Source organism: Streptomyces sp. SAS_270, from assembly GCF_052543295.1.
The window spans coordinates 164,527-221,085 of the sequence record NZ_JBMNDS010000001.1 but is presented as its reverse complement, the minus strand read 5'-3'; the positions used below and the strand labels follow the sequence as shown (position 1 = coordinate 221,085).

At 71.4% G+C, this 56,559-nt stretch carries 51 protein-coding genes and 1 pseudogene (2 of these 52 cut by a window edge); 26 read left to right on the top strand and 26 right to left on the bottom strand.

What is annotated here, in order from left to right; translation table 11 throughout:
- Positions 1-294, bottom strand: partial view of a TIGR03084 family metal-binding protein gene (locus tag ACN6LB_RS01130; protein WP_445024149.1) — the 5' portion only. 504 nt of this gene lie to the left of the window's left edge; the window shows 294 of its 798 coding nt (coding positions 1-294); its start codon is at positions 292-294; the stop codon falls past the left edge of the window.
- A 164-nt stretch (positions 295-458) separates the two neighbouring features.
- Here ACN6LB_RS01130 and ACN6LB_RS01125 point away from each other — a divergent pair, with 164 nt between their 5' ends.
- Positions 459-1,112, top strand: coding sequence for a hypothetical protein (locus tag ACN6LB_RS01125; protein ID WP_445024148.1), 654 nt, complete (start codon positions 459-461; stop codon positions 1,110-1,112).
- Here the strand turns inward: ACN6LB_RS01125 and ACN6LB_RS01120 are convergent.
- Positions 1,105-2,139: an EamA family transporter gene (locus tag ACN6LB_RS01120; RefSeq protein WP_445024147.1), complete on the bottom strand. Its 1,035-nt coding sequence runs from the start codon at positions 2,137-2,139 to the stop codon at positions 1,105-1,107. The two genes, ACN6LB_RS01125 and ACN6LB_RS01120, sit on opposite strands and share 8 nt — an antisense overlap.
- A gap of 257 nt (positions 2,140-2,396) precedes the next feature.
- Between ACN6LB_RS01120 and ACN6LB_RS01115 the strand changes: the two genes are divergently transcribed.
- Together ACN6LB_RS01115 and ACN6LB_RS01110 are read left to right on the top strand one after the other, a co-directional pair.
- Positions 2,397-3,113 (top strand): hypothetical protein, encoded by a 717-nt coding sequence (locus ACN6LB_RS01115; protein ID WP_445024146.1) that lies wholly within the window; start codon positions 2,397-2,399, stop codon positions 3,111-3,113.
- A gap of 182 nt (positions 3,114-3,295) precedes the next feature.
- Positions 3,296-4,027, top strand: a complete 732-nt coding sequence (locus ACN6LB_RS01110) for a hypothetical protein (RefSeq protein WP_445024145.1) — start codon at positions 3,296-3,298, stop codon at positions 4,025-4,027.
- A gap of 177 nt (positions 4,028-4,204) precedes the next feature.
- Here ACN6LB_RS01110 and ACN6LB_RS01105 read toward each other — a convergent pair whose 3' ends face one another.
- The 3 genes and pseudogenes from ACN6LB_RS01105 to ACN6LB_RS01095 form a co-directional block, all read right to left on the bottom strand.
- Positions 4,205-4,621 carry a hypothetical protein gene (locus ACN6LB_RS01105; RefSeq protein ID WP_445024144.1) on the bottom strand — a complete coding sequence of 139 codons (417 nt, stop codon included), beginning with the start codon at positions 4,619-4,621 and terminating at the stop codon, positions 4,205-4,207.
- A 68-nt stretch (positions 4,622-4,689) separates the two neighbouring features.
- Positions 4,690-4,896, bottom strand: a pseudogene (locus ACN6LB_RS01100) (transposase); the annotation flags it as partial.
- Positions 4,897-4,998: 102 nt separating this feature from the next.
- Positions 4,999-8,202 carry an FAD-linked oxidase C-terminal domain-containing protein gene (locus tag ACN6LB_RS01095; protein WP_445024143.1) on the bottom strand — a complete coding sequence of 1,068 codons (3,204 nt, stop codon included), beginning with the start codon at positions 8,200-8,202 and terminating at the stop codon, positions 4,999-5,001.
- Between the two features lie 252 nt (positions 8,203-8,454).
- On the opposite strand from ACN6LB_RS01095, the gene ACN6LB_RS01090 reads away from it, so the two are divergent.
- The 7 genes from ACN6LB_RS01090 (at position 8,455) to serC (ending at position 15,358) form a co-directional block, all read left to right on the top strand.
- Positions 8,455-10,146, top strand: coding sequence for a sensor histidine kinase (locus ACN6LB_RS01090; protein ID WP_445024142.1), 1,692 nt, complete (start codon positions 8,455-8,457; stop codon positions 10,144-10,146).
- A complete protein-coding gene (locus ACN6LB_RS01085) occupies positions 10,143-10,553 on the top strand; it encodes a roadblock/LC7 domain-containing protein (protein ID WP_356135883.1) in 411 nt (136 codons plus the stop codon). Before ACN6LB_RS01090 ends, ACN6LB_RS01085 begins: the two co-directional genes overlap by 4 nt.
- On the top strand, positions 10,550-10,897 hold the full coding sequence (locus ACN6LB_RS01080) for a DUF742 domain-containing protein (protein ID WP_445024141.1): 348 nt from the start codon (positions 10,550-10,552) through the stop codon (positions 10,895-10,897). Before ACN6LB_RS01085 ends, ACN6LB_RS01080 begins: the two co-directional genes overlap by 4 nt.
- Before the next feature lie 73 nt (positions 10,898-10,970).
- Positions 10,971-11,546: a GTP-binding protein gene (locus ACN6LB_RS01075; RefSeq protein WP_445024195.1), complete on the top strand. Its 576-nt coding sequence runs from the start codon at positions 10,971-10,973 to the stop codon at positions 11,544-11,546.
- Positions 11,543-12,751: a cytochrome P450 gene (locus tag ACN6LB_RS01070; protein ID WP_356135874.1), complete on the top strand. Its 1,209-nt coding sequence runs from the start codon at positions 11,543-11,545 to the stop codon at positions 12,749-12,751. The genes ACN6LB_RS01075 and ACN6LB_RS01070 overlap by 4 nt, the downstream gene beginning before the upstream one ends.
- A 115-nt stretch (positions 12,752-12,866) precedes the next feature.
- Positions 12,867-14,093: a cytochrome P450 family protein gene (locus ACN6LB_RS01065; protein WP_445024140.1), complete on the top strand. Its 1,227-nt coding sequence runs from the start codon at positions 12,867-12,869 to the stop codon at positions 14,091-14,093.
- A gap of 146 nt (positions 14,094-14,239) precedes the next feature.
- Positions 14,240-15,358 carry a phosphoserine transaminase gene (gene serC / locus ACN6LB_RS01060; protein ID WP_356135870.1) on the top strand — a complete coding sequence of 373 codons (1,119 nt, stop codon included), beginning with the start codon at positions 14,240-14,242 and terminating at the stop codon, positions 15,356-15,358.
- 71 nt (positions 15,359-15,429) lie between these two features.
- On the opposite strand, the gene ACN6LB_RS01055 is transcribed toward serC, so the two are convergent.
- The 3 genes from ACN6LB_RS01055 to ACN6LB_RS01045 form a co-directional block, all read right to left on the bottom strand.
- Positions 15,430-16,170, bottom strand: coding sequence for a class I SAM-dependent methyltransferase (locus ACN6LB_RS01055; protein ID WP_445024139.1), 741 nt, complete (start codon positions 16,168-16,170; stop codon positions 15,430-15,432).
- A gap of 141 nt (positions 16,171-16,311) precedes the next feature.
- A complete protein-coding gene (locus ACN6LB_RS01050; RefSeq protein ID WP_445024138.1) occupies positions 16,312-17,814 on the bottom strand; it encodes a cellulase family glycosylhydrolase in 1,503 nt (500 codons plus the stop codon).
- A gap of 171 nt (positions 17,815-17,985) precedes the next feature.
- On the bottom strand, positions 17,986-18,966 hold the full coding sequence (locus ACN6LB_RS01045) for a WD40 repeat domain-containing protein (protein ID WP_445024194.1): 981 nt from the start codon (positions 18,964-18,966) through the stop codon (positions 17,986-17,988).
- Between the two features lie 104 nt (positions 18,967-19,070).
- Between ACN6LB_RS01045 and ACN6LB_RS01040 the strand changes: the two genes are divergently transcribed.
- The 3 genes from ACN6LB_RS01040 to ACN6LB_RS01030 all read left to right on the top strand — a co-directional run bounded on the left by ACN6LB_RS01040 (position 19,071) and on the right by ACN6LB_RS01030 (position 21,467).
- A complete protein-coding gene (locus tag ACN6LB_RS01040) occupies positions 19,071-19,754 on the top strand; it encodes an SGNH/GDSL hydrolase family protein (protein WP_445024137.1) in 684 nt (227 codons plus the stop codon).
- A gap of 88 nt (positions 19,755-19,842) precedes the next feature.
- Positions 19,843-20,430: a Uma2 family endonuclease gene (locus ACN6LB_RS01035; protein ID WP_445024136.1), complete on the top strand. Its 588-nt coding sequence runs from the start codon at positions 19,843-19,845 to the stop codon at positions 20,428-20,430.
- 44 nt (positions 20,431-20,474) lie between these two features.
- A complete protein-coding gene (locus ACN6LB_RS01030) occupies positions 20,475-21,467 on the top strand; it encodes an aldo/keto reductase (protein WP_445024135.1) in 993 nt (330 codons plus the stop codon).
- 212 nt (positions 21,468-21,679) lie between these two features.
- Here ACN6LB_RS01030 and thpR read toward each other — a convergent pair whose 3' ends face one another.
- The 3 genes from thpR to ACN6LB_RS01015 form a co-directional block, all read right to left on the bottom strand.
- On the bottom strand, positions 21,680-22,252 hold the full coding sequence (thpR, locus tag ACN6LB_RS01025; protein WP_445024134.1) for an RNA 2',3'-cyclic phosphodiesterase: 573 nt from the start codon (positions 22,250-22,252) through the stop codon (positions 21,680-21,682).
- Positions 22,253-22,321: 69 nt separating this feature from the next.
- Entirely contained in the window at positions 22,322-23,683 is a 1,362-nt protein-coding gene (locus ACN6LB_RS01020) for an MFS transporter (RefSeq protein ID WP_445024133.1), read from the bottom strand.
- Between the two features lie 86 nt (positions 23,684-23,769).
- The gene (locus ACN6LB_RS01015; protein WP_356135854.1) at positions 23,770-24,207 is read right to left on the bottom strand and encodes a MarR family winged helix-turn-helix transcriptional regulator; all 438 of its coding nucleotides are present in this window, start codon (positions 24,205-24,207) and stop codon (positions 23,770-23,772) included.
- Positions 24,208-24,361: 154 nt separating this feature from the next.
- On the opposite strand from ACN6LB_RS01015, the gene ACN6LB_RS01010 reads away from it, so the two are divergent.
- On the top strand, positions 24,362-24,544 hold the full coding sequence (locus ACN6LB_RS01010; protein WP_015659639.1) for a ribbon-helix-helix protein, CopG family: 183 nt from the start codon (positions 24,362-24,364) through the stop codon (positions 24,542-24,544).
- 42 nt (positions 24,545-24,586) lie between these two features.
- On the opposite strand, the gene ACN6LB_RS01005 is transcribed toward ACN6LB_RS01010, so the two are convergent.
- The gene (locus ACN6LB_RS01005; RefSeq protein ID WP_356135851.1) at positions 24,587-26,038 is read right to left on the bottom strand and encodes an NCS2 family permease; all 1,452 of its coding nucleotides are present in this window, start codon (positions 26,036-26,038) and stop codon (positions 24,587-24,589) included.
- A 311-nt stretch (positions 26,039-26,349) separates the two neighbouring features.
- Here ACN6LB_RS01005 and ACN6LB_RS01000 point away from each other — a divergent pair, with 311 nt between their 5' ends.
- Positions 26,350-26,637 (top strand): DUF2530 domain-containing protein, encoded by a 288-nt coding sequence (locus ACN6LB_RS01000; RefSeq protein WP_445024132.1) that lies wholly within the window; start codon positions 26,350-26,352, stop codon positions 26,635-26,637.
- 112 nt (positions 26,638-26,749) lie between these two features.
- Positions 26,750-29,155, top strand: coding sequence for an HAD-IC family P-type ATPase (locus tag ACN6LB_RS00995; protein WP_445024131.1), 2,406 nt, complete (start codon positions 26,750-26,752; stop codon positions 29,153-29,155).
- A gap of 34 nt (positions 29,156-29,189) precedes the next feature.
- Here ACN6LB_RS00995 and ACN6LB_RS00990 read toward each other — a convergent pair whose 3' ends face one another.
- The 4 genes from ACN6LB_RS00990 to ACN6LB_RS00975 all read right to left on the bottom strand — a co-directional run bounded on the left by ACN6LB_RS00990 (position 29,190) and on the right by ACN6LB_RS00975 (position 35,655).
- The gene (locus ACN6LB_RS00990) at positions 29,190-30,056 is read right to left on the bottom strand and encodes a hypothetical protein (protein ID WP_445024130.1); all 867 of its coding nucleotides are present in this window, start codon (positions 30,054-30,056) and stop codon (positions 29,190-29,192) included.
- Positions 30,057-30,294: 238 nt separating this feature from the next.
- Entirely contained in the window at positions 30,295-31,062 is a 768-nt protein-coding gene (locus ACN6LB_RS00985; RefSeq protein WP_445024129.1) for a calcium-binding protein, read from the bottom strand.
- A gap of 247 nt (positions 31,063-31,309) precedes the next feature.
- The gene (locus ACN6LB_RS00980; protein ID WP_445024128.1) at positions 31,310-34,435 is read right to left on the bottom strand and encodes a sacsin N-terminal ATP-binding-like domain-containing protein; all 3,126 of its coding nucleotides are present in this window, start codon (positions 34,433-34,435) and stop codon (positions 31,310-31,312) included.
- A gap of 296 nt (positions 34,436-34,731) precedes the next feature.
- Positions 34,732-35,655, bottom strand: coding sequence for a DUF3027 domain-containing protein (locus ACN6LB_RS00975; RefSeq protein WP_356135839.1), 924 nt, complete (start codon positions 35,653-35,655; stop codon positions 34,732-34,734).
- A 365-nt stretch (positions 35,656-36,020) separates the two neighbouring features.
- Between ACN6LB_RS00975 and ACN6LB_RS00970 the strand changes: the two genes are divergently transcribed.
- The 4 genes from ACN6LB_RS00970 (at position 36,021) to ACN6LB_RS00955 (ending at position 39,611) form a co-directional block, all read left to right on the top strand.
- Positions 36,021-37,445: an MFS transporter gene (locus ACN6LB_RS00970; protein ID WP_445024127.1), complete on the top strand. Its 1,425-nt coding sequence runs from the start codon at positions 36,021-36,023 to the stop codon at positions 37,443-37,445.
- Positions 37,446-37,506: 61 nt separating this feature from the next.
- The gene (locus ACN6LB_RS00965; RefSeq protein ID WP_445024126.1) at positions 37,507-38,019 is read left to right on the top strand and encodes a hypothetical protein; all 513 of its coding nucleotides are present in this window, start codon (positions 37,507-37,509) and stop codon (positions 38,017-38,019) included.
- Positions 38,020-38,056: 37 nt separating this feature from the next.
- Positions 38,057-38,767 (top strand): futalosine hydrolase, encoded by a 711-nt coding sequence (locus tag ACN6LB_RS00960; RefSeq protein ID WP_445024193.1) that lies wholly within the window; start codon positions 38,057-38,059, stop codon positions 38,765-38,767.
- Positions 38,751-39,611, top strand: coding sequence for a 1,4-dihydroxy-6-naphthoate synthase (locus ACN6LB_RS00955; protein WP_445024125.1), 861 nt, complete (start codon positions 38,751-38,753; stop codon positions 39,609-39,611). Before ACN6LB_RS00960 ends, ACN6LB_RS00955 begins: the two co-directional genes overlap by 17 nt.
- Before the next feature lie 10 nt (positions 39,612-39,621).
- Here the strand turns inward: ACN6LB_RS00955 and ACN6LB_RS00950 are convergent, their stop codons facing one another.
- Entirely contained in the window at positions 39,622-40,005 is a 384-nt protein-coding gene (locus ACN6LB_RS00950; protein WP_356135829.1) for a cold-shock protein, read from the bottom strand.
- Between the two features lie 183 nt (positions 40,006-40,188).
- Between ACN6LB_RS00950 and ACN6LB_RS00945 the strand changes: the two genes are divergently transcribed.
- Entirely contained in the window at positions 40,189-40,443 is a 255-nt protein-coding gene (locus tag ACN6LB_RS00945; RefSeq protein ID WP_356135827.1) for a hypothetical protein, read from the top strand.
- 10 nt (positions 40,444-40,453) lie between these two features.
- Here ACN6LB_RS00945 and ACN6LB_RS00940 read toward each other — a convergent pair whose 3' ends face one another.
- Positions 40,454-41,068, bottom strand: coding sequence for an HAD family hydrolase (locus ACN6LB_RS00940; protein ID WP_445024124.1), 615 nt, complete (start codon positions 41,066-41,068; stop codon positions 40,454-40,456).
- A gap of 67 nt (positions 41,069-41,135) precedes the next feature.
- The gene (locus tag ACN6LB_RS00935; RefSeq protein ID WP_445024123.1) at positions 41,136-42,137 is read right to left on the bottom strand and encodes a hypothetical protein; all 1,002 of its coding nucleotides are present in this window, start codon (positions 42,135-42,137) and stop codon (positions 41,136-41,138) included.
- 234 nt (positions 42,138-42,371) lie between these two features.
- Between ACN6LB_RS00935 and ACN6LB_RS00930 the strand changes: the two genes are divergently transcribed.
- From ACN6LB_RS00930 to ACN6LB_RS00920, 3 genes are all read left to right on the top strand, one after another.
- A complete protein-coding gene (locus ACN6LB_RS00930) occupies positions 42,372-44,966 on the top strand; it encodes a helicase-associated domain-containing protein (RefSeq protein WP_445024122.1) in 2,595 nt (864 codons plus the stop codon).
- Positions 44,967-45,105: 139 nt separating this feature from the next.
- Complete coding sequence (locus ACN6LB_RS00925) at positions 45,106-45,831, top strand: hypothetical protein (RefSeq protein ID WP_445024121.1); 726 nt, start codon at positions 45,106-45,108, stop codon at positions 45,829-45,831.
- A 61-nt stretch (positions 45,832-45,892) separates the two neighbouring features.
- Complete coding sequence (locus ACN6LB_RS00920) at positions 45,893-47,536, top strand: DNA repair helicase XPB (RefSeq protein WP_356135817.1); 1,644 nt, start codon at positions 45,893-45,895, stop codon at positions 47,534-47,536.
- 24 nt (positions 47,537-47,560) lie between these two features.
- On the opposite strand, the gene ACN6LB_RS00915 is transcribed toward ACN6LB_RS00920, so the two are convergent.
- Entirely contained in the window at positions 47,561-47,752 is a 192-nt protein-coding gene (locus ACN6LB_RS00915; protein ID WP_356149223.1) for a hypothetical protein, read from the bottom strand.
- A 273-nt stretch (positions 47,753-48,025) separates the two neighbouring features.
- On the opposite strand from ACN6LB_RS00915, the gene ACN6LB_RS00910 reads away from it, so the two are divergent.
- Positions 48,026-50,101, top strand: coding sequence for a HelD family protein (locus tag ACN6LB_RS00910; protein ID WP_445024120.1), 2,076 nt, complete (start codon positions 48,026-48,028; stop codon positions 50,099-50,101).
- Here the strand turns inward: ACN6LB_RS00910 and ACN6LB_RS00905 are convergent.
- Complete coding sequence (locus tag ACN6LB_RS00905) at positions 50,098-50,448, bottom strand: ArsR/SmtB family transcription factor (protein ID WP_445024119.1); 351 nt, start codon at positions 50,446-50,448, stop codon at positions 50,098-50,100. The two genes, ACN6LB_RS00910 and ACN6LB_RS00905, sit on opposite strands and share 4 nt — an antisense overlap.
- A 92-nt stretch (positions 50,449-50,540) precedes the next feature.
- On the opposite strand from ACN6LB_RS00905, the gene ACN6LB_RS00900 reads away from it, so the two are divergent.
- On the top strand, positions 50,541-51,719 hold the full coding sequence (locus ACN6LB_RS00900) for an MFS transporter (RefSeq protein ID WP_356149208.1): 1,179 nt from the start codon (positions 50,541-50,543) through the stop codon (positions 51,717-51,719).
- A 63-nt stretch (positions 51,720-51,782) separates the two neighbouring features.
- On the opposite strand, the gene ACN6LB_RS00895 is transcribed toward ACN6LB_RS00900, so the two are convergent.
- The 5 genes from ACN6LB_RS00895 to ACN6LB_RS00875 all read right to left on the bottom strand — a co-directional run.
- On the bottom strand, positions 51,783-53,027 hold the full coding sequence (locus ACN6LB_RS00895) for a trypsin-like serine peptidase (protein ID WP_356149205.1): 1,245 nt from the start codon (positions 53,025-53,027) through the stop codon (positions 51,783-51,785).
- A 178-nt stretch (positions 53,028-53,205) separates the two neighbouring features.
- The gene (locus ACN6LB_RS00890; RefSeq protein WP_445024118.1) at positions 53,206-53,901 is read right to left on the bottom strand and encodes a copper homeostasis protein CutC; all 696 of its coding nucleotides are present in this window, start codon (positions 53,899-53,901) and stop codon (positions 53,206-53,208) included.
- Positions 53,902-54,035: 134 nt separating this feature from the next.
- Positions 54,036-54,716: a hypothetical protein gene (locus ACN6LB_RS00885; RefSeq protein ID WP_445024117.1), complete on the bottom strand. Its 681-nt coding sequence runs from the start codon at positions 54,714-54,716 to the stop codon at positions 54,036-54,038.
- Positions 54,713-56,197, bottom strand: coding sequence for a hypothetical protein (locus tag ACN6LB_RS00880; RefSeq protein WP_445024116.1), 1,485 nt, complete (start codon positions 56,195-56,197; stop codon positions 54,713-54,715). The genes ACN6LB_RS00885 and ACN6LB_RS00880 overlap by 4 nt, the downstream gene beginning before the upstream one ends.
- Positions 56,197-56,559, bottom strand: partial view of an ABC transporter ATP-binding protein gene (locus ACN6LB_RS00875; protein WP_445024115.1) — the 3' portion only. Its footprint extends 291 nt past the window's final position; only the last 363 of its 654 coding nucleotides appear in the window; the start codon falls outside the window, past its right edge; the stop codon is at positions 56,197-56,199. The genes ACN6LB_RS00880 and ACN6LB_RS00875 overlap by 1 nt, the downstream gene beginning before the upstream one ends.

Sequence of the window (56,559 nt, the reverse complement as noted above, 5' to 3'; positions counted from 1 at the left end):
GCCGAGCAGTCGGTCGGGGGCCAGCCGCGCGACCTCCTCCGCCCCTTCGTCGACGAAGGTGTCCGGCGCCGCGAGGGCCTTCTCCACCTCCGCCTTGAACGCCTCCGCGTCCGTCACCGCGGTCAGTGCGGCGTGGTCCGTCCAGTGCAGGTGCGCGATCTGGTGGGCGATGGTCCACCCCGGGGCCGGCGTGGGCAACGCCCACTGCTCCTTCCCCAACTCCCCCACCAGCCGGTCGAGTTCAGCACTCTCCCGGCACAGATCGTCGATCACGGACGACGACGGATCGGACACGATGGCGCTCCCCTCGGGGCACGGCGGTGTGCACTCGGAGCATGGCAGCGGCCAAAGAAACAATCAAGCGTGCTTGCATTAATTGACTGAAGCGACTGGGCCCGGTCGGCTGGACCGGGACGCAGCTTCGCCATGCACAGATCACCCCACTAAGCTCCCCGGTCATGCTCACCCCCGCCCCTTCCTCCACCCCCACTCCCCCGCAGCCCGCCCCCGACGCGACCGTCTACCGCCTCGGTATGCGCCGACTGCGGACCGGGCTGCCCGGGACCCTGATCATGGTCGTCACCGGGCCGCTGCCGCTGATCGTGACGGAGGCGAAGGGCGGGGGCGGCGGCGGAAGCTGGGTCTTCGGAGCCCTGTGGCTGCTGCTCGTGGGCGGCCTCGGGGTGCTGATGGCGTGGACGCTGTGGGCCGGTCGCGGAGCGCTGCTCGCGTTCGACGCGTACGGCGTGTGGTGGCGGCCCCGCGCGAACCGGCAGGCTGTGCTTCCGTGGCAGTCGCTGGCCGGGGTCGGCCTGTACTGGGCGTCCAAGGGCGACGCGAAGTCCGGCCGCAAGGTCATGAGCCTGGAGCTGTGCCCGTACGGTGACGTGAACGAGGCCGACCCCGTACTGAAGCCGCTCGCCGTACGCTCCCAGCCGCTGCGCCCGGGGCTGCCCGAGCGCCGCTACCGCCTTGCCATCCCGATGTACGCCAGCCGCCGCTGGGGCCGCGAGCTCGCCGGGGCCGCGTACGCCCGCGCCCCGCAGCTCTGGTTCGGCGAGCACGAGCAGCCGTCGGACTACATGAGCCCGCTGCGCCGCAACGTCAGCTGAGGCTCTCGGCCCCGGCCCCGGCCTCGGTCTGGGCCCCGGCCTGCGTCTCGGTCTGCGTCTCGGTCTGCGTCTCGGTCTGCGTCTCGGTCCGGGCCTGGTCCTGAACCGGGGGCTGAGGCAGGTCCTTGGCCTTGCCCCGACCGATCTGCGTCCGAACCGCGCCCATGCTCGCCGCGATGACGAAGGCGATGGCGAGGGCCTCGGTCGCGGAGAGGGCCTGGTCGAGGACGAGGAAGCCGGCAGTCGCGGCGATGGCCGGTTCGAGGCTCATCATGATCGCGAAGGTGGAGGCGGGCAGCCGTCGTAGCGCGAGCAGTTCGAGGGTGTAGGGCAGGACCGAGGACAGGATGGCGACGGCACCGCCCAGGGCGAAGGTCGTCGGATTGAGCAGCTTCGAGCCGGACTCGACGATGCCGAGCGGCATGAACAGCACCGCGGCGACCACCATGGCGAGCGCGAGCCCATCGGCCTGCGGGAAGCGTCGGCCCGTACGGGCGCTGAAGACTATGTACGCAGCCCACATGGCGCCTGCCGACAGGGCGAAGGCGACGCCGACCGGGTCGAGACTGCCGAAGCCTCCGCCGCCGAGCAGGAACACGCCGACGAGGGCGAGCCCCGCCCAGACGAGGTTGAGCGCGCGGCGGGAGGCGATCACGGAGAGGGCGAGCGGGCCGAGCACTTCGAGCGTGACGGCCGTGCCGAGCGGGATGCGGTCGACGGACTGGTAGAAGAGCCCGTTCATCGCGGCCATGGTGGCACCGAAGACGACGATGGTGCCCCAGTCGGCGCGTGTGTACCCCCGCACCTTGGGCCGGCACACCACGAGCAGCACGATCGCGGCGACGAACAGCCGCAGGGTCACGACCCCGAGCGCCCCGACGCGCGGCATCAGCGTCACGGCGAGCGCGCCGCCGAACTGCACCGAGATGCCTCCGGCGAGGACGAGACCCACGGGGCCGAGCGCGCCCCATCGCCGGGCAGCACCCGCGGGGGCGGACGGGGGCAGGTCAGCGCTGGGGTGATTCACAGAGGCCGTCCAGGTAGGTCACGTCAGGATTCGCAGGATTCACAAGGCTTGCAGGACTCGCAGGACTTGCAGGATTCGTTGGAGACTTCGCTTGATCATCTGTGCATCAAGATGAACTCTCAGGTCCAGAGTAATGGACTACGTCAGGCCTGTGAACCTCTTTTGCGGCTTACGGGGCCGCAGAGCGCATTCACTGGTCAGTGTTCACACTGGTAGTGAGGGGGGTTGCCCTTCGGGGGGCTTCTCAGGAGGCCACCATGTCGGCTCCCACACCACAGGCCGGGCCCAAGGTGCTCTGGCCCGCGATCGCCGGAGTGCTCTCCGGCGGCTTGCTGATCACCGGCCAGCTGCTGTTCTGGCGTACGCCCGAGACGGACAAGCGCGGCGCGCTCGTCACACTGGTCCACTACTACCGCGACGAAGGCAACCAGAACCTCTCCGAGGCCACCGCCCTGATCCTGCTGGGCGCGGGCCTGCTCTTCCTGTGGTTCCTGGCCGAGCTGTCCCGCCGTTCGGACACCCGCTCCAAGCTGGTCCTGGCCGGTGGCCTGGTCTTCACGATCGGCATCATGCTCGCGGGCGTGGCAGGCAACGTCTTCGCGATCACCGCGAACCACTCGAAGGACTTCTTGGTGATCCCGGGCACGGCCCTGCTGTCGATGGTCCTCCTGGACGTGGCGTACGGCGCCACGATCGCCGCCATGCTCGGCGCGAGCGTCCTGCTCTTCGCGGTCTGGCGGAACCACGCCCTGCCCTCCTGGCTGACCTGGACGGGCTTCGTGATCGCCATCCTCTGCCTCGGCGGCCCCTTCAGCGCCTGGGGCACGCCCCTGCTCGTGGGGGCCTGGACGCTCCTAGCGGGCGCCGTACTGATCGCCACCGGGGCCGGGGCCGGAATCGGCGCCGGCACCACCACTGGCACCCGGCCCTCCGCACCGCCCCCCACCACCAACACCACCGACACCAGTCCCTGACCGTTGCCCCCCGATCCCTGGCTTGCCGCTCGTTGCCTTGACCCGGCAAGTCGGACGGGTCGTGCGCTGCCGGTGGCGGGCATGGGGCGGGCGGCGGCTGACGTGCTCAAATACGCGGACGGGGGACTCGTAGGAAAGGTGAGGGCACGGTGGGGGCGGCGAGGAGCAAGGCGACAGGGAACGTGGCGTGGGTGCTGATCGCCGTCCTGGCTCTCGGTGTCGGGGTGGCGTCGGCCTTCCAGATCCGCGGAGCGCTGGAGCGGGAGCGGGAGTTTCACGCCGCGCCTGCGTGCGCCTCCGCCCCGGTGAAGGTGTCGGAGTGCGTGTGGAAGCAGGAGTTCACCGTTCGCAGGGCCGACATGCACAACGGGGACCGGGGCGAGTCGCCGGAGGCGGACCTGCTGCTGCCGTCCGGTAAACCGTGGCATGTGACGTTCCTGCAAACCGAGCCGGTGATGTCGGGGATGGAGCCGGACGACAAGGTGGTCGGCCTGATCTGGCGCGGTCAGGTCGTCGAGGTACGCGACACCCACGGACAGCGGCAGCAGACGTCCGCCGGGCCCGTGGGGTGGCCCGAGGACCGCCTCGGCGGCGCGCTCGCCTGTCTCTCCTTCGGCCTGACCGCCCTCGTCGGAGGACTGTGGCCCTTCTTCGCCCGCGGCAACCGGCGCCACGCGAAAGCAGCGACCGTGATGCGCTGGCACGGCCTCGGCATGGGCGCCACGGCCATCCTGACCCTCTGGGCGCAGGCGGCCAACGACTGGCCCCTGTGGTCGATCCCCGCAATCTGGGGACCCCTCGCGCTGCTCCTCCTCGCCTCGATGACGGCCTTCGTCCTGGCCGCCCTCCGCGGCGAATTGGATGACGACGACACCCCTTCCCTCGCGGCCAACCCGGCCGCTTGGAACTCCTGACGAAATGAGCAGTGGCGAACGGTGTGTCCTTGGGCACTTGGTGCGATCGCGTACTGCCCGACGCCGCCCGGGAAGGGCTCGTGATCGGCATCAACTGGAGCGGGCCGCGCCTGGCCGGCTGGAGCTTCACCCCCAAGGAAGTCCTCAACCGGCCGGCGGCGGCTGACCAGTGCCGCATCAGGCAACGTTCGCCCTGGCGAGGAACCAAGCCAAGACAGCCACGCCGATGGGTAACGCAACAAGGTAGCCGAGGAGGATATCGACGCCCGGATCAGCCAGCGCAGGAAAGGCCCGGTTCACTGCTGCAGTCACGAGCAGTCTCACCGTTGCCAGCGCAAGGAGAGCGGCAACAACAGCAAGCCGACGCGGCGGGCCCGCCCCGCTGTACAACTCAGCCGCAGGCCCGATCGCGATGAAGCCCGTCACGACGCCGACAAGACTGGTGTCGGGCAGCCACCCGAACGGCCACCCCACCAGAGCGACCAACCCGGAAAGAGCGAGGCCGCCCAGTTCCAGCGCGATGGTGGCCACTACCGGGCGGTCCCACGAGGGGTGTTGGATGGAGCCGTTCCCACTGTCCTTCTCATCGGCCACGTTGTCAGAGTAGCCATCGACAGGGCGAACGTTGCCTGATGCGGCACCAGCTCACGGCATCGCTCACCGATGTCGCCGCGGATCTCCCAGCGGATCCGCAGTCGACGGAACCAGTGCAGGCGGGCGAACGCGCGCTCCACGACCCAGCGTTGCTTGCCCGGACCGGAGCCGTGCTCGGTGCCGCGGCGGGCGATCTGCGCTTTCACGCCGAGGTTCCGGACGAGGCGCCGTTACTTGTCGTGGTCGTAGCCTCGGTCGGCCGGCACCACGTCGGGACAGGGTGCCAGGTCACCAGGGGCCGGACGGGGTGCCGTGGTGATCGGCTTCGGCCAGGCGCATCTGTGCTCATGCAATCGCTCCGCCGCACACAGCCGGCATCAGGTGCCCTCCAGCCCCTCCGCCAACACCTCCGCCAGGTGCCGCGCCCTCACCCCGGCCAGCTGTTCCAGTTGCGTGCGGCAGGAGAAGCCGTCCGCCAGGACGGCCGTGTCGGGGGGCGCTGCCCGTACCGCCGGGAGCAGTTGGTCCTCTGCGCAGGAGGTCGAGACGTCGTAGTGGCCTTTTTCGAAGCCGAAGTTGCCTGCCAGGCCGCAGCAGCCGCCCGAGAGGTCGCCGGTCAGGCCCGCGGCCTCGCGCAGGCGACGGTCGGCCGTGTCGCCGAGGACCGCGTGCTGGTGGCAGTGGGTCTGGCCGGCGACGGGGCGGTCGAGGCGGGGTGGGGTCCAGTGCGGGGCGTGGCGTTCCAGGGCCTCGGCGAAGGTCATCACCGCTGAGGCCAGGCGGGCCGCCCGCGGATCGTCGTGCAGCAGCTCCGGGAGGTCCGTGCGCAGGGCGGCGGCGCAGCTCGGCTCCAGGACCACGACCTGGGTGCCCATCTCGATGAACGGTTCCATCAGGTCGAGCGTGCGGCGCAGCACGGCGCGGGCGCGGTCGAGTTGACCGGTGGAGACGTACGTCAGGCCGCAGCAGACCCGCCGTCGGCGACGCGGCAGGAACACGTTGAAGCCACGGAGCCCCTTCGACACCCCGTCCCCGACAGCCGCCCTCGACCCACCACCGCCCATCGGCGCCCCCGAAACCCCCTCGCCGAACCGCGACTCCACCTCCGCCTCCAAATCCAGCGCCCCCGAAGCCCCGTCACCAAACCCCGCCTCCGCCTCCGAAACCCCCTCGCCGAACCGCGACTCCACCTCCGCCTCCGCCTCCGAATCCACCGCCCCCGAAACCCCGCCGCCGGACCCCGGCCCAGAAACCCCCGCCCCGCCCCCCACATCACGCACCGGCCCCCATTCCATCCGCACCCGCGGTGGCAGCAGGACGTTCACGCCTGCTGCCTCCAGGACCCGTACCGCCGCGCGGCCGACGTTCGGTGAGAGGTGCTCGGTGAAGGTGTCGGGCCACAGGACGACGGTCTCCCCTGAGCCGCCGAAGCCCGGGAAGGGTCCGCGCGCCCGCCCCCGTTTCCTGGCCCGGACGTAGGCCCGTGCCCGGTCGCGGAACCGTCGCGACCACCAGCGGCTGAACGTCTCCCGTGCCAGCCTCGGGATCTCCCGTTCGGGCGCGATGCCGGCCAGGTGTTTCGCCATGGCCGCCAGCGGGCGTACGGAGGCGAGGGAGTTGACCAGTCGGGCCGAGTGGGTTCGCCGTACGGCGGCGAGCCACACCGGGAGGCGGCCCATCGCGTAGTGCGCGGCCGGACGGCGGCGGCCCGCGTAGTGGTGGTGGAGGAACTCCGCCTTGTAGGTGGCCATGTCGACGCCGACCGGGCAGTCGGACCGGCAGCCCTTGCAGGACAGGCAGAGGTCCAGTGCGTCGCGGACCTCCGCCGAGCGCCAGCCGTCGGTGACGACCTCGCCCGCGAGCATCTCGTGCAGCAGTCGCGCCCGCCCACGGGTGGAGTGCTCCTCCTCGCCGGTCGCCCGGAAGGACGGGCACATCACCGAGGTGCCTGAACCCCCGGACGGCGTACGGCATTTGGCGACCCCCACACACCTGCGCACCGCCGCCGAGAAGTCCCCGCCGTCCGCCGGATACCCGAACTCCACGTCCACCGGCTCACGCGGCAGCACCGCGAACCGCAGGTTCTCGTCCAGCCGGTGCGGCCGTACGAGCATCCCGGGGTTGAGGAGGTCGCCGGGGTCCCAGAGGCCCTTCGCGCGCTCGAAGAGGCTCACCATCTCCTGGCCGTACATGACGGGGAGAAGCTCCGCGCGCGCCTGTCCGTCCCCGTGCTCGCCCGAGAGCGAGCCGCCGTGGGAGACCACCACCTGTGCCAGCTCCTCGGAGAAGCGGCGGAAGCGGCCGATCCCGTCGGTCGTCAGCAGATCGAAGTCGATGCGGACGTGGATGCAGCCGTCGCCGAAGTGCCCGTAGGGCGTGCCGCGCAGGCCGTGGGAGGTCAACAGCTCCCGGAAGTCGCGGAGATACGCGCCGAGCCGGGCCGGTGGCACCGCGCAGTCCTCCCATCCGGGCCAGGCCTCGCTGCCGTCCGGCATCCGGGTCGCCGTACCGCTCGCGTCCTCCCTGATCCGCCACAGGGCGCGCTGTCCGGCCGGGTCGGTGACCACCAGGGAGCCGTGGGAGCCGCGTGGGCCGGTGACGTCGGCGGCGCGCACGATCTCGTCCCCGCGCGCGCGTGCCTCCCCCGGCGTGGAGCCGCCCGTCTCCACGAACAGCCAGGCGCCGCCCCGTGGGAGCCCGGCATCGGAGCGGACGAGATCCGCCGCCATTCCCTCCACCGTCAGCGGCCCGTACGGCAGGAGACCGGCCGCCGCCTCCGCCGCCGCGCTCTCGTCCGCGTACGCCAGCACCGCCAGCGCTCGCGCGCGGGGCGCCTCCACCAGTCGTACGACCGCCTCGGTCAGCACCCCCCAGGTGCCCTCGGAGCCGCAGAAGGCGCGGGCGACATCCGCGCCCCTCTCGGGGAGGAGGGCGTCCAGGGCGTAACCGGAGATACGGCGGGGGAGGTCCGGGAAGCCCGTGCGCAGGCGCGCCAACTCGCCCTCCACCAGGGACCGCAGACCGTCGGGGGCGCCCGCCCAGCCCTGGCCCAGCACCGAGGGGGTGCCGTGACCGTCGATCACCGACAGCTCGCGCACGCTGTCCGCCGTGGTCCCCCAGGCGACCGAGTGCGAGCCGCACGAGTTGTTCCCGATCATTCCGCCGAGCGTGCAGCGGCTGTGGGTCGAGGGGTCGGGGCCGAAGCGCAGGCCGTGCGGGGCGGCGGCCTCCTGGAGGCGGTCCAGGACGACACCGGGCTGGACCACCGCCGTGCGCGCCTCCGGGTCCAGCGACACGATCCGGTTCATGTGACGGGTGAAGTCCAGCACCACGCCCGTACCCGTCGCCTGCCCGGCGATCGATGTGCCGCCGCCGCGCGGCACGACCGGTACACCCAGCCCGCGGCAGACGGCCAGGGCCGCCGCCACGTCGTCGGCGTCCCGCGGGGCGACGACGCCGAGTGGCACCCGCCGGTAGTTGGACGCGTCCATGGTCGTCAGCGCCCGCGCGGTCGCGTCGAAGGCGACCTCGCCGCGCACGGCCTTCTCCAGCCCTGCCCGCAGTGCCCCGAGATCCGTCATGCCCCCAGGATGCCTCCCGCCACTGACAGTGACCCGTAGGCAGCGTTACGTGGTCGCATCGCCACCGGGGCCACCGTCCCGTACAGCCGCCCCACAGCGACCGGGTGCCGTTCCGTCCCGAATTGCACACGGATTCCAAGACCGGAAACGGAACCTTCCCAATTCGATCACGAACTCTCATATAGTGACCGCCAGTTGAGCATCAGGTGTCGCTTCTCGCCCAGGACACGACCGAGGACCGAGGACACATTCATGACCCCGCCCACCCCCTCCGGCTCCGGCGAACGACCCACCTTCCGCGCCGTGGCACCCGTTCCCCTGATCGTCGCCGTACTGGCCGCCCCCGCCGCGGGCGTGGCCGTCGCGCTGGCACCCGACTCGGTGCGAACCCCCCTCGCCTGGGGCGCGGGCGCGGCCCTTCTGCTGCTGTGCACGGCCATCGCCTCCGCCTCCCACGCCGTACAGACGTCGCGTCTCGTGCGCCGCCGGCTCGACTCCGTGACCCAGGACGCCGGACGGCTCCTTCAGGAACGGGCGAGGCTGGCCTCGGAGTTCAACCAGGAGCGGACCCGGCTGACCGACGAGTCCGCCCAGGAACAGGCACGCCTCAAGGAGGAGGCCGCCCGCGAACGGGCCCGCCTGACCGACGGATTCACCCGGGAACGGGCGCGGCTCACCGAGGAGTTCACCCGGGAGCAGACCCGCCTCACCGAGGAGAACGTCCGCCTGGCCCGGCGCGTCCGGCAGGCCACCGGCGACCGTGCCGCCGCGATCTCGGCCACCGCCAACGCGGCCGCCCGGATGCAGGCACTGTCCACCGGGATGCTCGCCGACCTGCGCGCCATGGAGGAGAAGCACTCCGACGAGGAAGTCCTCGCCGACCTCCTCCACCTCGACCACCGCACCGCCCAGGCGGGCCGCCTCGCCGACTCCGTCGCCGTCCTCACCGGCGCGCGCTCCGGCCGCCGCTGGGCGCGGCCCATCGTCATGGAGTCGATCCTGCGCGGCGCCATGGGCCGTATCGGCGGCTACCAGCGCGTGCGCGTGCACTCCTCCAGCGAGGCCGCCGTCGCCGGGCACGCCGCCGAGGGCGTGATGCACGCGCTCGCCGAACTCCTCGACAACGCCGCGAACTTCTCGCCGCCGACCGCCGAAGTCCACGTCTACGTGGAAGAGGTTCCCGCGGGCGTCATCGTGTCCGTGGAGGACAGCGGCCTGGTGATGGGCGACGTCCAGCTGCGCCGTGCCGAACGCGCCGTCTCCGCGGACGCCGAGAACCCGGCCGCGCTGGGCGGGCTCTCCGGCACCCGGCTCGGGCTCGCGGTCGTCGGGCGGCTCGCCCGCAAGCACGGCCTGAAGGTGTCCTTCCGGCCCTCCGCGCGCGGCGGCACCGGCGTCCTCGTCCTGATCCCGCAGGACATCCTCACGCGCCCGTCCGCCCCGCTGCCCGGCGGCCCGGAGGCCACCACGCCGGAGGCCACCGCGACGGGAGCATCCGCGACGGCGGCATCCGCGGTAGCGCAGGACCACGCCGACGAGCCGCGCCCCCAGAGCTCCCCCGTGTCGTACGCCGCCGCACGCTCCACCGGGGACCTCGACCCGGACCCGGTCCCCACCCACGAGTCGCCCGACCACAGCGGAGTCGGCGCCGACACCGGCGGCCTCCCCAAGCGCCGCCGCGGCCGCACCCTCGCCCACGCCGAGCGCAGCCGCGCCCACGCCGCCGACCGCAGCGACCGCGAGCCCCCCACGGCCGACGCCGCCAAGGCCAGGGCCGCCCGGTTCAACAGCTTCCGCCAGGCGGTACGGGGAACGGCGCCCGACAGCACCGTGGGAGAGACAGCCCCCGACGAAGCCGTACAAGGCGACGAAGCCGTACGGGACACGGCCCCCGCCACCCCCTCGCAGCCGCACCAGCACCCGGAAGGCGACACCACCCCATGACCGGCAGCACCACCACCGCCGACGAGAAGCTCACCTGGCTCATCGAGGGTCTGCTCGAACGCACTCCGGGCGCCCGGCACGCCCTCGTGCTCTCCCGCGACGGCCTGAAGCTGTGCCGTACGCCGGAACTCTCCGTCGACCAGGCCGACCAGCTCGCCGCGATCGCCGCCGGCATCCAGTCGCTCTCCCACGGGGCGTCCATGGAGTTCGGCGACGGTAGCGGCGGCGTGCGGTCCGCGATGGCCGAGTTCTACGGCGGGGTCCTGTTCATCGTCGAGGCGGGCGAGGGCGCGCACCTCGCCGTGGTCACGGCCGAGGAGGCCGACGCCGGGCTCGTCGGGCACAACATGAGCGAGCTGGTCGAGCAGTTGGGCGAACACCTGCGCGCGGAACCCCGTACGTCATGAGCCGGCCGGGCAGGGACGACGCGCCGGACCGGCTCTACACCCTCACCGGGGGGCGCAGCCGGTCCGGCCCCGACGCCCCGTTCGACCTGGTGACGCTCGTCGTCGCCGAGTGCGATCCCGTGGTGGGCATGCAGTCGGAGCACGCCGCGATCCTGCGCCTCGCCCAGCGGCCCACGGCCGTGGTGGAGATCGCCGCCGAGCTGCGACTGCCGGTGAGCATCACGAAGATCCTGCTCTCCGACCTCCTCGCCGCGGGCCGGGTCAGCGCCCGCCACCCGCACCACTCCGCTCTTCCCGACCCCGACATCCTGGAGCAGGTGCTCGTTGGACTCCGTAACCTCTGACGCGATCTCCGACGCGACCACGACCGCGACCACGACCGCGACGACGACCGCTGCCTCCGACGCGCGCACCCCGCTGGGCGAGACGGCCGACAACGGTCTGAAGATCGTGGTCGTCGGCGGCTTCGGCGTCGGCAAGACCACCCTGGTCCGCTCCGTGAGCGAGATACGTCCCCTCAACACCGAGGAGACGATGACGCGCGCCGGCGAGGCGGTCGACGACATCAGCGAGGTCCGCGGCAAGACCGCGACCACCGTCGCCTTCGACTTCGGCCGCATCACGCTCGACGCGCGCAACGTGCTGTACCTCTTCGGCGCGCCCGGGCAGGAGCGCTTCTGGTTCCTGTGGGACCGGCTCTTCGCCGGCACGCTCGGCGCGGTCGTCCTCGTCGACACCCGGCGCATCGACGACTCCTGGTACGCCATCGACCGCCTGGAGCACCACGGCACCCCGTTCATCGTCGCCTGCAACGACTTCGGCGGGCCCGCCCACACCCCCGCGCAGATCCGCGAGGCCCTCGACCTCGACCCGCACATCCCGCTGCTCGACTGCGACGCCCGCTCGCGCGCGTCCAGCAAGCAGGTGCTGATCACGCTCGTCGAGCACCTCCAGTCCCACTACGCGCCCAGATCACCGGAGTTGGCCCTGTGACCGCTGCCCCCGTGCCCCTGAGCGGGCCCAGGTTCCAGACCGAACCCACCGAGCTGTACCGGGAGATGCGGCGCGACCACGGCTCCGTGGTGCCGGTCGTGCTCGACGGCGACATCCCCGCCTGGCTGGTCCTCGGCTACCGCGAACTGCACCAGGTCACCGGCGATCCCGTGCTCTTCAGCCGGGACTCCGACCTGTGGAGCCAGTGGGACAACATCCCCGCCGACTGGCCGCTGCTGCCGATGATCGGCCGCAAGCAGCCCTCGATCCTCTACACGGTCGGCGAACGCCACCGCGAGCGCGCCGGCATGATCAGCGACGCGCTGGAGGCCGTCGACCCGTTCGAACTCCGCGCCCACGCCGAGAAGTTCGCCGACGAACTGATCGACGCGGTCTGCGCCAAGGGCGAGACGGACATCGTCGGTGACTACGCGGCACTGCTGCCCGTGCGCGTACTGGCGCGGCTGTACGGCTTCCCGGACGAGCAGGGGCCGGGCCTGGTCACGGCACTCAACGACATGATCAACGGGCGGGAGGGCGCCCTGGCCGGACAGCAGCACGTGGCGTCCTCCATGGCCCAGCTGCTCGCGGACCGGGCGGCCGAACCCGCGGACGACGTGGTCAGCCGCATGCTGGCCGACACGGCCGGGTTCACGCACGAGGAGATCACCCAGGACCTGATGGTCATGATGGCGGCCGGCCACCAGCCGACCGCCGACTGGATCGGCAACTCGCTGCGCCTGATGCTCACGGACGACCGCTTCGCCGCCTCCCTCTTCGGCGGCCGGCACAGCGTCGCCGAGGCCATGAACGAGGTCCTCTGGGAGGACACCCCGACCCAGAACGTGGCCGGCCGCTGGGCCTCCCGCGACACCCAGCTCGGCGGCCTCCGCGTCCGCGCCGGCGACCTGCTGCTGCTGGGCCTGCAGGGCGCCAACTCCGACCCTCAGGTCCGTGTCGACGGCTCCGCCCTCACCGGCGGCAACAACGCGCACTTCTCCTTCGGCCACGGCGAGCACCGCTGCCCGTTCCCGGCCCAGGAGGTCGCGGAGGTCATCGCGCGTACGGGCATCGAGGTCGTCCTCGACCGGCTGCCGGACATCGACCTCGCCGTACCGGCCGAGTCGTTGACGCGCCGGCCGTCACCTTGGCTGCGGGGGCTGAGCGAACTCCCGGTGCGGTTCACACCGGTGCCGGTGCGCTGAGCACGGGCGCCCGTACCCCGAGCACCCCCTACCGGACACCGGTACCCGCGCGCCGAGCACCCGCACGGCGAGAACACCGAACAACGCCTACCCCGGCCCTTGGAGGCACCCCCGCATGACCGCTGGTACCGAAGAGACCCGTATCCCCCTGGACCCCTTCGTCACCGACCTGGACGGCGAGAGCGCCCGGCTGCGCGCGGCGGGACCGCTCGCCGCCGTGGAGCTGCCCGGCGGCGTCCCGGTCTGGGCGGTCACGCACCACGCCGAGGCGCGCGCGCTGCTCACCGACCCCCGCCTGGTGAAGGACATCAACGTGTGGGGCGCCTGGCAGCGCGGCGAGATAGCCGCCGACTGGCCGCTCATCGGGCTCGCCAACCCGGGCCGCTCCATGCTCACCGTGGACGGCGCGGACCACCGCCGGATGCGGACCCTCGTGGCGCAGGCGCTCACCCCGCGCCGTGTGGAGCAGATGCGCGAGCGGATCACCAAGCTGACGGAGGGCCTCCTCGACGGCCTGGGCGCCGTGGAGCGCGACGTCGTCGACCTGAAGGCCGACTTCGCCTACCCGCTGCCCATGTTCGTCATCGCCGACCTGATGGGCATCGACGAGTCCCGTCTGCCCCGCCTCAAGGAACTCTTCGAGAAGTTCTTCTCCACCCAGACCCCGCCCGCCGAGGTCATCGCCACGCTGACCGAGCTGGCCGGGATCATGGCGGAGACGGTCGCGGCGAAGCGCGCGGAGCCCGGCGACGACCTGACCAGCGCCCTGATCCTCGCCTCCGAGGACGGCGACCACCTCACCGACGAGGAGATCGTCTCCACCCTCCAGCTGATGGTCGCGGCCGGACACGAGACGACGATCTCCCTCATCGCCAACGCCGTCGTCAACCTCTCCACCCATCCCGAGCAGCGCGCCCTGGTCCTCTCGGGCGAGACGGACTGGTCCGCGGTGGTCGAGGAGACCCTCCGCTTCTCCACCCCCACCTCCCACGTCCTGATCCGCTTCGCGACGGAGGACGTGCCCGTCGGCGACAAGGTCATCCCGGCCGGCGACGCGCTGATCGTCTCCTACGGCGCCATCGGCCGCGACGAGAAGGCCCACGGGGCGAGCGCGGGCGACTTCGACATCACCCGCACCACGGAGAACCGCCACATCTCCTTCGGCCACGGCCCGCACGTGTGCCCCGGCGCGGCCCTGTCCCGCCTGGAGGCGGGGGTGGCGCTGCCCGCCCTGTACGAGCGCTTCCCGGGCCTCGACCTGGCGGTCCCCGCCGCCGAGCTCCGCAACAAGCCGGTGGTGACGCAGAACGACCTGTTCGAGCTGCCGGTGCGGCTGGCGTAGATCAGCCCGTTCGGCGGGAAATCCAGCCTCTCCGGCGTTTGCGGAGCGGGGGTCCGGGGGCAGCGCCCCCCTGGCCCCCGGACGGGCGCGTCTCACCCGACGGACGACGTTTCGCCCAGGTTTCCCGGAACGGCTAGGCTCCCGTCGTGGCTGAGATCCAGATTCCCGCTGACATCAAGCCCGCCGACGGACGTTTCGGCGCGGGCCCCTCCAAGGTGCGGACGGAAGCGCTGGACGCGCTGGCCGCCACCGGCACATCCCTCCTCGGTACCTCCCACCGCCAGGCCCCGGTCAAGAACCTGGTCGGCAAGGTCATCGAGGGCGTGAGCAGCCTCTTCTCCCTCCCCGAGGGGTACGAGGTCGTCCTCGGCAACGGCGGCTCGACCGCGTTCTGGGACGTCGCGACGCACGGCCTGATCGAGAACAAGTCGCAGCACCTGAACTTCGGTGAGTTCTCCTCGAAGTTCGCGAAGGCCTCGAAGCTCGCCCCGTGGCTGGCCGAGCCGACCGTCATCGCCTCCGACCCGGGCACGCACCCGGAGCCGCAGGCCGAGGCGGGCGTGGACGTGTACGCCTTCACCCACAACGAGACCTCCACCGGTGTCGCCGCGCCCATCAAGCGCGTGGCCGGTGCCGACGAGGGCGCCCTCGTCCTCGTGGACGCCACCTCCGGCGCGGGCGGCCTCCCGGTCGACATCACCGAGACGGACGTCTACTACTTCGCCCCGCAGAAGTCCTTCGCCTCCGACGGCGGCCTGTGGATCGGCGTCTTCTCCCCGGCCGCGATCGAGCGCGCCGAGCGCATCCACGCGTCCGGCCGCCACGTGCCGGAGTTCTTCTCGCTCCCCACGGCGATCGACAACTCCCGCAAGAACCAGACGTACAACACCCCGGCCCTCGCCACCCTCTTCCTGCTCAACGAGCAGCTGGAGTGGATCAACGGCCAGGGCGGTCTGGCCTGGTCGACGGCGCGTACGAAGGACTCCTCCTCGCGCCTGTACTCCTGGGCCGAGGACTCCAAGCACGCGACCCCGTTCGTGACGGACCCGGCCAAGCGCTCGCAGGTCATCGGCACGATCGACTTCTCCGACGAGGTCGACGCCGCCGCCGTGGCCAAGGTGCTGCGCGCCAACGGCATCGTCGACACCGAGCCCTACCGCAAGCTCGGCCGCAACCAGCTCCGCGTCGCCATGTTCCCGGCAATCGACCCGGCGGACGTCGAGGCCCTCACGAAGTGCATCGACTACGTGATCGAGAAGCTCTGACCTTCTCTCGTACGACGACGAGGGCGCCCGGCGAACACCGGGCGCCCTTCTTAGTATCCGCGCGGCGGAACTCACGGCTTGTGGGTCACCCAGAGCAGTTCCGCCGGCCAGCGGTGTGCCCAGTCGGGTGGGTCGGTTTCGTTGTAGCCGTTGGGTGTTCCGCGTTCGGGCCGCGGCTCGATGAGGTCGTCGATGACGAGACCCGCGCCGCGCAGGACCTTGACCCAGTCGCCGTAGGTGAGCTGATAGCTGGTCGCGCCGTCGTCTTCGGCGATGGCGCTCAGCCCGAAGTAGTCCTGCTGCAGCGTCGTGGTCACGCGGCCGGCGGCCTCGTCGTAGCACGCTTCGAACCATGGGCTGGCGACGTTGAACACCAGGCGCCCGCCTCGGCGCAGGATGCGTGCGGCCTGCGGGACGGCCAGGTGCGGGGGCGCCCAGCTGAGCCCGCCGAAGTCGCAGAACACCAGGTCGAAGCTGTCGGCGGCGAAGGGGAGTTGTTCGGCGGCGCCCTGCACCAGCGGGTAGCGGGCCTCTCCCATCGCGCGGGCCGCTGCGGCGAGTTGGGCTTCGGACAGGTCGAGCCCGACCACGGTGGCGCCCTCGGCGGCGAGCGCCCTGGACCACTGGCCGGCGCCGCAGCCGAGTTCGAGGACGCGCTTGCCGGTGACGTCGCCCAGGGCGTGCAGGTGCGCGTCGGGGATGGAGTACATGCCCCACAGCCGGGGTGCGGCGCCGATCTGCGGGTCGTGCTCGTGCTGGTAGGCGCTGCTGATCCGGTTCCAGAGCCGCCGGTTGGCGGGGATGCTGTCCACCTGCCGACTCCAGCACTGCCTGCCGGGGGCGGTCAACACGAATGTGCGTTGAGCCCAGCAGCGACAGACCCCTGCGGAGGAGCAGTCGGCCACCCCCGTACGCCGCTGAAGGGCGCCCGGCGAACACCGGGCGCCCTTCTCTCATGTCGCCGTGCAGCTCGCGGTCGGCGTGGTCCCGCCGCCCGGGGCTCCCCCGAAGCCGAAGCTCGCCGAACCGCCCGTCGGCACTGCTCCGTTGTGATCGGCGTTGGCCGCGGTCACCGTTGCCCCGGTCTGGGTGTACGACGCGTTCCACATGTTCGTGACCTTCTGGGCGCCGCTCCAGGTCCAGGTGACCTTCCAGGACTTGAGGGCCGTGGTGCCCGTGTTCGTCACCTTCACCTCGGCGTTGAACCCGCCGCCCCAGTCGCTGCTGACGGTGTAGGCGGCGCTGCACGCGGCCGTGCTCCCGCCGCCTCCGCCCCCTCCACCGCCGCCGGTGCCCGGGAACGCGGGCGCCTTGACACTGGCCAGGTAGCCGTCCTTCACCGTGTCCACGGAGGTCCAGTCGTCCTTCAGGATGCCGCCGGTGTCACCGGAGTTGGGGTTCCACGACCAGAAGGTCCAGGAGATGCTGTCGGCGCCGTACGTGGACGTGGGCCGCATGTACGACACGAGCGCGGCCAGCCACTTCTGGTCGATGGTCGAGGTGAGCGTGGTGCCGAACTCGCCGACCCAGACGGGGGCGATGTTCTGCTTGAAGATGTAGCCCCAGTACTTGTCCCACACGCCCGGCATGTTGGCGGGGAACGAGGGGTCGTTGAACCAGCTCTGCTGGGCGACGCTGGTGGCGTAGTCGTGGGCCGAGTACACGACGCGGTTCGCCACGTTCAGCTGGACCGGGTACTGGGCGACACCCATCAGGTTGCCGCCCCACCAGCCGGACGTGCCGTTGAAGGTCTGCACGCCCTCGACGAAGACCAGCAGGTCGGGGTCGACGGACAGGACCGCGTTCCCGGCCCGCTGGGCGGCGAGCCGCCAGTCCGTCGCCGTGTCCCCGCAGCCCCAACAGGCGGGATCGTGCGGCTCGTTGTGCAGATCGATGCCGATGACGGTGCCCTTGTCGTCGTACCGGGCCGCGAGGGCCTTGAGGTCGGCGATCCACGTGGACTCCGGGACGGCGGAGGTGTACCAGAGGGCCGACTGCCCGCCCGAGTCGGGCCGGTGGCGGTCCAGGATCACCTTGAGCCCGTCCTGACCGGCGTACGAGACGATCTTGTCCATGACCTGAAGGGAGTCCAGGCCCTGCAGGTCGGCGTTCTTGCCGCTGGAGAAGTCGATGCTGTTGGGAACGGTCCCGCTCTTGAAGATGTCGTCGCTGTAAGGCAGCCGGATGGTGTTGTAGCCCAGCGACTTCATCTGGTCGATCATGCTCTTGTAGTCGCGCGACCAGAGGCCGTGGACCACGTGGTTGCCGGTCTCGAAGCCGAACCAGTTGATCCCGGCGATGCGTACGGGCTGGCCCGCGGCATCGAGGATCTGCCGGCCGCTCGTGTGCCAGTAACCGGCGCCGGGGTCCGCCGCACGGGCGGTCTGCGCCCCCGCCAGCGGTATCAGGAGCGCTGCGGCGGCAACGCACAGTGCTCTTCGCAGTCTGCGGAACATGGGGGTGGGTTCCTCTCGGGGAGGCGCGGGCCCGGAACAGAATGGGAGCGCTCCCATTTGCCGCGCACCACCCATGGAAGAGGCTGATCATGAACGCGTCAAGAACTTGGACGGGTGGCAGCCCGTCGATCGGTTTCGGTACAGAAGGACGCAAGTGCCCGGCAGCACGGGTCAGTTCCGGCGCAGCAGCCTCTTCAGTCCGAACACGACGGCCAGAGCGGCGGCGAGAACGAGCGCGCCGACCTTGAAGTTGGCGTTCAGCCCGTCGCTGTCGCCCCCACTGCCGCCCGCGGAGTGCGAACCGCCACCCTTGGACGACGAGCCGCCCTCGCCGCCCCCGGGCACGCTCTCCGCCTTCACCTCGCTGTTCGCGCCCTCGGTGCCGTACATCAGCTCGGACCCGTCGGCGGTGTAGGCGACGGACTCGCCCTGCCTCTGCAACGGGACGTTCAGCCGGCCCTGCTTCTTGATCTTCCCGTCGTTCCAGGAGTACGCGATCCCGCCGAAGTATCCGCGCACGACAAGCTGCTTGCCGTCGGGCGAGAACGCCCCGTCGGTGGTCCACAGGTCGACGTCGGCGATGCGCTTGAAGACGTTGGTGCCGGAGGTGGTCAGCTTCGCCGGTGCCTCGTACAGGCCGCCGCCGTCCTCGTTCTTGGAGACGATGTAGACGCGCCCGGTCTTCGGGTGGACCATCAGCGCCTCGGCGTCCCGGGCCCCGTCCGCGTACTTCACGACGTACTGCGTGGCGCGGATCGTCTGGTCCTTGAGCACCTTCGGCTCGGGCAGCTTGTAGACCCACACGTACTTCCACGTGCCGCCGAGGTTGTCGCCGATGTCGCCGACGTACAGGTCGCCGTCCGGGCCGAGGGAGATCGCCTCGACGTCGCGGGGCGCGCCGACCCCGGTCATCGTGATCCGGGCGACGGTCTCGCCGGTGCTGCTGTCGACGGCGTACAGGTAGGGGCCATCGTCGCTGTCGTTGTGCGTCCAGTAGATGCCGGGGTGGGCATGCGAGGCGACGAGTCCGCTGGACTCGGTGATCCGGGAATCCTTGATGGTGAACCCCTCGTCCCCGTCGGAGGCGACGGCGGGTGCCGCCGACGCGACGACGAGGGCGGCCCCGGCGAGGAACGGAAACGATCGACGCATGCGCATGCCCCAAGCCTGCCATCCCGCACCGGCGTTCGGACCGCGTGTCCAGCCTCACACCCCGCCCGCCCGTGGCCCCGGCACTGATCGACGATGATGAGCGGATGCTCAGGTTCATGCCCGTCGGCGACTCCCAGACGATCGGGAGCGCGGGCGAACACACATGGCGCTACCGGATGTGGCAGCACCTGCGCGCGACGCACGGGGGCCCGTTCCGGATCGTCGGCCCGCGCGAGACGCTCTACGACAAGGCGCTGGAGACCCCGACGTCGTACGAGTACGCGGACCCGGACTTCCCGCGCGCCCACCTCGCCGGCTGGGGCGAGGGCTGGCTCCACATGGCGCCGCTGATCCGCGAGGCGGTGCGCACACAGCGGGCGGACGTCCTGCTCGTCGCCCTCGGCCTGATCGACCTGGGCTTCTACACGAACGCGGTGCAGACCGCGGAGAACATGCGCACCTTCGTCGCCGAGGCCCGGGCGGCCAACCCGCGCGTGCGCATGGTCGTGCTCCCGGTGATACCGAACGTGCGCGCCGAGTCGGACGCCCCGTTCGCCGCCGAGGTCGCCGCCTTCAACGTGCTGCTCGCCAAAGCCGTCGCCGACCTCGACGAACCCCGCTCCCCGCTGCTGCTGGCCTCGCCCCCGTCGTCGTACGACACCGCTTTCGACACGTACGACGGCACGCACCCGAACGCGAGCGGCGAGCACAAGATCGCGGAGGGGTTCGCGGAGGCGATGTACCAGGCGTGGGACCTGGGCGAGCCGTACACGGCCGAAACGGTCTGACCGGTTCTCGGCGTCTCCTGGTCACCGTGCGTATCGTTGTGCTGCGCGGCTGCACCTGTGCGTGGGGCAGCCGGGGAGGAGCGCCACGATGACCGTCCTTGAAGACAGGATCGCGATGGCCGACGCCAACACCGAGCGTTTGGACGAGTGGTTCGAACGACTTGAGCGTATGCCCGTCCCCGAAGGATTCAGGGTCGAGATCGTCGGGGGCAGCGTCTTCATGACACCGCAGCGGGACACTCACTGGGAAATCATCCGCTCGTTCCTGTGGGCCCTTGAGGACAGGTTCGGGAGGAAGGTCAAGGTGTTCTCGGACGTCCGTATCGACTTCCCGGGCCACGAGAACGGCTTCTGCCCGGACGTCGCCCTGCTCAAGGGCTCGTCGAAGAAGGACGCCACGGGCCACTGGCGTTACCAGGATGTCCAGTTCGTCGCAGAGGTCATCTCCAAGGGCACGGCCGAAAACGACTACGTCCACAAGAGGCTCGCGTACGCGGAGGCCGAGGTCCCTCTCTACGTCATCGCCGATCCTTACCAGGGCCGGTGCCACGTCTACACCAACCCCAAGAGCGGCGACTACGAGGACCCGCAGCGGGTGGACTTCGGCACCGACATCGACCTGACCGGCACGGTGGTCGACCTCGTCCTCAAGACCGACAGCTTCCCCCGCGACTGATTCCCCTTGCCTGGAGCGCACTCCAAGCCGTTGGCTTGGGGACCATGAAGTACACGCAGCTCGGACGCACGGGACTCAAGGTCAGCCGACTCGTCCTCGGCACGATGAACTTCGGTCCGCAGACCGACGAGGCCGACAGCCACGCCATCATGGACGCGGCGCTGGCCTCGGGCATCAACTACTTCGATACAGCCAATGTGTACGGGTGGGGCGAGAACAAGGGCCGCACCGAGAGCATCATCGGGAACTGGTTCGCCCAGGGCGGTGACCGCCGCGACAAGGTGGTCCTCGCCACGAAGGTATACGGCAACATGGCCGCCGACGGCGACGCCTGGCCCAACCACGACAAGCTGTCGGCGCTGAACATCCGGCGGGCGGTGGACGCCTCGCTGAAGCGCCTGCAGACCGACTACATCGACATCTACCAGTTCCACCACGTCGACCGGAGCACTCCCTTCGAGGAGATCTGGCAGGCGATCGACACCCTCGTCCAGCAGGGCAAGATCCTGTACGTCGGGTCGTCCAACTTCCCCGGCTACAAGATCGCCCAGGCCAACGAGATCGCCGCCCGGCGCGGCGGCACCATCGGGCTCGTCAGCGAGCAGTGCCTGTACAACCTCTCCGAGCGGCGCGCCGAGATGGAGGTCATCCCGGCCGCGCAGGAGTACGGCCTCGGGGTCATCCCCTGGTCGCCGCTGCACGGCGGGCTGCTGGGCGGGGTCATCAAGAAGGAGGTCACGGGCGGACGCCGTTCCTCCGGCCGCACCGCGGACTCGCTCGCCGACCCCGCCGTACGCGCGCAGGTCCAGGCCTACGAGGACCTGCTCGACAAGCACGGCATCGAGCCCGGCGAGGCGGCCCTGGCCTGGCTGCTGACCCGGCCCGGGGTCACGGGTCCCATCGTCGGCCCGCGCACCGCGGAGCAGCTCGACTCCGCCCTGCGCGCCGTCGAGCTGGAGCTGAGCGAGGAGCTGCTGACCTCACTCGACGAGATCTTCCCTGGGCCGGGGCCGTCTCCGGAAGCGTTTGCCTGGTAGTCCGGCCGGGGGTCCGGGGGTTGCCCCCGGGACAGCACAGCCCGGGGCCGGGGCCGTCTCCGGAGGCGTTTGCCTGGTAGTTCGGACCGGGCAGGTGGGGCGCGGGGGTCGGCGGTTACTTGACCGCCGCCGCCAGCGCCACCACGACGAACATCAGCACGAGCACACCGGCCATGATCCGGTTACGGGTCTTCGGGTTCACATGGTCGAGCCTAACCGGCCGCCCCGAGCGGCTGACGGGCGACCGTCTCGTAGCGGGGCTGCTCCCCCGGCACCCCCGACTTCGGCAGGCGGCTGCGGACGAGGCACAGCTCGCTCACCGTCCAGGTGCGGCCGGCGAAGGCGTCGAGGGCCTCGACGTACGGCTGGGCGTCGAAGGCCTCGCGGCTGCGGGCCACCGTCAGGTGGGGTTTGTAGCGCCGGTGCTCACCCATCGGCACGCCCGCCTTGCGCGCCGCCGCCTCCGCCCGGTCGGCAAGCAGCCGCAGCGCGTCCAGGTCGCCCCGGGCGCCCGCCCACAGCGCCCGCCCGTGACCGAACTGCCCACCGCCCCGCACGGCAAGTGCGAAGGGTTCCGTGCGCCGGGCCGCCCGCTCCAGCCGCAGCGACAGTTCGGGTACGACCTCCTCGTCGACCTCGCCGTAGAAGGCGAGCGTGAAGTGCCAGCCGGGCAGGCCGGTCCAGCGCAGCCCGTCCGAGCCGGGCAGCCGCCGCAACGCGGCGACCACCGGGGCGAGTTCGGCGATCACGTCCTGCGGGGGCAGCACGGCGGCGAAGAGTCTCATGGGACGTCACCCTTCCAGGGATTGGATCACCGGGCGAGGGTGACGCCCTCCGTGAGGCCCTCCGCGACGTCAGACCGCCGTCGCCAGCTCCCGCTGCTGCTCCCGCTGCTCCTTCGGCACGAAGCGGACCCGCGGGTGTCCGTGGTTCCAGCCGACCGCCAGACGCAGGCCGCCGACGCGGGCCAGGACCAGGCCGACGGTGACCGCGGCCGCCGCCGACACCAGGCCGCCGAGGATGAAGCCGACGCGCGGGCCGTAGGTGTCGGTGACCCAGCCGACCAGGGGTGCGCCCAGCGGCGTACCGCCCATGAAGACCATCATGAACAGGGCCATGACGCGGCCGCGCATGGCCGGGTCGGTGGTCATCTGGACCGACGTGTTCGCCGTGACGTTGACCGTCAGGCCGAACATGCCGATCGGCACCATGAGCAGCGCGAACAGCCAGAAGGACGGGACCAGGGCGGCGACGACCTCCAGGACGCCGAAGGCCAGGGCCGCCGCGATCAGCACGCGATGGCGGGCCGTGCCGCGCCGGGCGGCGAGCAGCGCGCCCGCCAGGGAGCCGAGCGCCATCAGCGTGTTGAAGAGGCTGTACCCGCCGGCGCCCACGTGGAAGACGTCGTCCGCGTACGCCGAGAGCCAGACCGGGAAGTTGAAGCCGAACGTGCCGATGAAGCCGATCAGGACGATCGGCCAGATCAGCTCGGGGCGGCTCGCCACGTAGTGCAGGCCCTCGCGGAGCTGGCCCTTGCCGCGCGGGGCGCGCTGGACGACCTGCAGGTCGCGGGCGCGCATGAGCAGCAGGCCGACGATGGGGGCGACGAAGGACAGCCCGTTGAAGAGGAACGCCCAGCCGGTGCCCACGCCCGTGATCATGAGGCCCGCGACGGCGGGACCGACCAGGCGTGCGGACTGGAAGTTGGCGGAGTTGAGGCTGACGGCGTTCTGGAGCTGCCCGGGGCCGACCATCTCGGCGACGAAGGACTGGCGGGCGGGGTTGTCGACGACCGTGGCGAGGCCGACGGCGAAGGCTGCGACGTAGACGTGCCAGACCTGGACGTGGCCCGAGAGGGTCAGGGCGGCGAGCGCGAGGCCCGTGACGCCCATGGCGGTCTGGGTGGCCAGCAGCGTGGGCCGCTTGGGCAGCCGGTCGACGAGGACACCGCCGTAGAGGCCGAAGAGCAGCATCGGCAGGAACTGCAGGGCGGTGGTGATGCCGACGGCGGCGGACGAGCCGGTGAGGCTCAGCACCAGCCAGTCCTGGGCGATGCGCTGCATCCAGGTGCCGGTGTTGGAGACGACCTGGCCGAGGAAGAACAGGCGGTAGTTACGGATCTTCAGCGAGCTGAACATCGTGGCGCGGGCGCCGGTGGGCGGGGAGTCGTGGGTGGCTGGTGCGGGGGCGGAGTCTGCTCCGGGTCCCGTACTCAAAAGGGCTCGCCTCCTTGCGTGTGCTGACTGGCTGACCGACTGACCACGGGTGCACGAGTGGCGCGCGTGACGATTCGCGCGTGCGGCTACAGGTGCGCGAGCTTCTCCAGAACGGGAGCGGCTTCGCGGAGCTTCGCCCACTCGTCCTCGTCGAGGGCCTCGACGACGCCGGCCAGCCACGCGTTGCGTTTGCGGCGGCTCTCCTCGAGCATCGCCTCGGCCCGCTCGGTCTGCGTGACGACCTTCTGGCGTCGGTCCTCGGGGTGCGGCTCAAGGCTGACCAGGCCCTTGCTCTCCAGCAGCGCCACGATGCGGGTCATCGACGGCGGCTGTACGTGCTCCTTGCGGGCGAGCTCACCCGGCGTGGCGGTGCCGCAGCGGGCAAGGGTGCCGAGCACCGACATCTCGGTGGGGCTCAGCGACTCGTCGACCCGCTGGTGCTTGAGTCGACGCGACAGGCGCATCACTGCGGAGCGCAAAGAGTTCACGGCGGCAGCATCGTCGCCATGGGTGAGGTCAGGCATGTTCTTTAGCTTAACTCATTACTCTGACTAAAGACCACCGCGACACCACTGAAATGCCCGTGACTCGCACCACTGAACCGCCCAGTCACCCGTATGAGTGATCCGATGGCAGAAAGTGACGCACCGACCGGCAGGGCCCGGCGACCCTCAGGACATGGGGACCAGCGTGCTCAGCCTGCGGATAGACGGGGAGCTGCTCGAACGGCTCCGACACCATGCCGCCAAAAGAGGAATGAGCGTCCAGGACTATGTCGTCCGGACGCTCATTCGCGATGACTTCGACGAGCGGTTCCAGACCGCGGTCGAGGAGACGGAGAAGTTCTACGGGGTCACGTGAGCCCGGGGCCCCGGGGGGCTCGGGTCACAGCCCCCGTGCGGCTCAGGTCAGACCCAGCGCCGGCATCAGGTAGTAGAAGCCGAACACCGCGGCCACGACGTACATCGCCACCGGGATCTCGCGGCCGCGGCCGGCAGCCAGGCGCAGCACCACGAAGGTGATGAAGCCCATGCCGATGCCGTTGGTGATCGAGTAGGTGAACGGCATCATCACCATCGTCACGAAGGCCGGGATGGCGATGGTGTAGTCGGCCCAGTCGATCTCACGGACCGAGTTGGACAGGATCAGGAAGCCGACCGCGAGCAGCGCGGGGGTGGCGGCCTGGGACGGGACCATGGTGGCGACGGGGGTCAGGAAGAGGGCGATCGCGAAGAGGCCACCGGTGACGACGTTCGCGAAGCCGGTGCGGGCGCCCTCGCCGACACCGGCCGTGGACTCCACGAAGCAGGTGGTGGCGGACGAGGAGCTCGCGCCGCCGGCGGCGACCGCGATGCCGTCGACGAAGAGGACCTTGTTGATGCCGGGCATGTTGCCCTGCGCGTCCGTCAGCTTGGCCTCGTCGCTGACGCCCATGATCGTGCCCATCGCGTCGAAGAAGCACGACAGCAGCACGGTGAAGACGAAGAGGGTGCCGGTCAGGACGCCGACCTTGTCGAAGCCACCGAAGAGGCTGACCTTGCCGACGAGCCCGAAGTCGGGGGTGGCGACCGGGTTGCCGGGCCACTTGGGGGTCGTCAGACCCCAGGACGGGATCGTCGCGACGGCGTTGATGACGACCGCAAGGACCGTCATCGTGACGATGGAGATCAGGATCGCGCCCGGCACCTTGCGGACGATCAGCGCGAGCGTGAGCAGCGTGCCGAGGACGAAGACCAGGACGGGCCAGCCGTTGAGGTGGCCGTCGGCGCCGAGCTGCAGCGGGACCGTGGTCTGCGCGGCGTCCGGGATGCGGGAGACGAAGCCGGAGTCGACGAGGCCGATCAGCATGATGAACAGGCCGATGCCGATCGAGATGCCCTTGCGCAGGCCGAGCGGCACGGCGTTCATGACGCGCTCGCGCAGACCTGTGGCGACCAGGAGCATCACGATGAAGCCGGCGAGGACGACCATGCCCATGGCGTCCGGCCAGGACATGCGCGGCGCGAGCTGGAGCGCGACAACCGTGTTCACACCCAGTCCGGCGGCGAGCGCGATCGGTACGTTGCCGATGACACCCATGAGCAGCGTGGTGAACGCCGCGGTCAGCGCGGTCGCGGTGACCAGCTGACCGTTGTCGAGGTGGTGCCCGTACATGTCCTTCGCGCTGCCCAGGATGATCGGGTTGAGCACGATGATGTAGGCCATCGCGAAGAAGGTGGCGAAGCCGCCGCGGATCTCGCGCGGCAGCGTGCTGCCCCGCTCGGAGATCTTGAAGTAGCGGTCGAGCGCGCCCTGGGCGGGCCGGGGATCCGGCTGCTCGGGGGCGGAGGCCTTGGTGGTGGCCGAGGTGGACATGCGGGACCTCATACGTGCGGGGGCCTTGGTGGCCGTACGGGCGCGGGGCGGGACGGCGCACCGGGCGGGAACTTGATCGATTCTGGCTGCCGTTCGGTCACCAACAGGTTTCCCCCGGGTTTCCGTTGGTGTTTCGTACGAACACAAGTGGCCATACTCAGACCGTTTCAGTATGAACATATGAGTCGGAATTCGCTATCTCCGCGCGTAGACCCTTGGTATACGGGGCCTGTACAGGGGTCTCGCGGGCCTCGGGGAGAGCCGCGCGGGCCTCGGAGAGAGCATCGATGCCGTCCTCGTAAGCTGTGCACATGGCCGTGTTCTTTTCGGGATCCCCCAAGCACGAGGCGCCGGAGCCCCTGGAGGGCCCCGTCGTCGCCACCATCACGGGCGGCACGATCCTCTGGTTCGTCCTCTTTCTGGTGCAGCTGCCGTTCTACGGCTGGTTCGACGACCACGGGCACACCTGGTGGGTGTGGACCTGCCTGGCCGGCGGGGGTCTCGGACTGATCGGCGTCTGGTACGTCCGCGGTCGCGACGCGGCGCTCAAGCGGGCCGCCGCCGCGGCGGACGCCGACTCCTCCCCTGCTGCGGACTAGGCACCTTCCCCTACGCCTACGGCATCACATCCGCCGACTCCCCTCCTCCCCTGGTCGGATCTTTGGGGCACTCGGCAGGTGAAGCCGTATTTCCGCACGTACCGTCAGTTCCATGACGCACATAGACGCGGGCGCCGAACTCGATCCTGTGCATCCCGTACCCCTGCCCGACCCCGCCACCGGGCCGGCCACGGGCCTGTCGGCCGCCGAGGTGGCCGAACGGATCGCGCGCGGCGAGGTCAACGACGTCCCCGTGCGCAGCAGCCGCTCGCTGTCGGAGATCGTCCGCGCCAACGTCTTCACCCGGTTCAACGCGATCATCGGGGTGCTCTGGCTGATCATGCTGTTCGTGGCCCCGTTCCAGGACAGCCTGTTCGGGTACGTGATCATCGCCAACACCGGGATCGGCATCATCCAGGAGTGGCGGGCCAAGCAGACCCTGGACTCGCTCGCGGTGATCGGCGAGGCGAGGCCGACCGTGCGCAGGGCCGGGACCGCCCTGGCGATCAGCACCTCCGAGATCGTCCTCGGGGATCTGATCGAGATCGGGCCCGGCGACAAGATCGTCGTGGACGGCGAGTGCGTCGAGGCCGACGGGCTGGAGATCGACGAGTCGCTGCTGACCGGTGAGGCCGACCCGGTCGTCAAGCATCCCGGGGACCAGGTGATGTCGGGCAGCTTCGTGGTCGCGGGCGGCGGCGCGTTCACGGCGACGAAGGTGGGCCGGGAGGCGTACGCGGCGCAGCTCGCCGAGGAGGCCTCCCGCTTCACGCTGGTCCACTCGGAGCTGCGGACCGGTATCTCCACGATCCTCAAGTACGTGACGTGGATGATGATCCCGACCGCGATCGGTCTGGTCATCAGCCAGCTGGTGGTCAAGGGACACGACTTCAAGGACGCGGTGGCGCGGACGGTCGGCGGCATTGTGCCGATGGTCCCGGAGGGGCTCGTGCTGCTGACGAGCGTCGCCTTCGCGATCGGGGTGATCCGGCTCGGCCGCCAGCAGTGCCTGGTCCAGGAACTGCCGGCCATCGAGGGCCTCGCCCGCATCGACACGGTCTGCCTCGACAAGACGGGCACGCTCACCGAGGGCGGCATGGACGTCACCGAGCTGCGGCCGCTCCAGGGCGCCGACGAGAGTTACGTACGCAGGGTCCTCGGCGCGCTCGGCGAGTCCGACCCGCGGCCGAACGCCTCGCTCCAGGCGATCATCGACGCCTACCCGGACAGCGAGGACTGGCGCTGCACCGAGTCGCTGCCCTTCTCCTCGGCCCGCAAGTACAGCGGGGCGTCCTTCAGCGAGGGCGACGGGGACAACAGCACCTGGCTCCTCGGCGCGCCCGACGTGCTGCTGGCCGCCGGGGACACGGCGCTCGCCGAGACGGAGCGGCTCAACGAGGCGGGACTACGGGTGCTGCTGCTCGCCCGCACCTCGAAGGACCTCGACGATCCCGAGGTCAAGGCGGCCGCCCGGCCCACCGCGCTGGTCGTGCTGGAGCAGCGGCTGCGCCCGGACGCGGCGGACACCCTGCGCTACTTCGCCGAGCAGGACGTCAAGGCCAAGGTGATCTCCGGCGACAACGCGGTCTCGGTGGGCGCGGTGGCGGGCAAGCTGGGGCTCGTCGGCGAGACGGTCGACGCCCGCCGGCTGCCCGCCGAGCAGCGGGAGATGGCGCTCGCGCTGGACGAGGGCACGGTGTTCGGGCGGGTCACCCCGCAGCAGAAGCGGGACATGGTCGGCGCGCTCCAGTCGAACGGCCACACGGTGGCGATGACGGGCGACGGCGTGAACGACGTACTGGCCCTGAAGGACGCCGACATCGGGGTCTCGATGGGCTCGGGCTCGGAGGCCACCCGGGCGGTCGCGCAGATCGTGCTGCTCAACAACAGTTTCGCGACGCTGCCTTCGGTGGTCGCGGAGGGCCGCCGGGTCATCGGCAACATCACCCGGGTCGCGACCCTCTTCCTGGTGAAGACGGTCTACTCGGTGCTGCTGGCCGTCCTGGTGGTGTGCTGGCAGGTCGAGTACCCCTTCCTGCCCCGCCACCTGACGCTGCTGTCGACCCTGACGATCGGCATCCCGGCGTTCTTCCTGGCCCTCGCCCCCAACAAGGAGCGCGCCAAACCCCACTTCGTACGGCGGGTGATGCGCTACTCGATCCCGGGCGGCGTCGTGGCGGCGATCGCGACCTTCGTCACGTATCTGATAGCCCGTCACTCCTACACGGGCAAGGGCGCGTTGGGCGCGGAGACCAGCGCGGCGACACTCACGCTCTTCCTGATCTCCATGTGGGTCCTGGCGATCATCGCGCGGCCCTACACCTGGTGGCGCGTCCTGCTGGTCGCCTCGATGGGCGCCGCGTTCCTGGTGGTGCTGGTGGTGCCGGGGCTTCAGCACTTCTTCGCGCTGAAGCTGGTCGGCGTGACGATGCCGTGGGTCGCGGTCGGCATCGCGGCGGTGGCGGCGGTCGTCCTGGAGTTCCTGTGGAAGTGGGTCGACCGCCGCTTTCCTGCCTAGACCTGCCTAGACCTGTCTAGTCCTGCCGGCGAGGTCAGTGCACGTCGACGTAGTCACCCGTGGCGCTGACGGCCGGGGTGGTCGTGGTGCCCGCGAAGCTGAAGCGCCAGTAACCGTCGGAGACGGCGGTGGCGGTGGCCTTCAGGTTGCCGGTGGAGTCCGACGTCACCGTCTTGATGGTGGTGTACGTGCTGGTGCCCGCCTTGCGGAACTGCAGCTTGACCGGCTGGTTGGTGTAGCCGTGGTACTTGTTGTCCTCCCAGTTGGCGCGCGAGAGCTTGCCGGTGGAGGTGATGGTCCTGCCCTTGACGACCGGCTCCGGGCCCGCGTTGACCGTCAGCTTGGAGTAGCGCTGGACCTTGGTGGTGCCGAGGCCGAACGAGACCGAGCTGTCGTCGCTGCTGTACTGGATGGCCACGGCGCCGCCCGACCAGGTGCCGGCGTCGGAGTTCACCAGGTCGCCGTCGGCCGGGTGGATGTCGACGAGGCCCTTGCAGCTGGCGGTCGTCGACGAGGTGGCGGTGCAGGTGGCCGGCTTGGTGCCGAACAGCATGTTGTCGGGGTTGTCGGACGAACCCTTGTAGATGAGCGGGCCGTTGTCGTAGTCGTCCGAGTTGAGGACGTAGTCGGCACCGTGGGTCAGCGTGTAGGTGACCGTGGTGGAGACGTCGTTGGTCGTACCGACCTTGACCGCGCTCGCGATCTTGAAGTTCGAGAAGGTGACGCCCAGGTCGTCCGCGGCGGTGGTGGCGCCGAACGTGGTCTTGCCGGAGGTGCCGAGCACCTTCGAGGCCTCCGCCTTGTACGACGGGGCGGCGTTGTCGGCCTGCGCGGCCGGAGCGACGAAGGCGGAGAGAGCCAGGGCGCCGGAGACGGCGGCCACAGTGGCACGTATACGCATGCGTTCCCCAAGTGGAGAAAGGGGCCCCGGCGCTGGTCGTTCCTCACGGTTCGTCATCGGCGGGGGGCCCAAGTGATCGTTGAGCCTGTTGGCTCACGTGATCAGATCAGTGACGCATGTGACTGGTTGTACGGACGATGCAGATTTTATGTGTGTATGACGAAACGTTGACGAGCTGCCGGGAAACGCCCGGCCCCGGGAGATCCCGGGGCCGGTACCGATCCGCGCGTCGCCCGGGTCAGCGCACGTCGACGTAGTCACCCGTGGCGCTGACGGCCGGGGTGGTCGTGGTGCCCGCGAAGCTGAAGCGCCAGTAGCCGTCGGAGTTGGCGGTGGTGGTGGTCTTCAGGTCGCCCGTGGAGTTGGACGTGACGGTCTTGACGGTCGTGTAGGTGCTGGTGCCCGCCTTGCGGAACTGCAGCTTGACCGGCTGGTTGGTGTAGCCCTTGTAGGTGAGGGTCTCCCAGTTGGCGCGGGACAGCTTGCCCGTGACCGTGAGGGTCTTGCCCTTGGCCACCGGCTCCGGCGAGGCGTTGACCGTGAGCTTCGAGGCACGCTGGAAGTTGAAGGACCCGGCCTTCTCCTTCCAGATGTAGTCGCCGTCGTTGGCGTCGATCCACGCGTCGACGTACCAGGTGCCCGCCGAGGCATTGCTGAGGTAGTCGGTCTTCGGGTCCACGAGCACCGAGGCGGTGCAGGTGGAGGTGGTCGAACTGGACGCCGCGCAGGTCGGCCTGCCGGTCTCCAGGAACCCGTAGCCGGGGCCGGTCATCGAGAACGACTCGGCGCCCGCGATGCCCGAGTCGTCCGTGGCCGTCACGCTGACCTTGATGGTCCTGGGGTCGGAGACACCCACGGAGGCCTTGTTGTCACCGTCGACGACAACCTTGGTGATCCTGGTGTCGCCGGACCCGCCGTCCGACCCGGTGGCCTGCGCGGCCGGGACGGCGAGGGCGGAGAGGGCCAGAGCGCCGGAGGCGACGGCCATGGTGGCTCGTATGCGCATGCGTTCCCCAAGAGGAAGGGGCCCCGGCCGTGGTCGTTCCCTGCGGCTCGTGTGCACGTCGGGGCACAAGTGATCGCGGAGTCGGTTGACTCAGGTGATCAGATTCATGACGCATGCGAATGGTTGTACGACTGGTAAAGAAAATGTGCGAGCCTGGTAAAACCCGACGGCCGGATGGAACCCGGCCGCCCCGAGAGGACTCAGGGCGTCGGCCCCGCTCCCCTTCAGTCTCAGCCTCAGCCTCGCCTCAGTCGAACCAGCGGTCCCGCGCGAGTTCCTCCGTCCGGGACGGGTCCTCCAGCAGGGCGGCGACCTCGAAGCGGCGGGGCCACTGACCGGCCGCCCAGGCGAGTCCGGCGGCGACGCCCTCCAGGGTGGCGGCGTGCAGGACCCCGTCCCGGGTACGGCGCCAGTCGAGTTCGGTGCCGTCGACGAGGAGTTCCTCGTGTTCGACGTACGACGAAGGCGTCGACGGCCCGAGCAGCACCCGCACCGACTCCGGCACATCGTGCTCGGCGCCCTGAGACGTCACCTCGCCGGTCACCGACTCGCTCAGCCGCCGCACCTGGAACAGCTCGGCGAGATCGCCGGCCCGCGAGGGCCGTACGGGAAGCAGCGGCGTGCCGGCCGTGAACGGGAGGAGGTCGGGCGAGTCGACGACCACGGCGTCGCGGGCGTCCACGACGACAATCTCCCCGTCCACGACGGCCCGCAACTCGTCGGGCAGCGTCACCTGTTCGGGGTCGAGGTCGGCCAACGCGCCGTACAGGGCGTGAAGTTGGGCGGCGGTCACCGGACGGTCCGGGTCGGCGAGCCGGTCGAGCAGCTCGGCGGCGCCGCCGGGCTCGTCGAGGAGGGCGGCCACGGAGGTGCGGACGCCCAGCGCCCGCAGGACCTGCTCGTCGTCGAAGCCGGAGGCGTCGGCGGCGTCGTACAGCCCGTGCAGCAGCGGATCGCCGCCCGCGGCCCGCAGCCCCGCCGGACGGCGCCCGTCGAGCACGGGGTGATCGCGCAACCACCAGGCGGTGTAGGACCGGACGACCTCATGGGTCCCGTCCGGCAGCAGGACGCGCACCGGCTGGGTGAGGGCGTCCCGCAGCGGCGGCTGCCCGAGCAGCGCCAGGGCCTGCGGCCAGCGGTCGTCGTCCACGAGATCGAGATCCCGTACGGCGACGATCTCGGTGGCGACGGGCGGTACGGGCGTGTCCGGCAGCCGGTCGAGCACGTCCTCGCACCACACGTCGACGGCGTCGAGGAGCCCGGCGTCGTCGGGTTCGGCGAAGTCGGAGTCGCGCGGCTCCAGTTCGTCCGGGTCGAGGACGACGTCGGTGGCGCGAACAAGTGTGAAATTGGCGAGAACACCACAGGCGGCAAGGGGCTGTTCGCCCCAGCGCTCGGCCCATTCCCTGTCCACGAAGGCGAGTTCGTCCTCGCGCATGACCTGGGCGAAGGGGCTGCCGGGCAGCACGAGTTCACCGGCGGGCACCAACTCCCCCTCCTCGTCCGGGAGGGCGAGAGCGCCGAGCCAGGGCTCGTCACCCGGATCGAGACCGGCGTCCCGTACGAGGGCGAGGACGGTCTCCGCCAACTCCTCGGCGTCCGGACCGTCCTGGTCCCAGCTCGCACCCTCGTCGTCGAGGGAGGCGGCCACGGCGGCCCGCACCTGCGGGGTGGTCAGGACGGCGCGGGGAGTGGCCGCAAGGGCGCCCAGCTTCTCCAGGAGCGGGTGGGCGGCGTCCGGGTGGGCGACCTTGAGACCGAGCCGCGCGAGCGCCTCGGGGGCCGCCTGGCTGTCGTCGGCGGTGGGCAGCAGGACCTGCCGCGGCCCGATCGTCGTACGCCCGTCGGCGAGCGGTACGGGCAGCCCGGTCAGCCGGTCGGGGTCGACTCCGGCGAGGCTGTCGTAGAGCCGCCACCACCAGCCGGGCTCCTTCTCCAGACCGGCCAGCCGGTCGACGGCCTCGGTCAGCGGAACCCGGGCGACACCCAACGTCCGCAGTTCCACCCGGCGTTCGAGCCCGGCGGGCAGCAGGCTGGGCAGCACCTCGGCGAGGACGCGCACGGTGTCGGCCCCGGCACCCTCGACGACCTCCGCGTCGCGGGGGCGCAGGACCTCGGGCAGGTCGGCGTCGTCGCCGGGGGCGACGGCGGGCGGCAGGAACTCGGTGCGCGGCAGCCGGTCCAGGATCGCCTGGCGCAGCGCGCCGTCCAGCTCGCCCTGTCCCAGCGGCCCGGGCACCAGGTCGATGATCCCGGTGCCCACCGGCCGCCAGGCGGCCAGGAGTTCGGCGTACGCGTCGGCCGCGCGCTGCACCACGAATTCGGTCAGCGGGCCGGGGGCGGCGTGCCGGCGCGTGGTGTCCAGCGGGAGGGAGGCGATGAGCAGCGCGGGGACGCCGAGGGGCTCGTCGCTGGGCGTGGGCGCGTGCACGACCAGGCTGGTGCGGGGCCGGGCCGGGGATCCGTCGGAGTCGACCGGTACGGCCCAGGTGACCGACCAGTGCGGGCGCAGCCGCTCCTCGACCGGGCGGTCGGCGAGCAGGGCGGGGTCGAGGGCGCCGTGGCGGGAGACGGTGCGCCAGCGGGTGTCGCCGTCGCGGGAGTCCTCGACGAGGACGGCGTTGCCTTCGCCCTCCTCGTGGCGCCGCAGCGTACGGGGTTCGGCGTCCCCGACCTCGACGACGACCTCTTCGAGACCGGGCAGCGCCAGCAGCAGGGCGTCGTCGATCCGCTCCAGGAGCCGTTCGGCGAGATCCTCGGCGGCGGTGTCGCGCAGCGGCAGGATGACGACCGTGTCGTACGGGTCCGGGGCGGTGCCCTCGGCCGCGAACGGCAGCCGCAGCAGCGGCACATGGCCGTCGCGGCGGCGGACCTCGTCGCCGAGCCCGGGGCTGTGCCGGGCCGTGTCCGCAGCGAGTGCGCGGGCTTCGGCGAGGGACCAGCGGACGCCGCCGTGGCGTCCCACCACTGCGGGTTCGTCGCTCACGGCGAGTACGGCGGCGAAGCCGACGCCGAAGCGGCCGACGGCGCCCTCGGGGGCGTCGCGTTTCGCGGAGGCGCGGAGGGTGGAGAGAGACTCGACACCGGTCGCGTCCAGGGGGGCGCCGGTGTTCGCGGCGGCCAGGACGCCGTCGCGGAGGGTGAGGCGCAGGCGTCCGGGGACGCCGGCGCGGGCTGCGGCGTCGGCGGCGTTCTGGGCGAGTTCGACGACCAGGCGGTCCCGGTAGCCGCCGAGTACGAGGTCCTCCTCGGCGTTGGCGTCCTCGCGGAAGCGGGCCGGGCTGGTGGCCCAGGCGTCCAGCACACCGCGTCGCAGACGCGCCGTCCCGAACGGGTCCGCGCCCTCGGCCGCCGGCCGCACGAACTTGCTCACAACTCACTCTCCCTCTCGCGTGGCGCGACCGCGACTTCGCTGCCGCCGGGGCGCCGCCGCACGAAGGTACCGTGCGTCACCAGCGACCCTAGGGTCGCCTTCCCCGTGCGGGGTGCGATATTGCGGACAGTCCCGCCGGGGTGGGTGGGCAAACTCCGGGCACCCCTCGTTTCCTTCGCACCCGGGTTGGTGCCGGCCGGGGGTGGGTCACGCAGCCCGGCGTTCACGGGGTGCCGCTGCGCCCACCCGTGCCGCCCCTGGCGGCACGATTGCCCGCAGTGACGCGGCTTCGCCGGCTACGAGTGCCCGAGCTCCGCGGAGGAGTCGTCCGTCAGCGTGACCGAGCCGGAGTCCGGGGAGGGCCGGAGGGGGAAGGGGTCGACTCGGGTTTCGTCGATCACCGGAGGGGCCGGCCGCGGAGGCGTGGGCATGACCGCTGCCTCCGAGTGCCCGCCACAGCCGTAGGAGAGGGAGACCACCCGGCCGTCCGCCGGTGAGAACTCGTTCGCGCAGACACCGAACGCCTGCCCGAGCGAGCCCCTGATCGGATTGAGGAACCCACAACTGACGCACGTCGCGGGCGCCGCCTGGGCCATCGCGGACTTCGGGCCGTACGACTCCTCCCACCGGTCGGCCGCCACATGCAGCCCGTACCGGGACAGCACACGGGCACGGCGCAGGCCCAGTTCCTCGGCGACGGCCGCGATCGAACCGCGGCGCGGCGCGATGGGCAGGCTCGCGGGCGTCCCCGCGGTGACCTCCGCGTCCTCCGCCTCCACCAGCTCGGCCATGTCCTCGGAGACCGCGGAGTTCGGCGCGGGCTCGTCCTCGCCGGAGTACCCGGGCTCCAGCCGCAGATCCTCCGCATCGGTCGGCAGCAGGTCGCCGGGTCCCATGTCCCCGGGCCGCAGCCGCTCGCTCCACGGCACCCATTCGGGGGCGAGCAGAGCGTCGGAGCCGGGCAGCAGCACCGTCTCGTCGAGGGTGACGATCTTCGCGCGGGAGGCGCGGGCGACCGTCACGGCCCAGCGCCAGCCCCGGTAGCCGAGTTCCTTGCACTCGAAGTAGTGCGTGACAACTCGGTCCCCTTCGGAGACCAGCCCCACGTGCTCGCCGACCACGCCGGGTGCGGCAGCCTCCTCGGCTGCGGTGCGCGCCAGGTCGACTGCCTCTGCACACAGGCGGTCAGGGGTGCGGCTTCGCGTTGTCGCTGCGCTCACAGGTATCGCTTCTCTCCTACGCCGTCTCACGGGTGCGCCATTCCTCGGCGGGGATGCGGACGGAGCGGACCGTGGGGCCGCGTCGACGTCCGCGCCCCGATCGCACTCGGGCGCACCTACGCCATCCATTCTGCGGGATGGCCGAGAGGCGCGCGGCCGAGAACAACCGCCGCGGGCGCGTTACGCACGCTACCTTCTCCTGGCCCCTGGGCCCACACCGGCGTGCGCTGCCGTTGCCTTTCCGATGCCTGGAGGCGGACGTTTCGGCGCTTCGCGCCGTGTTTTCCCTCGCTCGGCGACGCCACTCGGCCCCTAGACACGCGGTAAGTGCACTACCTACGCCGTTATCGGGGCACTATGGCGGAGTGGCAGGCGCGAGGTCGCCCCAGGGAGCCACCGGAATCGGTGGGGCCAAGGGGAACAGCCGGAACAGCGGAGCGAGCCGGATGAGCGGGTCGGTCCGTGCGGTCGGCCGTGCCCTGCACTTCCCGGTGACCGGCACGGCGCGCGGCATCCGCAAGGCGACACACGCGCACGGAGCGGGTGAGTCGGGGCTCGGGAAACTGATCGAGCTGCACGCGGTGAACGGCGCGGGGGACGTGATGATCACCGTCGCCCTCGCGTCGACGGTGTTCTTCTCCGTGCCGACCGACGAGGCCCGCGGCCGCGTCGCTCTCTACCTCGGCATCACGATGGCGCCCTTCACGCTGCTGGCCCCCGTCATCGGCCCGCTCCTCGACCGCCTCCCGCACGGCCGCCGGGCCGCGATGGCCGCCGCTATGCTGGCGCGGGCGCTGCTGGCGCTGATCCTCTCCAGCGCGGTGGTGACGGGAAGCATCCAGCTCTACCCGGCCGCGCTCGGGGTGCTGGTCGCCTCGAAGGCGTACGGGGTCGTGCGCAGTGCGGTCGTACCGCGGCTGCTGCCACCCAAATTCTCTCTGGTGAAGGCGAACTCCAGAGTGACGCTCGGCGGGCTGCTGGCCACCGGGATCGCGGCGCCGATCGGAGCGGGGCTGCAGTCGCTCGGCCCGCGCTATCCGCTCTACGGCGCGTTCGCGATCTTCGTCGTGGGGATGTTCCTGTCGTTCTCGCTGCCGCCGAAGGTCGACTCCGCCAAGGGTGAGGACCGGGCGCTGCTCGCCGCGGACGAGGAGCACCTGCACGGGCCGCACCGGAAATCGCAGAAGCGTCCCGGGCTGCGGACGGTCGGTACGGCGGTGACGCACACGCTCGCCGCCAACGCGTCCCTGCGCTGCCTGTCCGGGTTCCTGATCTTCTTCCTTGCCTTCCTGCTGCGCGAGCACCCGCTCTCGGGCGCGAGCGCGGCGGTCTCCCTCGGGATAGTGGGTGTCTCGGCGGGCGTGGGCAACGCGCTGGGCACGGCGGTGGGGGCGGCGCTGAAGTCGCGCGCTCCGGAGATCATCGTCGTGACGGTGATGGCGTTCGTGCTGGGCGCGGCGATCACGGCGGCGATCTTCTTCGGGGCTTTCCTGGTGGCCTGTCTGACGGCGGTCGCCGGGTTCTCGCAGGCCCTCGCCAAGCTGTCGCTGGACGCCCTGATCCAGCGGGACGTGCCCGAACTGGTGCGTACGTCGGCCTTCGCGCGCTCCGAGACGCTGCTCCAGGTGGCGTGGGTGCTGGGCGGCGGGATCGGTATCGCGCTTCCCCTCAACGGCCCGCTGGGCCTCTCGGTGGCCGCCGCGATCATCGCCGTGGGGTGGCTCACCACGGTCCGCGGGCTGCTCGCCGCGGCCCGCCACGGGGGGACGGGACACGCCCGGGTGGCGTGACCTCACGGCACGCCGTACCCCACGTGGGGGTGGCACCGCGGGCGCCCGATAGCCTGCGCGCATGACCTCACAGCCCGCGCCGCAGGCGCTATCGAACCGGGTCTCTGTGCGCCGCCGTCGCGCCTTGGCTGCCGCCGGTGCCGTCAGCGCCGGACTCCTCGTCCTGTCGGCCTGCGACAAGCCGACCCCGCGCGCCACGGTGACGGTCGGCAAGAACTCGGTGAGCGCCGAGGCGAAGTGCTACGACGACGGCGACGACCTCGGCCGTGCCAAGGCCACCAAGTGCGCCATGAAGAAGGCGTCCGAGACGATCAAGGTCTCGCAGGGCGAGACGCTGCGCATCGGTGTCGACCCGAAGATCGCGGACGACGGCTGGGCCCTGTGGATCAACGGGCAGCAGGCCACCAACCCGTACAAGAAGACGTACTACGCCTTCGAGGGCGTCGACCTCTTCGCCGACCAGCAGGGCCAGGCCGCCCCGAAGACGCTGTACATCAGCATCGTCCAGCAGAACAAGGCCGGCACGAAGTTCAACGGCGTGTGGAACTTCAAGCTCCAGAACGCGGACGCCTGATCCGCCCCCGGTCCCTGCCGTGCCTGTGCCCGTACCCGTGCGCATCCTCGTAGCCACCGCCGTCCCGCCCGAACGGGACGCGGTGGCTCGGGCGTTCGCCGGTCCGGTCGTCGAGGTGCCGCTGCCCGGGACCACGCTGCACCGGACGGGCGGCTGGGACCTGCTGGCCGCCGGTGTGGGGCCCGCGCTCGCCGCCGCGTCCACCGCCGGCGCCCTCACGGCGGCCGCCCTGTCGGGCCCGCCGTACGGCCTCGTGGTGTGCGCGGGGATCGCCGGCGGCTTCGCGCCCGAAGCGCCCGTGGGCTCCCTCGTGGTCGCCGACGACATCACCGTGGCCGATCTCGGCGCCGACACCGCGGACGGGTTCGTGCCCGTGACCGCGCTCGGGTTCGGGACCGTCAGCCACCGTCCGCCGAATGCACTCGTACGGGAGGTCGCCGCCGCCACCGGAGCGCGTGCCGGCGCCGTACTGACCGTCTCCACCGTGACCGGCACCGCCGAGCGCGCCGCCGCACTGCGGGCCCGCCATCCGCTCGCCGTCGCGGAGGCGATGGAGGGGTTCGGGGTGGCCGAGGCGGCCGCCGCGCACGGGGTGCCCGTGCTGGAACTGCGCGCGGTGTCCAACCCCGTCGGTCCGCGTGACCGCGCCGCCTGGCGCATCGGCGAGGCCTTCGCGGCACTCACCGAGGCATTCGGGAAGCTCGCGCCCGTACTGGAGAGTTGGAACCCATATGAGCCCCCTCACTGACACCGAGCCCGTGCGGATCGCGTATTCGCCGTGCCCCAACGACACGTTCGTCTTCGACGCGTGGGCGCACGGCCGGGTGCCCGGCGCGCCCGCGCTGGACATCGAGTTCGCGGACATCGACATCACCAACGGCATGGCGGAGCGCGGTGAGTTCGACGTGCTGAAGGTGTCGTACGCCGTGCTGCCGTACGTCCTCGACACCTACGCGCTGCTGCCCTGCGGGGGCGCGCTTGGGCGGGGCTGCGGCCCTCTGGTGCTGACGCGGGAGGCGGGCGCGGACCTCGCCGGCCGTACGGTCGCCGTGCCGAGCGAGAGGTCGACCGCCTACATGCTCTTCCGGCTCTGGGCCGCGGACACCGTGCCCGGCGGGGTCGGGGAGATCGTGGTCATGCCGTTCCACGAGATCATGCCGGCCGTGCGGGACGGGAAGGTCGACGCCGGACTCGTCATCCACGAGGCCCGGTTCACGTTCCAGAACTACGGGCTGCACAAGCTCGCCGACCTGGGCGAGCACTGGGAGCGGACGACCGGGCTGCCCATTCCGCTCGGCGCGATCATCGCCAAGCGGTCCCTGGGACGGGAGCGGCTGACGGCGCTGGCCGAGGCCGCCCGCACGTCGGTGCGCATGGCGTGGGACGACCCGGAGGCCTCGCGCCCCTACGTCCTCGAACACGCCCAGGAAATGGACCCGAGCGTCGCCGACCAGCACATCGGCCTGTACGTCAACGAGTTCACCGCCGACCTGGGCGTGGACGGCTACGCCGCCATCCGGGGACTGCTCACGCGTGCGGCGGCCGAGGGGCTGGTGCCGCCCCTCGGCCCGAATGCGCTCGATTTCCCGTAGTTTTTCCCGGCTAGACGTCCAACTGGTCGGCGACCGCGCGCAGCAGGCCCGCGATCTTCTTGCCGGAGGCCTTCTCGGGGTAGCGGCCCCGCTCCAGCATTGGCGTGATGTTTTCGAGAAGCGTCGTCAAGTCCTGGACGATGGACGCCAGTTCGTCCGGCTTGCGGCGCTGCGCGGCCGCCACCGAGGGGGTCGGGTCCAGCAGGACCACCGAGAGTGCCTGGTCACCGCGTTGGCCGGCGACCACGCCGAACTCCACCCGCTGACCGGGCTTGAGAACTTCGACTCCGGCAGGCAGGACCGAGGAATGGACGAAGACGTCGCCGCCGTCGTCGCGGGAGAGAAAGCCGAAGCCCTTCTCGCTGTTGAACCATTTGACCTTGCCGGTAGGCACGTCTGTCCTCGTCCTCGTACTCGTCGGAAACTGCTCTGAAACTGCGGGAGGAACTGTCCGGAAACGGCTCCGGACAGCACTGCAGCGGGTCGTCGGACCCGCCGGTACCAAGGCTAATGGTCCGGGGGCCGGTGACAAGGCGTCGCCGGATTGTTCCTTCGGGCAGGGAACTACCCTGGTCGGGTGCGTGACAAAACCCAAGCGAATTCCGTCGAACCCGGTGACCGGCTGATCCGTGCCGGTGCCGTCGTCTTCTTCCTCGGCGCCGTGGCCACACTGGTCACCGTGGCCCCGCTGCTGCTCGACGCGACGCCCTTTCCGACATACATGTTCGGACTGAGCATGCTGATGGGCGTCGGCTTCCTGCTCGCGGGGGCGGGGGTGCTCCGGTCGATCGCCGCGGGCCGCCGCCGGGCCCGTACGACGGCCCGTTCCTAGGGACCCGCACCTAGCGGGTGTAATCCTCCAGCCACGCCGGGAACTGGGTCAGGTCCGTGAGGACGACGTCCGCGCCCGCCGCGCGCAGTTCCGCCGCGTCGCAGGGGCCGGTGGCCACGGCGACGGAGTACGCCTCGGCGGTGCGGGCTCCGCGTACGTCGCCGGTGTGGTCGCCGACGTAGACGCTCGCCCCGCGCGCGCGCAGCGCCTCCGCCTTGCGCTCGGCCCACAGGTTGCCGACGACCGCGTCGGCGTCGATGCGCAGGTGTTCCAGGTGCAGTTTGGCGTTCGGCTCGTACTTGGCGGTGACGACGACGGCGCGGCCGCCCGCCGCCTGCACCGCCGCGACGGCCTCGCGGGCGCCGGGCAGCGCGAGCGTGCCGGTGATGGCGTGTGTGGGGTACATCGCACGGTAGAGGGTGGCGATGTCGGCGATCCGCTCGGCCGGGAACCAGTTCACGAGCTCCTCCTCCAGCGGCGGCCCGAGCCGGGTCACCGCCAGGTCGCAGTCGATGTACGTCCCGGTCTGCGCGGAAAGCGCCTGGTAACAGGCGTGTATGCCGGGGCGGGAGTCGATCAGGGTCATGTCGAGGTCGAAGCCGACGGTCAGCGCGCGCGATGTCATGGGTTCATTGTGCCCAGCACGTATCCCGGCCCTAGTTCCTGCATCCGGACCCTCGTGGGGTGATCGCTCAGCGCTGCCGCTGGGAGCGCCAGATCAGGTACAGGGCGGAGGCGGTCGCCGCGCCGCGCAGGACCCACGGCCAGGTCTCGGAGATCGCGTCGCTCATGTGCCCCTCGGCGACGGGGTCGCCCCAGCGGCCGTCCTGCCTCCCCCACAGCCAGACGATCCCGGCCGTCGCGGCCAGTCCGGGCAGACCGAGGACCGCCCACTTCGACTCGGCGACGCTCAGCCGGCGCGAGGCGTAGGCGATGACCCAGCCGAAGCCGAGCGCGATCGGGTTGCCGAGGACGGCACCCGCGACCAGGAGCGCGGCGGCGAGCAGGAGGAGCGGGTTGCTCCAGCCGGCGCCGGGGCGCAGCCGGAGGCGGAAACGGCGGGTTCGCAGCCCGGGTTCGGCGTCGGCTTCGACGCCCGGTGCGACGCCGCGTTCGACGCGGCTGTCCCGGTCGTCCTCGTCGGCGGGCGGCTCGGCCTTCTCCGGTGGGGGCGGCGGTTTGAGTATCTCGGGGATCTCGACGCCTCCGACGAAGCCGGGGACGCTGTCGCCGACACCGAAGGGGCTGTCGTCCAGCCGCCACCAGTCCGGTTGCGCGGCGCTGTCGCCGAGTTCGTGGGTCCCCGCGAGGTGCGGCGGGGAGGGGATGTCGCGGGAGGACTGCACGGGGTCCGCCTCCGCGGGGCGCGGCCTCGGGACGACGCGGCGCAGGCCCTTGGGCCGGCTGCCCGGTTCGTCGGCGCGCTGGGTGGGCACGGTGGCCCGGGGTTCCGACGCGGGCCCGGCGGTGCCGCCCGCGGCGGTGACGATCTCGTCCGGCGAGCCGAGGCGGGCGAGGATACGGCGGACCGCGGCGGGGCTGTCGACGGGTGTCTTGGACCGGCGCCGGTCGATCTCGTTGCGCAGCTCCGACACCAGCCGCATCCGTGTCGCGGACGGCAGCTGCCGCTGCTGAGCGAGGTCTCCGACCCGGCTCAGATAGTCGAAGACGAGCTGATCGCTCTCAATCCCCACGAAGTCCCCTCCGGGGCCGCCACGTTGATTCCCCCCGTTCCCTGACGGTACCGCGTGATGCTCCCCTCGCGGCGGGGGCACGGGGCTGCGCGACCCGCCCCCGCCCGGCCCCGTTTACGGCGACCTTCGTCACGAACGGCACCCGGCGCCGACGGCTGGGGCCACCTGTCCCGCCCGGCGGAACGATTGCCCACAGCGGCCGGCAGCGGCCCCCCACCCGCTACCGTGGAGCGGATGAGTACCGACGAGCAGGCCCCGACGGATCCCGCGGGCGCGGGGAACGCGCCGCGTTCCCTGGCGGAAGCCCTCCGCGCGCGGGACGACGCCTCGCTGTCGGCTCTTCTGCGCAGCCGCCCGGACCTCATCACCCCCGTCCCCACGGACCTCACGCAGCTCGCGACCCGCGCCGGTACCCGCGCGTCGGTCGTCCGGGCCCTGGAGCGGCTGGACCGGTTCGCCCTGCAGACGGCGGAGGCGCTCGCCGTGGCCGCGGACCCGGCGACGTCCGGCGAACTGCTCGCCCTGATGGCGGGCGACGACGCCGACCCGGCGGTGGGGGCGGCGTTCCCCCGCGCTCTCGGCACGCTCCGCGAGCAGGCCCTCGTCTGGGGTGCGGACGACCGTCTGCGCCTTGTCCGCACGGCCCGGGAGCTGCTGGCGCCGTCGCCGCAGCACCCGTCCCCGACGGGCCTCGGGCCGACGGTGGCGGAGGCGACGGCGGGCATGTCGCCGGGTCGTATCCAGGAGATCGTGGCCGCGGCCGGGCTGACGACGACGCACGACGCGGTGTCGGCGGTGGCGTCGCTGACCGGCCTGTTCAGGGACCGTCGGCGGATGGCGAAGCTGCTGGACGGCGCGCCCCCGGAGGCGGTGGACGTGCTGGCGCGGCTGGTCTGGGGGCCGCCGTACGGCCAGGTGACGGCGGACCCGGCGCGCCATCTGCGCTGGCTGATCGACCGCGGGCTGCTGCTGCCGACCGCGCCCGGCACGGTCGTACTGCCCCGCGAGGTCGCCCTGCACCTGCGGGCGGGCCGCGCACACCGGGAGACGGAGCCGGTGGCGCCGTCCGTCGAGCCCGCGGCGACGTACCGTCCACAGGTTGTGGACGCGTCGGCGGCCGGCCAGGCGTACACGGCGCTCGCGACGGTCGAGGAGCTGTTGAAGGACTGGCACGAGGGCGGTCCGGCCGTGCTGCGCGCGGGCGGGCTCAGCGTGCGTGATCTGAAGCGGACCGCGGTGGCACTGGACGTGTCGGAGCCGGTCGCCGCGTTCTGGGTCGAACTCGCTTACGCGGCAGGCCTGTTGGCATCGGACGGCGACGCCGACGAGCGGTACGCGGCGACCCCCGCGTACGACGAGTGGCTGGAGCTGCCCCCCGCCGAGCGCTGGACGCGGCTCGCCGCGGCCTGGCTGGCGGCGACCCGCACGGCGGGCCTGATCGGCGGGCGGGACACGAAGGACCGTACGTTGTCGGCGCTCGGCCCGGGCCTGGACCGCTCCGCGGCACCCGAGGTCCGCCACCGCGTCCTCGCGCTCCTGGCGGGCCTCCCGGAGGGCGCCGCCGCCACCCCGGACTCCGTTCTGGCCCGGCTGCGCTGGGAACACCCCCTGCGCGGCCCCGGCCAGTCCCCCGCCACGACCGCCGACGCCGGTGACGACCTGCGCGCCCGCCTCGCCCGCTGGACCCTGTCCGAGGCCGAGTCGCTGGGCGTGACCGGCCGGGGCGCGCTGTCCTCGCACGGCCGGGCACTGCTGGGAGCACCCGGCCCCGACCCCCGCCCGGCGGCCCCCGCCGCCGGTCCCGGCGACAAACTCCCCGTCCCCAGGCACCACCACCCCGCCCCCCTCCCCGGCGAGGTGCCCCGCACCCCCGCCGAGCAGGCCCTGGCCGCCGCGCGGGCGGCCCGGCTGCTCGCCCCGCTTCTCCCCGACCCCCTCGACCACGTCCTCCTCCAGGCGGACCTCACCGCGGTCGCGCCGGGCCCTCTGGAGCGGCCCCTCGCCGAGGTCCTCGGCGTGCTCGCGGACGTCGAGTCGAAGGGGGGCGCGACGGTGTACCGGTTCACGCCGGGGTCGGTACGGCGGGCCCTGGACGCCGGGCGCTCGGCGTCCGACCTGCACGCCTTCCTGACCGCACACTCGCGCACGCCCGTCCCGCAGCCGCTCGCCTATCTGATCGACGACGTGGCCCGCAAGCACGGCCATCTGCGGATCGGGGCGGCCTCGGCGTACGTCCGCTGCGACGACGACTCCCTGCTGAACGAGATCCTCGCCGACAAGCGCTCCCAGGGGCTGCGCCTGCGCCGCCTCGCGCCCACCGTCCTCGCCGCCCAGGCCGACCCGGGTGCGCTGCTCGACGGTCTGCGCGCGATGGGGTTCGCGCCCGCCGCCGAGTCCGCGCAGGGTGACGTACTGATCACCCGGGCGCACGCCCACCGCACGCCGCCGCGCACCGCCCCCGAGCCCGTCCCGGACGGCCCGCCGACGCCCGACGGCACGCTCCTGAGCGCCGCGATCCGCGCCATCCGCGCCGGTGACCTGGCCTCCACGGCCCCGCGCAAGCCGTCCCCCGACACGACCCCCGCCGGCAACGGCAACCTCCCCCGCACCAGCTCCGCCGAGACCCTCGCCACCATGCAGGCCGCCGTCCTCACCGGCGAGGCCGTCTGGATCGGCTACGTCAACGCCGAGGGCGCCGCCAGCCAGCGCGTGATCGCCCCCATCCGCGTCGAGGGCGGCTTCGTGACGGCTTACGACCACACGGCGGACGAGGTCCGCACGTATCCGCTGCACCGGGTGACGGGCGTGGCGGAGCTCGCCGACGACTAGGGCCCGGGCCTGTTTCCGGGCTGGACCGGAAAAGAGACAAAGCGGCTGTATCGATCACGGCTTCCTGTGCTATCCCGGTTTGAGCGCATACGCACGGATGCGTTTGCGTCATCGGGGGACGGCAGGGGGCGGAGCCGTGATGAGCAATCCGGGACCGGGCAGCGGTGGGGGCGGAGGCAGCGGTGGGGGCGGAGGCGGGCATCGGAGGGCGGTGTGGATTCCGATCTGGGCGGCGCTGATCACCGCCGTCGGCGCCGTGCTGGCGGCGACGCTGCCTCCGATGCTCAGGCACGACCCGGCCGCATCCCACACGCCGACCGTGCCGGGCGTCACGACCTCCCGGCCGAGGACCACGGCGCCGGGCCCCGGACCCAAGAGCAAGCCTCCGGAACACCCCACGTCGACCGCTCCGCAACCCGCCGACGACGACTCACCGGACGACCCCGGCCTGAGCACCGCCGAACAGGATCTGGCCGCCCGGGTCACCGGCGGCGACCTCTCCGGCTGCTACCACGCCGCACCCGGCTCCTACGCCTCGGTGGCCGTCAACTGCACCTCGGCCGGGGGCCCGGAGAGGGACCCGCTCATCCTCTCCTTCGACGACGCCGACGGCCTGCGTGAGTGGGTGATCGGGACGAGGTCGCAGTTCACGGTCTCCGAGACGGGCACCTGCGAGACGTACAAGAACTACTCGGACCTCTGGAACCACGACGGCGTCCAGACCGGCAACGTGTCCTGTTACTGGACGGACAGCGTCTACCGCATCGCCTGGTCCTTCGACGACCAGCTCGTCGCGGTCGTCGCCGAGGACCCGGACGCCTCGGCCCTGGTCACCTGGTGGAAGACGACCCCCGTGGAGCTCTGACCCCGCCCCGCCCCCCGATACGGCACACTGGAGGTTTGGCCCGTGCGGAAGGGATACGTACGTGAACGGACCGCTCATCGTCCAGTCGGACAAGACCCTGCTCCTGGAAGTCGACCACGAGCAGGCCGACGCGTGCCGTCGGGTGATCGCGCCGTTCGCCGAGCTGGAGCGGGCGCCGGAGCACATCCACACCTACCGGGTGACGCCGCTCGGGCTGTGGAACGCGCGCGCCGCGGGCCACGACGCGGAGCAGGTCGTGGACGCGCTCGTGCAGTACAGCCGCTACCCCGTACCGCACGCCCTCCTCGTGGACATCGCCGAGACGATGGACCGCTACGGCCGGCTGACCCTCAGCAAGCACCCGACGCACGGCCTCGTCCTGACGACCACCGACCGGCCCGTGCTGGAGGAGATCCTGCGCTCCAAGCGGGTCGCGCCGCTCGTCGGGGCCCGTATCGACGCCGACACCGTCGCCGTGCACCCCTCCGAGCGCGGGCAGATCAAGCAGACGCTGCTCAAGCTGGGCTGGCCCGCCGAGGACCTCGCGGGGTACGTCGACGGCGAGGCGCACCCGATCGAGCTGGCCGAGGACGGCTGGGCGCTGCGTCCCTACCAGAAGCAGGCCGTGGAGAACTTCTGGCACGGCGGGTCCGGGGTCGTGGTGCTGCCCTGCGGCGCGGGGAAGACCCTCGTCGGCGCCGGGTCCATGGCGCAGGCCAAGGCGACCACCCTCATCCTGGTCACCAACACCGTCTCCGCCCGTCAGTGGAAGCACGAGCTGGTCAAGCGGACGTCGCTGACCGAGGAGGAGATCGGCGAGTACAGCGGGACGAAGAAGGAGATCCGCCCGGTCACCATCGCCACGTACCAGGTGCTGACGACCCGGCGGAAGGGCGTCTACCCGCACCTGGAGCTGTTCGACTCCCGGGACTGGGGGCTCATCGTCTACGACGAGGTGCACCTGCTGCCCGCGCCGGTCTTCAAGTTCACCGCCGATCTGCAGGCCCGGCGGCGGCTGGGGCTGACGGCGACGCTGGTGCGCGAGGACGGGCGCGAGTCGGACGTCTTCTCGCTCATCGGGCCCAAGCGGTTCGACGCGCCGTGGAAGGAGATCGAGGCGCAGGGCTATATCGCGCCCGCCGACTGTGTCGAGGTCCGGGTGAATCTCACCGAGTCCGAGCGGCTCGCGTACGCCACCGCCGAGACCGAGGAGAAGTACCGCTTCTGCGCCACCACCGCGACCAAGCGGAAGGTGACCGAGGCGCTGGTGAAGAAGTTCGCGGGGCAGCAGACCCTTGTCATCGGGCAGTACATCGACCAGCTCGACGAGCTGGGCGAGCACCTGAACGCACCCGTGATCAAGGGCGAGACGCCCAACGCCCAGCGCGAGAAGCTCTTCGACGCGTTCCGGGAGGGCGAGATCAGCGTGCTGGTCGTGTCCAAGGTCGCGAACTTCTCCATCGACCTGCCGGAGGCGACCGTCGCCATCCAGGTGTCGGGCACGTTCGGGTCACGGCAGGAGGAGGCTCAGCGGCTGGGACGGGTGCTGCGGCCCAAGGCCGACGGCCACCAGGCGCACTTCTACTCCGTCGTCGCGCGCGACACCATCGACCAGGACTTCGCCGCCCATCGCCAGCGCTTCCTGGCCGAACAGGGCTACGCCTACCGGATCATGGACGCGGACGAGCTGCTGGCGGGCAGCTGAGGTTACGGGGGCGGCGTGGGCGGCCTAGCGCCGCCGTACGCCCGCTTCCTCGCCGTACTCGCCGAGGAGGACGACCCCGAGGGCCGCGCCGGCGAACACCTTGACGGCGCGCAGGGCGTCGCCGACACGGTGGCGGGAGTGACCGCTGCCGTTCAGCGCGGTGGCGCCGGACGGTGCGTGGCGGACAGGGGCCGGGGTGATGGTTGCTGCGCTCATGTATCCATCATGGAATCCGGCCCCCCGGATGGCGTCGGCCTGCGGACCGAACCCGAAGAGCCCTTCGTACGCCTCCGGGGCGCCCCGGGTACACCGCGAGAGGGACCCCGTCCCCTAGGGGGTGGCCCCCGTAAAAACCGTTGGCCCCCACACCTGCCGCTCATCTAGAATCTTCGCTCTTGCCCGCCTCCCTTCACGGAGAGCCGCTGCCCGGACGGAAACCGGGCGGCACCCAGTGATCCCGTTTCGCAGCAGGTTCCCGGAGGCATCCCCTTGTCCAGCCCGTCGACCCCGCCCGCCCCCGCCGACGATCCCGTCGACCCTCTCGATCCCCTCTCCCGCGAGCGGACCCATCTCGCGGACTCCCGCGCCGCACTGCGCGCGATGCGCGAGGACGTGCAGAACCTCGACATCAGCGACGTCACCGCGAACTGGGTGAACGCGGCGGTCCTGGAACGCCAGATCGGCGAGCGCATCAAGGCCCTCGCCGACCTCAGCCACACCCCGCTGTTCTTCGGGCGGCTGGACTATCTGCACGCGCCCGGCGCCGACAGGGCGGAGGGCGCGGAGGGCGAGCGCTTCTACATCGGGCGCCGGCATGTGCACGACGCGGGCGGCGACCCTATGGTGATCGACTGGCGTGCCCCGGTGTCCCAGCCGTTCTACCGGGCCTCCAAGAACGACCCGCTGGATGTGGGGCTGCGCCGCCGCTTCGGGTACACGGCCGGCGACCTCACGGCGTACGAGGACGAGCACCTGTCCGACCCGGCCGAGACAGCTGCCACCAGCAAGCTGCTCCAGCAGGAGATCGAGCGCCCGCGCGTGGGCCCGATGCGCGACATCGTGGCGACCATCCAGCCCGAGCAGGACGAGATCGTACGGGCGGGGCTCTCGGGTTCCGTGTGCGTGCAGGGCGGTCCCGGCACCGGGAAGACGGCCGTCGGCCTGCACCGCGTCGCGTATCTCCTCTACGCCCACCGCGACCGGCTCGCCCGCACCGGCACCCTCGTCATCGGCCCGAACAGGTCCTTCCTCCACTACATCGAGCAAGTGCTGCCCGCACTGGGCGAGTTGGAGGTCAAGCAGGCCACCGTCGACGATCTGGTCGCCCATGTGGAGGTACGGGGAGCCGACGACGCGACCGCCGCCGTCATCAAGGGCGACGCCCGGATGGCCGAGGTGCTGCGCCGGGCCGTGCGCTCGCACGTGACGCTGCCGACCGAGCCGGTCATGGTGGTGCGCGGCTCGCGGCGCTGGCGCGTTCCGGCGTACGAACTCGAAGAGATCGTACGGGAGTTGATGGGCCGCGACATCCGCTACGGCGCCGCCCGCGAGGCCCTGCCGCAGCGGATCGCGCACGCCGTGCTGGTCCAGATGGAGCGGTCGGGCGAGGCGCCGGACGACCGTGTGCAGGACGCCGTGGCCCGCAACGCCGCGGTGAAGGCGGCGGTGAAGGCGATCTGGCCGCCCGTCGATCCGGCCAAGCTGGTCCTGCGCCTCCTCTGCGACGCGGACTTCCTCGCCACGCACGCGGAGGGGATCCTCGACGCGGACGAGCAGAAGGAGATCCTCTGGCACAAGCCGGCGCGATCGGTGAAGTCGGCCAAGTGGTCGGCCGCCGACACGGTGTTGATCGACGAGGCGACCGACCTCGTCCAGCGGACGCACTCGCTCGGGCATGTGGTGCTCGACGAGGCGCAGGACCTGTCGCCGATGCAGTACCGGGCGGTGGGGCGGCGCTGCACGACCGGTTCGGCGACCGTCCTCGGCGATCTGGCCCAGGGCACGACCCCCTGGGCGACCCGGAGTTGGGACGAGGCGCTGCGCCACCTCGGCAAGGAGGAAGCCGTCGTCGAGGAGCTGACGGCTGGCTTCCGTGTGCCCACCGACGTCATCACGTACGCGTCCCGGCTGCTGCCGCACATCGCCCCCGGCCTGACGCCGGTCGCCTCGGTCCGGGAGAACCCGGGCTTCTTCGAGGTCCGCCCGGCCACCGGCGACCCCGAGGTGGTCGCCGCCTGTGAAGAGCTGCTGCGCAACGAGGGGTCGATCGGCCTGATCGCGGCGGATGCCCGCATCCCCGCCCTCGCCGAGGCACTGACGGCGGCCGGGCTGACGTATCTCGGCCCGGGTGAGGAGACGACGGCCGAGACCCGTCTGACCCTCGTTCCGGCCTCGCTCGCCAAGGGCCTGGAGTACGACTACGTGGTCCTGGACGAGCCGCAGGCGGTCGTCGACGGCGAACCGGACGAGCGCACGGGCCTGCGCCGCCTGTACGTGGCCCTGACCCGAGCGGTCTCGGGTCTGATCGTGACGCACGCGGCGCCGCTGCCGCCCCAACTCGGCTAATAGGGCAGGGACTTCAGCAGGGCGTCCAGGAGGCCGGGGAACCGGGCGTCGAGGTCGTCGCGGCGCAGCTGCACATAGCGGTTGCGTCCGACGGCCCGCGTCGAGGTGATGCCGGCCTCGCGCATGATGCGCATGTGGTGCGAGACGGTCGACTTGTGCAGGTGCCCGATGCCCAGCGCGTCGGGGGCGCACGAGTGCGGCTGCCCGCTCGCGTACACCTTCAGCAGCCACAGCCGCACCGGATCGCCGAGCGCGTGCAGCACCTTGACCAGCTCGATGTCGTCGGCGTCGGGCTGCGGCAGCTGCTCGCCCTCCTCGACCACTTCCTCAGTCCCTTCCTCGACCATGGCTCGATCCCCTCTCCGTACCGTTTGACAATCATCCAACAGTCTCTATTGTTTGACCAGCGTCAAACCGTTCACGGACTGCTGGGGGACCCGTGCGTCTACGTCTGCTCCTGCTCGCTCTGGGCACTTTCGCCGTCGGAACCGACGGCATGGTGATGGCCGGCATCCTGCCGCTCATCGCCCACGATCTGGACATCTCCATCTCGGTCGCCGGACAACTGGTGACCGTCTTCGCGCTGTCGTACGCGGTCCTCGCGCCCGTACTCGCGACGGCGACCGCCCGCTGGCCGCGCCGCCGGGCCCTGCTCACCGCGCTCACCGTCTTCACCCTCGCCAACGCCCTTACAGCGCTGGCCCCTTCGTACGGCTTCCTGCTCGCCACCCGCGTGCTGGCGGCCGTCGGCGCCGCTCTCTACACGCCCACGGCCAACGCCGTCGCCACCTCGCTCGTCCCGCCGGAGCGGCGCGGGCGGGCCATCGCCGTGGTGATGGGCGGACTGACCGCCGCGACGGCGCTCGGGGTTCCGCTGGGCACATGGATCGGCCGGACCGACTGGCGGCTGACGATGTGGCTCGTGACCGGCCTCGGGGTCGCCGCCTTCACGGGACTGACCCTGCTGCTGCGCGAACTCCCGCAACCCGCAGCCCTGTTGACGCTGCGGGCCCGCGTCGCCCCGCTCGCGAACCCGCGCGTCCTGGGCGCCGCCGTCACCACGTTCCTGGTCTTCCTCGCCTTCCAGACGTCGTACATCTACTACACCGTGGCCACCTACCCCGCGACGGACGGCGACCAGGACCGGCTGACCCTGCTGCTCCTGGTCTCCGGGTTCGCGTCGGTCGGCGGCGGGCAGCTGGGCGGACGGCTGGTGGACCGGTGGGGACCGCGGGCGGTGATCCTGTCCTCGGGCACGGCCTACCTGCTGCTGGCCGCCGCGCAGCCCTGGACCCTGCGCGCCATGCCGACGGCCCTGGCGGCCTCCGCGCTCACCCCGCTCGTCGGCTGGTCGATCGCCGTGGCCCTCACCGCCCGCCTCGCCTCCCTCGACCCGGCGAACGCGCCCCTGCTCATCTCCCTCAACAGCAGCGCGCTCTACCTGGGCATCGCGGCGGCCGGCGGCACCGGAAGCCTCGCGATGTCGCTGTTCGGGGACCGCTGGTTCCTGCTGGTGGGAGCGGGCTTCGCCGCGTTGGCGGTGGTGGTGGCGGCGGTCACGGCACGGGATGCGCGGCCGGAACGGGCCCCGGCGAAGCCCGCTCCCGTACGGGTCTGAGGCATGGGAAGGCCCCCGGTGCGTGTGCGCACCGGGGGCCGTTTCACGCGACCGGCAGGTCTGTTACTTGAACTTGCGGTACATGGCCTGGTAGACGGCCTTGGCGTCACCGCCGAGGCGCGGGCCGGTCAGCGCGCCGCCACCGCCCAGCGAGGTGTTGGACACCAGGTAGTTGCGCCCGCTGTGCGACATGAACCAGGGGCCGCCCGAGGAACCGCCGGTCATCGAGCAGCCGACCTGGTACTCGGCCGGGTACTTGCTCGGGTAGTTCGTGCCGAGGACGTAGCGCTTGGTCGCGCCGCGGCAGTCGTACATCTTCGAGCCCTCGTACGGCGCGCCGGCGGGGTAGCCGCGGACCTTCATGTTCTTGACCTTGTTGGCCGCCGGGGCGTTGAACCACACCGGAAGGGCCGAACCGACCTTCTCCTGCAGCGACTTCTGGCCCCTGGGCTGCTGCACGTGGAGGACGGCGTAGTCGTAGGTGGAGGCCCAGGTGCCGCTGTGGCCGGAGCCGCCCTTGATCCAGTTGTTGGACGTGACGGCCCAGTCGGCCCAGAAGCCGCCGTACGGCGAGACGCTGCGGTTGTTGGCGTTCTGCGTCGCCTGCTGGATGTTCAGGTTGCCCTTGTTGTTGAACGAAGGGTAGAAGGCGATGTTGCGGTACCAGCCGCCGCCCTTGCCCCCGTGCACGCAGTGGCCCGCGGTCCACACCATGTTCGACTTGCCCGGGTGCTTCGGGTCGCTGACGACCGCGGCCGAGCAGACGTACTCGCCCTCGGGCGTGCTGAAGAACAGCTTGCCCACGACGGCCGCGTTGTGGTGGTACGTCGACTTCACCCGCGTGGCCTTGTACTTCTTGACCGGGCCGTCGGGCTCGTAGGCGTAGACCGCGCCGCCCGAACCGGAGCTCTGGTTGGTCGACTTGGCGATCGTCGGCAGGTCCTCGGTGACGGCCTTGGCCTGGGCGATCCGCTCCGGCGACCAGAAGTCCTTGATGTACGGGTTGGCGAAGTCCTCGGCCTTGGAAGCCCAGTTGCTGTAGTCCTTCCAGCCACCGTTCTTCCACTTGTCGAGGGCGGCACCGGAGAGGTCGGTCGGGATGCCCTCGGGCAGCTTGTAGCCGCCGATCGAGGTGCCCCCGTCGTCGTCCGCACCGGTGTCGACGCCCTTGTCGGCCTGAGCCGACGCCGAGGGCTTCGAGTCGGCCGCGTCGTCCTTCTTGTTGTCGTTGCAGGCCGTGGTGGTGACCATGATGGCCGCGACCACGGCTGCGGCGGCCGCGAGCGAGCGGCTGCGTATGGATGGCATGAAGCCTGTCCCCCTGTTGTTCCCACTACTACGTGCACGTGTTTGTCATGCCCCGGTTGAAGCCGGGGCGTCTTTACTATGCACGTACACGCGTGCGGAATGATCCGCGAGCAGGCTTCAGCACACAACAACTACCCGTCGGATATAGATCCGTGACCTGCGCTCAGCCCCGCTCCCCTCACAGGCGCCGGTCCAGCGCCCGCCGCCACTCCTGTACGGCGGCCACCTCGACGGGGGCGGACCAGCCGCCCGGCCGGGCGGCGCCGCCGATGTGGAAGGCGTCGAGGCCCGCGGCGCGCAGACGGGGGACGTGGTCGAGCCGGAGGCCCCCGCCGACCATGATCCGCGGCTCGTATCCGGGTTCGCCGCGGCGGGCGGCCTCGGCGACGAGCGTGGGCAGGCCCTCGTCCACGCCGGACGCGGCGCCCGCGGTGAGATAGGCGTCCAGGCCCGGCAGGTCCGCGAGCTGCTTGCGCAGGGCGTCGCGGTCGGCGGACCGGTCGATCGCACGGTGGAAGGTCCAGCGGCAGCCGTCCAGTTCGGCGACGATCCGCTCCACGGCGGGCAGGTCGGGGCCGCCGTGCTCGTCGAGGAACCCGAGCACGAACTCGTCCGCGCCCGCCGCGCGCAGGTCCCGTGCGACGCGTACGAGCGCGTCGACGTCCCCGGCCGCGAAGCCGTCCGCGCGGCGGAGCATCACGCGCAGCGAGATGTCCACGGCGGCGCGGATGCCGGTGAAGGTCTCCACCGGCGGGGTCAGACCGTCGGCGGCCATGTCGGTGACCAGCTCAAGGCGGTCCGCGCCTCCGGCCTGGGCGGCGACCGCGTCCTCCACACCGAGGGCGATCACCTCCAGGACTGCACGCTCGCTCATAGGACCTCTTCCCTTGGGACTCGGGGGCGGCTACAGGTCTAGTCCAATCCCAGCCTACGCCGATCCCGGGGCCCACCGCGAGAAGATCACGCCGATGGCGGCGCCGTGAGCGACCCCGGGTGCCCGTCGGCCTGTCAGTCGGCCGCCGGCCGCCACTGGTCAGCCTCGCGTGCCGCCGCGCGTGCGCCGAGGAACCCCACGGTCAGGGAGACCGCGGCACACGCCGCGACGCCGGCTGCCAGGACCGGCCAGGACACGGAGCCCTCCTGCACCAGGGCGATGAAGAACACCGAGTGCCATGCGGTCACGGCCCCGGCTACCACGGTGGCGATCAGCAGGGGCACGGTGAGATGCCACGAGGTCACGGACCGGAACACCCGGCGATTGCCGGTCAGGACGGACAGCGGGGCGAGAACGTGCCGGATCCGTACGAACTCGGCCGCCGCGCTCACCGCACCGGCCACGAGGATGAAGAGGATGCCGGTGAGACCGTACAACTGGATCCAGTTCGCCAGGTGGGAGCGCGAGGACCCGAGCCAGTTCCCGCCCAGCGCCTGGACCTGCACCGAAGGATCGGGAAGCGTGTACGCGGACTGCTTCACCGCGGAGAGCTGCCCCGGTGCCGGGGTCACGACCAGGAGGGACTGCGTGCCGTCCGGCTTCACGGTGACCCGGGGAACCTGCCCGAACCTGAGGTCGCCGTACCAACGGCGCATCTCGTCGACCTGAGTGCTGCTCGCCCTCGCCGTCCCGCTGCCATCGGCGCAGGCCACATGCAGGGTGCGCAGGTCTCGACAGGGCCCCGCGAGCGTCACCCACGGGTCTCTGGGGCCCCCGGATCGTGGAAGGTGCGGGTCAGCAGCGCCGATCCGGGCGGGAGGGACGAGCGGAACCGATCGGCCTGCGCGGCGGTCATACCGCCGGTGGACACCTCGATCACGGTGTCCTTGATCCGATCGTGCGTGAGTACGGCCGCGTGCGAGTGCAGTCCGAGCCTGCTGGTCCACACCTGCATCTGGGCGACAACCCCGATGCCGATCACCATGGCCAGCGCGAGACGCACGATGACGCCGGGATGCGCGTGCGTCCAGCGTCCGCCGATCAGCCGGCCCGCGTGTCCGCTCCGCCGCCCGTTGCCCGCGAGCCAGGCGCCCAGATGGCGGGTGACGAGAGCTACGACGGAGGAGAGAAAGGCCCACATGATGGCCGTCCCGGCGGTGAAGACGAAGACCTGTGCCCTCCTGGGCATGTACTGGCTGGTCAGGACCAGTGCGGCACCGACACCGCAGGCGACCAGACGCCAGGCGGGAACGCGGGAGGTGAAGGAGGCGGGGCGAGTGGACCTGCCGTCCCGGTGGACGCGGTGCGTGCCCACCACGATGCCAAGCACCAGCAGCAGGGACACGGCGGCCGAGGCGACGGCGGTGGGCCATGCGGCCGCCAGGTCGCGGTGATCGAGGAGGTATCCGGTGGGGGGAAGTCTTGTGTCCCACACGGAGGCGGCGGTGTACGGGACGAGCGCGACGAAGGTTCCCAGGGCTGCAGGGACCGCGGCCTCACCCAGGTTGACCAGCATCCGGTGCCGCCAGGTCCCGCCCAGCGCCTGCAACAGGCTGCTGCGCCGGTCACGAGTACGGGAGCCGTCCCGCGCGGCGACCACGGTCAGGGCGAGGGCGGGCACCCCGGCCAGGAACCACAGCCCGACGACAGGGGAGCTCACGGGCCGCTGGTCGGCCATCTCCCCCGTCGCTCCACCGCCGCTTCCGAAGGCGGACACCGGCATCCACCGGTGATCGTCCTTCGGCGGTGTGCCGGCCACCCGCACGTAGGCGAACCGCTCGGAAGGGGTGACCAGACCGTCGGGGTCGATGGTTCCGGCGAACTTTCCGTACCGGGTCAGAACCCCTTCCCCCTTCCCGGTCCTGACGAGTTCGGGTGAGAGCAGGACCTCGCCCGGCTTCGGCCAGCGGGTCACACCTGCGGGGACGGGGGCATCGGGGGTGACCGGGTGGACGAACACGATGGACACGGGTGTGCTGCCGACGGAGTCGGCACCCTCCCGGTACAGCAGTGCGGCATGCCGCGCACTGCCCGTGATCACCGGGCCTCTGGCGTCCGCCCTGGTCTCGCGGCCGTCGTAGGTGGCGAAGGCGGCCACGGTCGCCAGGGTGACCAGCGCGACGGCGGCCGCGGCGCCGAACAGACCCCACCGGCGCAGGCGGTCACCCGGGGCGGAGCGACCCGCGGCGAGGCCGATCCTGATCAGTTTGCCCGCGAGGCGGAGGTTCCTGCCCATCACACGACCCCGGCCTCGGCCAGGATCCCGCCCCGCAGCTCGTGGCGGCGGTCGGCCCGGCCGGCCACCGACAGGTCGTGCGTGACCAGCAGCAGCGCGCAGCGCCGGTCGCGGGCGGCGCTGAACAGCAGCTGGGCGACGCCCTCTTTGGCGTCGGGGTCGAGGGCTCCGGTGGGCTCGTCGGCCAGGAGGACCTCCGGCGCCGTGATCAGGGCGCGGGCGACGGCGGTGCGCTGACGCTCGCCGCCGGAGAGCATGCCGGTGGGGGTGGAGTCGGCGGGGACGCCGAGCTCGTCGAGGAGTTCCTTCGCATCGCGGTACGCGTCCTGATGGCGGCCCCCGTCAAGCAGCACCGGCAGGGC

Bases quoted from the DNA above. Each gene is read 5' to 3' on its own strand.
- ACN6LB_RS01080 (WP_445024141.1), top strand. From the start codon at position 10,550: ATGAGCCGGCCGGGCAGGGACGACGCGCCGGACCGGCTCTACACCCTC.
- ACN6LB_RS00895 (WP_356149205.1), bottom strand. From the start codon at position 53,027: ATGCCATCCATACGCAGCCGCTCGCTCGCGGCCGCCGCAGCCGTGGTC.
- ACN6LB_RS01000 (WP_445024132.1), top strand. From the start codon at position 26,350: ATGGCCGTGTTCTTTTCGGGATCCCCCAAGCACGAGGCGCCGGAGCCC.
- ACN6LB_RS01045 (WP_445024194.1), bottom strand. From the start codon at position 18,966: ATGCGTCGATCGTTTCCGTTCCTCGCCGGGGCCGCCCTCGTCGTCGCG.
- ACN6LB_RS01030 (WP_445024135.1), top strand. From the start codon at position 20,475: ATGAAGTACACGCAGCTCGGACGCACGGGACTCAAGGTCAGCCGACTC.
- ACN6LB_RS00955 (WP_445024125.1), top strand. From the start codon at position 38,751: ATGAGCCCCCTCACTGACACCGAGCCCGTGCGGATCGCGTATTCGCCG.
- ACN6LB_RS00990 (WP_445024130.1), bottom strand. From the start codon at position 30,056: ATGCGTATACGTGCCACTGTGGCCGCCGTCTCCGGCGCCCTGGCTCTC.
- ACN6LB_RS01050 (WP_445024138.1), bottom strand. From the start codon at position 17,814: ATGTTCCGCAGACTGCGAAGAGCACTGTGCGTTGCCGCCGCAGCGCTC.
- ACN6LB_RS00905 (WP_445024119.1), bottom strand. From the start codon at position 50,448: ATGGTCGAGGAAGGGACTGAGGAAGTGGTCGAGGAGGGCGAGCAGCTG.
- ACN6LB_RS01065 (WP_445024140.1), top strand. From the start codon at position 12,867: ATGACCGCTGGTACCGAAGAGACCCGTATCCCCCTGGACCCCTTCGTC.
- ACN6LB_RS00915 (WP_356149223.1), bottom strand. From the start codon at position 47,752: ATGAGCGCAGCAACCATCACCCCGGCCCCTGTCCGCCACGCACCGTCC.
- ACN6LB_RS01005 (WP_356135851.1), bottom strand. From the start codon at position 26,038: ATGTCCACCTCGGCCACCACCAAGGCCTCCGCCCCCGAGCAGCCGGAT.
- ACN6LB_RS01125 (WP_445024148.1), top strand. From the start codon at position 459: ATGCTCACCCCCGCCCCTTCCTCCACCCCCACTCCCCCGCAGCCCGCC.
- ACN6LB_RS01095 (WP_445024143.1), bottom strand. From the start codon at position 8,202: ATGACGGATCTCGGGGCACTGCGGGCAGGGCTGGAGAAGGCCGTGCGC.
- ACN6LB_RS00930 (WP_445024122.1), top strand. From the start codon at position 42,372: ATGAGTACCGACGAGCAGGCCCCGACGGATCCCGCGGGCGCGGGGAAC.
- ACN6LB_RS01085 (WP_356135883.1), top strand. From the start codon at position 10,143: ATGACCGGCAGCACCACCACCGCCGACGAGAAGCTCACCTGGCTCATC.
- ACN6LB_RS00965 (WP_445024126.1), top strand. From the start codon at position 37,507: ATGACCTCACAGCCCGCGCCGCAGGCGCTATCGAACCGGGTCTCTGTG.
- ACN6LB_RS00995 (WP_445024131.1), top strand. From the start codon at position 26,750: ATGACGCACATAGACGCGGGCGCCGAACTCGATCCTGTGCATCCCGTA.
- ACN6LB_RS01035 (WP_445024136.1), top strand. From the start codon at position 19,843: ATGACCGTCCTTGAAGACAGGATCGCGATGGCCGACGCCAACACCGAG.
- ACN6LB_RS01115 (WP_445024146.1), top strand. From the start codon at position 2,397: ATGTCGGCTCCCACACCACAGGCCGGGCCCAAGGTGCTCTGGCCCGCG.
- ACN6LB_RS00925 (WP_445024121.1), top strand. From the start codon at position 45,106: ATGAGCAATCCGGGACCGGGCAGCGGTGGGGGCGGAGGCAGCGGTGGG.
- ACN6LB_RS01010 (WP_015659639.1), top strand. From the start codon at position 24,362: ATGGGGACCAGCGTGCTCAGCCTGCGGATAGACGGGGAGCTGCTCGAA.
- ACN6LB_RS00940 (WP_445024124.1), bottom strand. From the start codon at position 41,068: ATGACATCGCGCGCGCTGACCGTCGGCTTCGACCTCGACATGACCCTG.
- ACN6LB_RS01040 (WP_445024137.1), top strand. From the start codon at position 19,071: ATGCTCAGGTTCATGCCCGTCGGCGACTCCCAGACGATCGGGAGCGCG.
- ACN6LB_RS01015 (WP_356135854.1), bottom strand. From the start codon at position 24,207: ATGCCTGACCTCACCCATGGCGACGATGCTGCCGCCGTGAACTCTTTG.
- ACN6LB_RS00880 (WP_445024116.1), bottom strand. From the start codon at position 56,197: ATGGGCAGGAACCTCCGCCTCGCGGGCAAACTGATCAGGATCGGCCTC.
- thpR (WP_445024134.1), bottom strand. From the start codon at position 22,252: ATGAGACTCTTCGCCGCCGTGCTGCCCCCGCAGGACGTGATCGCCGAA.
- ACN6LB_RS01090 (WP_445024142.1), top strand. From the start codon at position 8,455: ATGACCCCGCCCACCCCCTCCGGCTCCGGCGAACGACCCACCTTCCGC.
- ACN6LB_RS00985 (WP_445024129.1), bottom strand. From the start codon at position 31,062: ATGCGCATACGAGCCACCATGGCCGTCGCCTCCGGCGCTCTGGCCCTC.
- ACN6LB_RS00890 (WP_445024118.1), bottom strand. From the start codon at position 53,901: ATGAGCGAGCGTGCAGTCCTGGAGGTGATCGCCCTCGGTGTGGAGGAC.